42 protein-coding genes are annotated in these 49,802 nt (G+C 71.5%); 30 read left to right on the top strand and 12 right to left on the bottom strand.

The features are described 5' to 3' along the window. Nucleotides 1-155: 155 nt before the first annotated feature. The 3 genes from ACFWPS_RS42555 to ACFWPS_RS42565 all read right to left on the bottom strand — a co-directional run bounded on the left by ACFWPS_RS42555 (nt 156) and on the right by ACFWPS_RS42565 (nt 4,602). On the bottom strand, nt 156-1,343 hold the full coding sequence (locus ACFWPS_RS42555; RefSeq protein WP_383716329.1) for a sulfotransferase family protein: 1,188 nt from the start codon (nt 1,341-1,343) through the stop codon (nt 156-158). 125 nt (nt 1,344-1,468) lie between these two features. Beyond that, nucleotides 1,469-3,523 carry a TIM-barrel domain-containing protein gene (locus ACFWPS_RS42560; RefSeq protein WP_383716332.1) on the bottom strand — a complete coding sequence of 685 codons (2,055 nt, stop codon included), beginning with the start codon at nt 3,521-3,523 and terminating at the stop codon, nt 1,469-1,471. 65 nt (nt 3,524-3,588) lie between these two features. Continuing rightward, entirely contained in the window at nt 3,589-4,602 is a 1,014-nt protein-coding gene (locus tag ACFWPS_RS42565; protein ID WP_383716334.1) for a LacI family DNA-binding transcriptional regulator, read from the bottom strand. A 233-nt stretch (nt 4,603-4,835) separates the two neighbouring features. Here ACFWPS_RS42565 and ACFWPS_RS42570 point away from each other — a divergent pair, with 233 nt between their 5' ends. Next, nucleotides 4,836-5,645, top strand: a complete 810-nt coding sequence (locus tag ACFWPS_RS42570; protein WP_383716337.1) for an endo-1,4-beta-glucanase — start codon at nt 4,836-4,838, stop codon at nt 5,643-5,645. 144 nt (nt 5,646-5,789) lie between these two features. After that, nucleotides 5,790-7,724 carry an acyl-CoA dehydrogenase family protein gene (locus ACFWPS_RS42575; RefSeq protein ID WP_383716340.1) on the top strand — a complete coding sequence of 645 codons (1,935 nt, stop codon included), beginning with the start codon at nt 5,790-5,792 and terminating at the stop codon, nt 7,722-7,724. Nucleotides 7,725-7,730: 6 nt separating this feature from the next. Here the strand turns inward: ACFWPS_RS42575 and ACFWPS_RS42580 are convergent, their stop codons facing one another. Then, the gene (locus tag ACFWPS_RS42580) at nt 7,731-8,162 is read right to left on the bottom strand and encodes a PIN domain nuclease (RefSeq protein ID WP_383716343.1); all 432 of its coding nucleotides are present in this window, start codon (nt 8,160-8,162) and stop codon (nt 7,731-7,733) included. After that, nucleotides 8,159-8,368: a type II toxin-antitoxin system VapB family antitoxin gene (locus ACFWPS_RS42585; protein ID WP_133027381.1), complete on the bottom strand. Its 210-nt coding sequence runs from the start codon at nt 8,366-8,368 to the stop codon at nt 8,159-8,161. Before ACFWPS_RS42585 ends, ACFWPS_RS42580 begins: the two co-directional genes overlap by 4 nt. 109 nt (nt 8,369-8,477) lie before the next feature. Between ACFWPS_RS42585 and dxr the strand changes: the two genes are divergently transcribed. The 11 genes from dxr (at nt 8,478) to ACFWPS_RS42640 (ending at nt 19,626) form a co-directional block, all read left to right on the top strand. Further along, complete coding sequence (dxr, locus tag ACFWPS_RS42590; protein ID WP_383716346.1) at nt 8,478-9,749, top strand: 1-deoxy-D-xylulose-5-phosphate reductoisomerase; 1,272 nt, start codon at nt 8,478-8,480, stop codon at nt 9,747-9,749. Nucleotides 9,750-9,757: 8 nt separating this feature from the next. Continuing rightward, nucleotides 9,758-11,050 carry a M50 family metallopeptidase gene (locus ACFWPS_RS42595; protein ID WP_383716423.1) on the top strand — a complete coding sequence of 431 codons (1,293 nt, stop codon included), beginning with the start codon at nt 9,758-9,760 and terminating at the stop codon, nt 11,048-11,050. Between the two features lie 274 nt (nt 11,051-11,324). Next, nucleotides 11,325-12,482, top strand: coding sequence for a flavodoxin-dependent (E)-4-hydroxy-3-methylbut-2-enyl-diphosphate synthase (gene ispG / locus ACFWPS_RS42600; protein WP_383716348.1), 1,158 nt, complete (start codon nt 11,325-11,327; stop codon nt 12,480-12,482). Between the two features lie 317 nt (nt 12,483-12,799). Continuing rightward, complete coding sequence (locus ACFWPS_RS42605; protein WP_383716350.1) at nt 12,800-13,648, top strand: GNAT family N-acetyltransferase; 849 nt, start codon at nt 12,800-12,802, stop codon at nt 13,646-13,648. Nucleotides 13,649-13,769: 121 nt separating this feature from the next. Beyond that, the gene (locus ACFWPS_RS42610) at nt 13,770-14,300 is read left to right on the top strand and encodes a GNAT family N-acetyltransferase (RefSeq protein ID WP_383716353.1); all 531 of its coding nucleotides are present in this window, start codon (nt 13,770-13,772) and stop codon (nt 14,298-14,300) included. Nucleotides 14,301-14,387: 87 nt separating this feature from the next. Next, nucleotides 14,388-16,094 (top strand): proline--tRNA ligase, encoded by a 1,707-nt coding sequence (locus tag ACFWPS_RS42615; RefSeq protein WP_383716355.1) that lies wholly within the window; start codon nt 14,388-14,390, stop codon nt 16,092-16,094. A 168-nt stretch (nt 16,095-16,262) separates the two neighbouring features. Beyond that, entirely contained in the window at nt 16,263-16,667 is a 405-nt protein-coding gene (locus ACFWPS_RS42620; RefSeq protein ID WP_383716358.1) for a hypothetical protein, read from the top strand. Beyond that, nucleotides 16,664-17,635, top strand: coding sequence for an FAD:protein FMN transferase (locus ACFWPS_RS42625; RefSeq protein WP_383716360.1), 972 nt, complete (start codon nt 16,664-16,666; stop codon nt 17,633-17,635). Before ACFWPS_RS42620 ends, ACFWPS_RS42625 begins: the two co-directional genes overlap by 4 nt. Further along, entirely contained in the window at nt 17,632-18,207 is a 576-nt protein-coding gene (locus ACFWPS_RS42630) for a ferric reductase-like transmembrane domain-containing protein (RefSeq protein WP_383716362.1), read from the top strand. Before ACFWPS_RS42625 ends, ACFWPS_RS42630 begins: the two co-directional genes overlap by 4 nt. Beyond that, complete coding sequence (locus tag ACFWPS_RS42635; RefSeq protein WP_383716365.1) at nt 18,207-19,424, top strand: NADH-ubiquinone oxidoreductase-F iron-sulfur binding region domain-containing protein; 1,218 nt, start codon at nt 18,207-18,209, stop codon at nt 19,422-19,424. Before ACFWPS_RS42630 ends, ACFWPS_RS42635 begins: the two co-directional genes overlap by 1 nt. Before the next feature lies 1 nt (nt 19,425). After that, nucleotides 19,426-19,626, top strand: coding sequence for a ferredoxin (locus tag ACFWPS_RS42640; protein WP_383716367.1), 201 nt, complete (start codon nt 19,426-19,428; stop codon nt 19,624-19,626). An 89-nt stretch (nt 19,627-19,715) separates the two neighbouring features. Here ACFWPS_RS42640 and ACFWPS_RS42645 read toward each other — a convergent pair whose 3' ends face one another. Genes ACFWPS_RS42645 through ACFWPS_RS42655 form a run of 3 tightly spaced genes read right to left on the bottom strand, consistent with a single transcriptional unit; the run spans nt 19,716 to nt 21,678 of the window. Beyond that, the gene (locus ACFWPS_RS42645; RefSeq protein ID WP_383716370.1) at nt 19,716-20,612 is read right to left on the bottom strand and encodes an aminoglycoside phosphotransferase family protein; all 897 of its coding nucleotides are present in this window, start codon (nt 20,610-20,612) and stop codon (nt 19,716-19,718) included. 23 nt (nt 20,613-20,635) lie between these two features. Beyond that, nucleotides 20,636-21,154: a ferritin-like domain-containing protein gene (locus ACFWPS_RS42650; protein ID WP_383716373.1), complete on the bottom strand. Its 519-nt coding sequence runs from the start codon at nt 21,152-21,154 to the stop codon at nt 20,636-20,638. After that, nucleotides 21,151-21,678, bottom strand: a complete 528-nt coding sequence (locus tag ACFWPS_RS42655) for a hypothetical protein (RefSeq protein ID WP_383716375.1) — start codon at nt 21,676-21,678, stop codon at nt 21,151-21,153. The genes ACFWPS_RS42650 and ACFWPS_RS42655 overlap by 4 nt, the downstream gene beginning before the upstream one ends. Nucleotides 21,679-22,001: 323 nt before the next feature. Here ACFWPS_RS42655 and rimP point away from each other — a divergent pair, with 323 nt between their 5' ends. From rimP to ACFWPS_RS42700, 9 genes are all read left to right on the top strand, one after another. Further along, nucleotides 22,002-22,511, top strand: coding sequence for a ribosome maturation factor RimP (rimP, locus tag ACFWPS_RS42660; protein WP_383716378.1), 510 nt, complete (start codon nt 22,002-22,004; stop codon nt 22,509-22,511). Nucleotides 22,512-22,513: 2 nt separating this feature from the next. Continuing rightward, entirely contained in the window at nt 22,514-23,500 is a 987-nt protein-coding gene (nusA, locus tag ACFWPS_RS42665; protein ID WP_383716380.1) for a transcription termination factor NusA, read from the top strand. Between the two features lie 146 nt (nt 23,501-23,646). Next, nucleotides 23,647-23,916: a YlxR family protein gene (locus ACFWPS_RS42670; RefSeq protein ID WP_350792162.1), complete on the top strand. Its 270-nt coding sequence runs from the start codon at nt 23,647-23,649 to the stop codon at nt 23,914-23,916. Between the two features lie 154 nt (nt 23,917-24,070). After that, nucleotides 24,071-27,190, top strand: a complete 3,120-nt coding sequence (infB, locus tag ACFWPS_RS42675; RefSeq protein WP_383716383.1) for a translation initiation factor IF-2 — start codon at nt 24,071-24,073, stop codon at nt 27,188-27,190. Between the two features lie 350 nt (nt 27,191-27,540). Then, nucleotides 27,541-27,834 carry a DUF503 domain-containing protein gene (locus tag ACFWPS_RS42680; RefSeq protein ID WP_046732584.1) on the top strand — a complete coding sequence of 98 codons (294 nt, stop codon included), beginning with the start codon at nt 27,541-27,543 and terminating at the stop codon, nt 27,832-27,834. A gap of 66 nt (nt 27,835-27,900) precedes the next feature. Further along, the gene (gene rbfA / locus ACFWPS_RS42685; protein WP_383716386.1) at nt 27,901-28,362 is read left to right on the top strand and encodes a 30S ribosome-binding factor RbfA; all 462 of its coding nucleotides are present in this window, start codon (nt 27,901-27,903) and stop codon (nt 28,360-28,362) included. After that, nucleotides 28,359-29,264, top strand: coding sequence for a tRNA pseudouridine(55) synthase TruB (gene truB, locus ACFWPS_RS42690; protein WP_383716389.1), 906 nt, complete (start codon nt 28,359-28,361; stop codon nt 29,262-29,264). Before rbfA ends, truB begins: the two co-directional genes overlap by 4 nt. A 350-nt stretch (nt 29,265-29,614) precedes the next feature. Beyond that, complete coding sequence (locus tag ACFWPS_RS42695) at nt 29,615-33,322, top strand: trypsin-like peptidase domain-containing protein (protein WP_383716392.1); 3,708 nt, start codon at nt 29,615-29,617, stop codon at nt 33,320-33,322. 118 nt (nt 33,323-33,440) lie between these two features. Further along, nucleotides 33,441-34,391, top strand: a complete 951-nt coding sequence (locus ACFWPS_RS42700) for a bifunctional riboflavin kinase/FAD synthetase (RefSeq protein WP_383716395.1) — start codon at nt 33,441-33,443, stop codon at nt 34,389-34,391. A 74-nt stretch (nt 34,392-34,465) separates the two neighbouring features. On the opposite strand, the gene ACFWPS_RS42705 is transcribed toward ACFWPS_RS42700, so the two are convergent. Further along, on the bottom strand, nt 34,466-37,975 hold the full coding sequence (locus tag ACFWPS_RS42705; protein ID WP_383716398.1) for an SCO5717 family growth-regulating ATPase: 3,510 nt from the start codon (nt 37,973-37,975) through the stop codon (nt 34,466-34,468). Between the two features lie 620 nt (nt 37,976-38,595). Beyond that, on the bottom strand, nt 38,596-38,889 hold the full coding sequence (locus tag ACFWPS_RS42710; protein WP_181804473.1) for a DUF397 domain-containing protein: 294 nt from the start codon (nt 38,887-38,889) through the stop codon (nt 38,596-38,598). Between the two features lie 271 nt (nt 38,890-39,160). On the opposite strand from ACFWPS_RS42710, the gene rpsO reads away from it, so the two are divergent. From rpsO to ACFWPS_RS42735, 5 genes are all read left to right on the top strand, one after another. Continuing rightward, nucleotides 39,161-39,448 (top strand): 30S ribosomal protein S15, encoded by a 288-nt coding sequence (gene rpsO, locus ACFWPS_RS42715; protein ID WP_089098391.1) that lies wholly within the window; start codon nt 39,161-39,163, stop codon nt 39,446-39,448. A 326-nt stretch (nt 39,449-39,774) separates the two neighbouring features. After that, on the top strand, nt 39,775-42,000 hold the full coding sequence (locus ACFWPS_RS42720) for a polyribonucleotide nucleotidyltransferase (RefSeq protein WP_383716400.1): 2,226 nt from the start codon (nt 39,775-39,777) through the stop codon (nt 41,998-42,000). Then, nucleotides 41,997-43,376, top strand: coding sequence for a M16 family metallopeptidase (locus ACFWPS_RS42725; protein WP_383716402.1), 1,380 nt, complete (start codon nt 41,997-41,999; stop codon nt 43,374-43,376). The genes ACFWPS_RS42720 and ACFWPS_RS42725 overlap by 4 nt, the downstream gene beginning before the upstream one ends. A gap of 29 nt (nt 43,377-43,405) precedes the next feature. Beyond that, complete coding sequence (gene dapB / locus ACFWPS_RS42730; protein WP_383716404.1) at nt 43,406-44,158, top strand: 4-hydroxy-tetrahydrodipicolinate reductase; 753 nt, start codon at nt 43,406-43,408, stop codon at nt 44,156-44,158. Between the two features lie 20 nt (nt 44,159-44,178). Further along, the gene (locus ACFWPS_RS42735; protein WP_383716407.1) at nt 44,179-44,631 is read left to right on the top strand and encodes a hypothetical protein; all 453 of its coding nucleotides are present in this window, start codon (nt 44,179-44,181) and stop codon (nt 44,629-44,631) included. An 89-nt stretch (nt 44,632-44,720) separates the two neighbouring features. On the opposite strand, the gene ACFWPS_RS42740 is transcribed toward ACFWPS_RS42735, so the two are convergent. Further along, a complete protein-coding gene (locus tag ACFWPS_RS42740; RefSeq protein ID WP_383716409.1) occupies nt 44,721-45,275 on the bottom strand; it encodes a hypothetical protein in 555 nt (184 codons plus the stop codon). Between the two features lie 91 nt (nt 45,276-45,366). Then, nucleotides 45,367-45,603 carry a hypothetical protein gene (locus ACFWPS_RS42745; protein WP_383716411.1) on the bottom strand — a complete coding sequence of 79 codons (237 nt, stop codon included), beginning with the start codon at nt 45,601-45,603 and terminating at the stop codon, nt 45,367-45,369. 201 nt (nt 45,604-45,804) lie between these two features. Here ACFWPS_RS42745 and thyX point away from each other — a divergent pair, with 201 nt between their 5' ends. The 3 genes from thyX to ACFWPS_RS42760 all read left to right on the top strand — a co-directional run bounded on the left by thyX (nt 45,805) and on the right by ACFWPS_RS42760 (nt 49,524). Continuing rightward, nucleotides 45,805-46,545, top strand: coding sequence for an FAD-dependent thymidylate synthase (thyX, locus tag ACFWPS_RS42750; protein WP_383716414.1), 741 nt, complete (start codon nt 45,805-45,807; stop codon nt 46,543-46,545). Between the two features lie 229 nt (nt 46,546-46,774). After that, nucleotides 46,775-47,674: a 4-hydroxy-tetrahydrodipicolinate synthase gene (gene dapA, locus ACFWPS_RS42755; RefSeq protein ID WP_383716417.1), complete on the top strand. Its 900-nt coding sequence runs from the start codon at nt 46,775-46,777 to the stop codon at nt 47,672-47,674. A gap of 164 nt (nt 47,675-47,838) precedes the next feature. Further along, the gene (locus ACFWPS_RS42760) at nt 47,839-49,524 is read left to right on the top strand and encodes a ribonuclease J (RefSeq protein ID WP_383716420.1); all 1,686 of its coding nucleotides are present in this window, start codon (nt 47,839-47,841) and stop codon (nt 49,522-49,524) included. Nucleotides 49,525-49,802 lie beyond the last annotated feature (278 nt).

The raw sequence follows: 49,802 nt of genomic DNA on the forward strand, positions 1-49,802 counted from the left end.
ACAGCTGCTTCAGCTTCTGCTCGATGAACGGCCGGTCGAACTGCCCGAACCGCGAGGCCCCGCCACCCGGCAGCAGCACGCCGACACTGAGCCCCCGCCCCCGCCCCCCCCCCCCGGCGGCCCCCCCCCCCCGGGGGGGGCCGCCCCCTGCGCCGTCACGCCCGGTCGACCTCGGCGCGCAGCGCGTTGTAGTCCGCGAAGGCCGTGTCGACGTCCGCGCGGGTCAGGCCGTAGCGGGCCAGGTCGTAGCTGTGCACGCGGGTCCCCCTGGGGCGGGCGGCGACGGCCGGGAGACGGGCCGCGTCAGCCTCGGTCCAGCGGGCGCCGACGGCCGCGTAGAGCTTCGGGGCGCCCGCGGCCGGGTCGGCGCCCAGCCAGGAGTACGGCACGTCGACTAGGGACTCGCGGGGGATGCGGGTGCGGGACGCGAGGCCGCGGGTGGCCGAGCGGGCGAGCAGCTCCAGCCAGGTGGTGCCGATCCGGTGCAGGTCGAGGGGGCGGGTGTTCACCGCCATGCCGTGCTCGACCAGGCTGCAGAACGAGGCCACGGCGGTGGCCGGATCGCGGTGCGTCCACACGATCGTGGCATCCGGGAAGACCGCGCGCAGTGCGTCCAGGTTCTCCAGGTGCAGCGGCGACTTCAGCACCCAGCGGCGGCGCGGGCGGCCGTACTGGAGCACCTGGTAGATCTGCCTGAGGTAGCGGTAGTCGGCGCCGAAGTCGTGCGTCTCGTGCCAGGGCAGGTACTCGGGGATCACCGCCTGGGACAGCGGCATCACCGTGTGCGGCAGCGCGAAGGTGCACTCCTCGGGGCCCTCGGGCCGCAGGTTGTGGATGTGCCGGAAGCGCGGGGAGAAGAGGTTGATGCCGCCGACCAGGCGACGGGCGGTAGTGATCGCCTTCTCCCGCTCCTCCGGCGGGAGTTCCAGGCCGGGGGTGAGCAACTCCCAGAGCAGCGGGCAGCGGTGGTCCGCGGAGAGGGAGAGGATGCCGTGGGTGAGCGTGGTGGCGGTGCGCGGCAGGCCCACCACGAACACCGGTCGCTCGACGGGCTCCCGCTCGATCTCGGGGTGTTCGGCGAGCAGCCGGCGGATCCGGGCCCGGTTGGCGAGATGCCGGCCGACGTGTCCGCGCGCGGACAGCCAGCCGACCGGGGTGAGATGCTCGGCTCCCGCCCAACATCGCAGCAGGTGACGGAAGTCGTCGGTGAACCGCTCGTCGTCCTCCGCGGTCCCGGCCGCATCGAGCAGCCGGTCGAAGGCCCGGTCCGGCGTGCGGCGGGCGCGGAAGTCGGGTCTGAGGAGCAGGTTGGCGAGCGTGAGGGGGAACGGACCTGAGGGCACGGCAGCGGAACCCTTCGTGGGGGGACAGGGGAGGGGATACTGACTACCCCCTCCAACTGCCCGACCACACCGCCGAGTTGAGACATTTACCAGCCGGTAACGGGAGGCGTCGCAATCCGGCCGGACTACTCCGTGACCGGTAGTTCCGCCCCGTCCCGCAGGAACAGCGGGATGCGGTCCAGCGGCGCGTCCACCGTCACCGCCGTACCGCCCTCGTACGACTCACCCGTCCACGCGTCCGTCCACCGCGCGCCCGCCGGCAGATACGCCGTCCGGGCCGTGGCGCCCGCCGTCAGCACCGGCGCCACCAGGAGGTCACGGCCGAAGAGGTAGGCGTCGTCGACCGCCCAGGCCGCCTGGTCCTCGGGGAACTCCAGGAACAGCGGCCGCAGCACCGGCAGGCCCTGCTCGTGGGCCTGCCGCATCACCTGGAGGACGTACGGCTTCAGGCGCTCGCGCAGCCGCAGGTACTTCTCCAGGATCGCGCCGGCCTCCTCGCCGTACGACCACACCTCGTTCGGGCCGCCGGTCATGTCCGGGCCCAGCGGCATGCCCGGGTCGCGGAAGCCGTGCAGGCGCATCAGCGGGGAGAGCGCGCCGAACTGGAACCAGCGGACCATCACCTCGCGGTAGGCCGGGTCGTCCGGGTCGCCGCCGTGGAAGCCGCCGATGTCGGTGTTCCACCAGGGGATGCCGGACAGGGCCGTGTTGAGGCCGGCCGCTATCTGCTGGCGCAGGGCCGTGAAGTCGGTGCCGATGTCGCCGGACCAGAGGGCGGCGCCGTACCGCTGACTGCCCGCCCACGCCGAACGGTTGAGGGTGACGACCTCCTCGCCCCGGTCCCGCAGGCCCTCGTGGAAGGTCCGGGCGTTCTCGGCGGGATAGCTGTTGCCGACCTCCAGGCCGGGGCCCGTCCAGTAGCGCAGGTTCTCCTGGAAACCCGGCTTCAGCTCGGGCTCGCAGGCGTCCAGCCAGAAGGCCGTGATGCCGTACGGGTCCAGGTAGTTCTCCTTGACCTTCGACCACACGAACTCCCGGGCGTCCGGGTTGGTGGCGTCGTAGAACGCCACCTGGACGGTCGACGCCACCCCCTTGTCCGGCCAGTCGGCGTGCGCCGTCGGACCGTACTGGGTGCCGATGAAGTAGCCGCGCTGCTCCATCACCGGGTGGTTCTCGCTCAGCGGGGACACCGACGGCCAGACGCTCACCACCAGCTTGATGCCGAGCTCGTCGAGTTCGCGGACCATCGCGGCCGGGTCCGGCCACTCCTTCGGGTCGAACTTCCAGTCGCCCAGGTGGGTCCAGTGGAAGAAGTCGCAGACGATCGCCGAGATGGGCAGGCCTCGCCGCTTGTACTCCCGGGCCACGGCCAGGAGTTCGTCCTGGGTGCGGTAGCGCAGCTTGCACTGCCAGAAGCCCGCCGCCCACTCCGGCAGCATCGGCGAACGGCCGCTCACCGCACTGTAGTTGCGCTGTCCGTCGGCCGGGGTGCCGACGGTGATCCAGTAGTCGAGCTGGCGGGCCGAGTCGGCCACCCAGCGGGTGCCGTTGCCGGCCAGCTCGACGCGGCCGATCGCCGGGTTGTTCCAGAGCAGGGTGTAACCGCGGCTGGAGACCAGGACCGGGACCGAGACCTCGGCGTTGCGCTGGACCAGGTCCAGGACCAGGCCCTTCTGGTCCAGCCGCCCGTGCTGGTGCTGGCCCAGGCCGAACAGCTTCTCACCCTCGTAGGCGGCGAACCGCTGCTCCAGGCGGTGGTGGCCGTTGCCGACCGCGGTGTAGAGGCGCGAGCCGGGCCACCAGAAGTGGGCGCGCTCCTCGGCCAGCACCTCCGAGCGGTCGTCGGTGCGCAGGAACCGGACCAGGCCCTCGGCGGACACCTCGACGGTCAGGTCCCCCACCGTCAACTGCCCTTCGCCGTCACCGGTCTTGACGGTCGACTCGGTGGCGGGAGGCACGTCGAGCAGAGCCCCCGGCAGGCCTTCGAGGATCGGCCCGCCGAGCCGGGCACGGACCCGGACCGCGTCCGGCCCCCACGGTTCGATCCGCAGCGTCTCCTGACGGCCGCTCCACTCCAGGGCTCCGTCCCGCTCACGGAAGGTGCCGACGGTGGGGGAGGACTGCGCGAGGCTGACCTTGGGCTGGTTGTCCGCGGGCTGGATTTCGGCAGACTGGTTCATGTCACGTGCTCCTGAAGGAGTGCAGACAGGGGGGTGCCCCGGAAGGGCGGGGCACTGCGAAGGGGTCAGGCTCCGGCCGGCGCCGGTCCCGTGCTCGCCCGTACCGTCAACTCGGGTGCGATCAGCACGACTTCGTCACTGCCCCGGCCGTCCAGCTTGGCGACCAGGTGTTCCACGGCGTACCGGCCCATCTCCTGTGCGGGGATGGCGACCGAGGTCAGCCGCACCGAGGCCTGGACGGCGACCTGGTCCGGGCAGATCGCGACCACGGACACGTCCTCCGGCACGGCCCGGCCCTGCTGGCGCAGCAGCGCGAGCAGCGGCTCCACCGCGGACTCGTTCTGGACGACGAAGCCCGTGGTGCCCGGGCGCTCGTCGAAGATCCGGGCCAGCGTGACGGCCATCGCGTCGTACCCGCCCTCGCACGGCCGGTGCAGCACCCGAAGGCCCAACTCCCGGGCCCGGGACCGGAGTCCGTCCAGGGTGCGCTCGGCGAAGCCGGTGTGCCGCTCGTAGACGGCCGGGGCCTCGCCGACGACGGCGATGTCACGGTGACCGAGCTTCGCGAGGTGCTCCACACACAGTGCTCCGGTCGCCCCGAAGTCGAGATCGACGCAGGTGAGGCCGGAGGTGGAGGCGGGCAGGCCGATGAGTACGGAGGGCTGGTCGGTCCCCCGGAGCAGCGGCAGCCGCTCGTCCTCCAGTTCCACGTCCATCAGGATCATGGCGTCGGCGAGACCGCTGCCGGTGACCCGGCGCACCGCGTCCGGGCCCTCCTCGCCGGTGAGCAGGAGGACGTCGTAGCCGTGCAGGCGGGCCGTGGTGGCCACCGCGATCGCGATCTCCATCATCACCGGCACGTACATGTCCGTACGCAGCGGGATCATCAGCGCGATGATGTTCGACCGGCTGCTGGCCAGGGCGCGGGCGCCTGCGTTCGGGTGGTATCCCAGCTCCCGGATGCTCTGCTCGACCCGCTGCCGGGTGGTGGTGGAGATGGACCGCTTGCCGCTGAGGACATAGCTCACCGTGCTCGCCGAGACTCCGGCGTGCTGGGCGACCTCGGCGAGGGTGACCATCCAGCTCTCCAAGCTTTGTGAAGCGCTTCGACAGTGCGCATTGCTGACAGGGGCGAGTGAGGGTGGTTCGACAGTAGCTTCAGTGCGGGTGGGTGTCCATAGTCTGTCGAAGCGCTTCGACAGCGAATTGCCGAGACGTCCTCGGCAACCTTTCCAGGGGGCGGCGGCCACAAGGAGGTCGTACGGCCGTCCGACGGGTCGTACCACGAACCGTCCCCCGGAAGGACCCCTCGATGCAACACCGCAGACCGCGCCTGTCCAAGACGGCGAGGACGCTGCTGGCCGCCTCGGTCGCGCTCGCCGCCGCCGCGGGTGTCACCGTGGCGCAGGCCGGCGAGTCGAGCAAGAAGTGCACCGCCTTCGACACCGTCACGCTCGGCAAGTACTACGTGAACAACAACCTCTGGGGTCAGGACAAGGGCACCGGCACCCAGTGCGTCTGGGACAACTCCCGGTCGGGCTCGACGATCTCCTGGGGGACGTCGTACACCTGGGCGAACAACAGCAAGGGCACCGACTCGGACGTGAAGTCGTACGCCAGTACGGTCCTCGGCTGGCACTGGGGCTGGAAGGTCGACAAGGCGTCCACCGGACTGCCGATCCGGGTCGGCGACCGCAAGAAGGTCACCACCAAGTGGAACTTCGCCCTCAGCTCCAGCCCCGGGACCCTGGACGTGGCCTACGACCTGTGGCTGCACGCCAAGAACACCGCGGACTGGCAGGACCAGCCCACCGACGAGATCATGATCTGGCTCGACCGCCAGGGCGGCGCCGGCCCGCTGGGCACCAAGTACGGCAGCGTCAGCCTCGGCGGCGCGATGTGGGACATCTACCAGGGCGACATCGGCTGGAACGTCTACTCGTTCGTCCGCCGCGCCAACACGACCAGTGCCACGCTGAACATCGACGACTTCACCCAGGCCCTGGTCCGCCGCAAACTGCTCGGCAACGACAAGTACCTCTCCGGCATCGAGTCCGGCACCGAGGTCTTCAAGGGCTCGGGGCGGCTGGACACCAAGTCGTACTCCGTCGACATCGGCTGAGAAGCGCGTCGCGCCGGCCGGCCCGTCAGCCGATCGGACCGCGAGGACTGGTGGGGGCGGCCCGTTTCGGGTACCAACGATCCAGTAGCACTGGTCGGTAACGAACGGTCCTCAATAACCCCTTTTGTGGCGAGGTGAGCCTCAATGTCCGCCCCCACCGCCAAGAAACCCACCGTCACTGAGCGGGAGGCCCGCCAGGTGGCGGAGGCCGCCCGGGAACAGGACTGGCGCAAGCCCAGCTTCGCCAAGGAACTGTTCCTCGGGCGCCTCCGGCTCGACCTCATCCACCCGCATCCGCTCCCGGCGGACGAGGACGTGCAGCGCGGCGAGGAGTTCCTGGCCCGGCTGCACGAGTTCTGCGAGACGAAGATCGACTCGGCGCTCATCGAACGCGAGGCGCGCATCCCGGACGAGGTGATCTCCGGCCTCAAGGAGATCGGCGCCCTCGGCATGAAGATCGACACCAAGTACGGCGGCCTCGGCCTCACCCAGGTCTACTACAACCGGGCCCTGTCCCTGGTCGGCTCCGCGAACCCGGCGGTCGGCGCGCTGCTCTCCGCCCACCAGTCGATCGGTGTGCCGCAGCCGCTGAAGATCTTCGGCACCCAGGAGCAGAAGGACGCCTTCCTGCCGCGCTGCGCCCGCACCGACATCTCCGCGTTCCTGCTCACCGAGCCGGACGTCGGCTCGGACCCGGCGCGCCTCGCCACCACCGCCGTACCGGACGGGGACGACTACGTCCTCGACGGGGTGAAGCTCTGGACCACCAACGGCGTGGTCGCCGACCTCCTCGTGGTCATGGCCCGCGTGCCGAAGACCGAGGACAGCAAGGGCGGCATCACGGCCTTCGTCGTCGAGGCGGACTCACCGGGCGTCACCGTCGAGAACCGCAACGCCTTCATGGGCCTGCGCGGCCTCGAGAACGGCGTCACCCGCTTCCACCAGGTCCGGGTCCCGGCCGCCAACCGCATCGGAGCCGAGGGCGCGGGCCTCAAGATCGCACTCACCACGCTCAACACCGGGCGGCTCTCGCTCCCCGCGATGTGCGTGGGCGCCGGCAAGTGGTGCCTGAAGATCGCCCGCGAGTGGTCGGCGGTCCGCGAGCAGTGGGGCAAGCCGGTCGCGCTGCACGAGGCGGTCGGCTCCAAGATCAGCTTCATCGCGGCGACCACCTTCGCCCTGGAGGCGGTCGTCGACCTGTCCTCCCAGATGGCCGACGAGAACCGCAACGACATCCGCATCGAGGCCGCCCTCGCCAAGCTCTACGGCTCCGAGATGGCCTGCCTGATGGCGGACGAACTGGTCCAGATCCGCGGCGGCCGCGGCTTCGAGACGGCCGAGTCGCTGGCGGCCCGCGGCGAACGCGCCGTCCCCGCCGAACAGCTCCTGCGCGACCTGCGCATCAACCGCATCTTCGAGGGCTCCACGGAGATCATGCACCTGCTGATCGCCCGCGAGGCCGTCGACGCCCACCTCTCGGTCGCCGGTGACCTCATCGACCCCGACAAGTCCCTCCAGGACAAGGCGCGGGCGGGCGCGAACGCGGGCGTCTTCTATGCCAAGTGGCTGCCGAAGCTGGTCGCGGGACCGGGCCAGCTCCCGACGTCGTACGGCGACTTCAGGCACGGCGTGGACCTCGCCCCGCACCTGCGCTACGTGGAACGCCACGCCCGCAAACTGGCCCGGTCCACCTTCTACGCCATGTCCCGCTGGCAGGGCCGGATGGAGACCAAGCAGGGCTTCCTGGGCCGCGTCGTGGACATCGGCGCCGAGCTGTTCGCGATGAGCGCTGCCTGCGTGCGCGCCGAGCTGCTGCGCCGCCAGGGCGACCACGGCCGCGAGGCCTACCTGCTCGCCGACGCGTTCTGCCGGCAGGCCCGCATCCGCGTCGACGAGCTGTTCACCCGCCTCTGGTCGAACACCGACGACCTGGACCGCAAGGTCGTCAAGGGCGTGCTCGGCGGCTCCTTCGAATGGCTGGAGCGGGGGATCGTCGACCCGTCGGGCGAGGGCCCGTGGATCGCCGACGCGACCCCCGGGCCGTCCCAGCGGGACAACGTCCGCCGCCCGTTCGGGTGAGGACTGCTACGGCTTCGACTCCAGGCTGCCCGGTGGCATGAGCCACTGGGTGGGCTGGCCGGTGACCGACGCGATGGTCTCGAAGTCGTTGTCGTAGTGCAGCACGGTGAGGCCCTGTATCTCGGCGGTGGCGGCTACGAGGAGGTCTACCGTCCCCGCCGAGCGGTGCCGGCCCTTGGCGGTCAGCTCCTCCTGGACGCGCCATGCCCGCGTCAGCGCGCGGTCGTCCAGGGGTGTCCAGCAGAACAGGGCGTCCAGGTCCTCGACCATCTGCACGCGGTTCTCGGCGTTCCTGGCGCTGTAGAGGAACTCGATCTCGGTCACCGGGCACCGGGCGACGAGTCCCTCCGCGAGGGGGCTCTCCCAGTGGGCGAGCGTCGGCTGCCTGAGGACCCGGACGAGGGCGCTGGTGTCGATGAGGTATTTGGCCGTGGTCATCGTCGATAGTTCGCCTTGTCCAGGAGGATGTCGAAGTCGCCCGCGTCGGCCTGCGCGGCCAGCCGGGCCAGCGCGAGGGCACGCTTCTTACGCTCGACGCCCTCTTTCAGGGCGGCGGTCACGGTGTCCTTCTTCGTCTTGGTCCCGAACGCTATGGCCGCCTGCGCCAGCAGTTCCTCGTCGATGTCGATCAAAGTCTTGGCCATGGCGACACTCCTCGTATATCAAGTCGAGTCCTGCGTATATAGAGTACCGCGCCGCACATGAAGGGGACGCCCTGTCCTCCCGGCCGTCCATTGCCGCCACAATGGGGGGATGACCGACAGTCCCGCCAGTCCGGCACCCCTCGCCGACCCGCACCTCGTGTACGACCCGCTCGCGGGCGACGGCCCCAAGGACGTGGTGATCCTCGGCTCCACCGGATCGATCGGCACCCAGGCCATCGACCTCGTCCTGCGCAACCCCGACCGCTTCCGGGTCACCGCACTGTCCGCCCACGGCGGCCGGGTCGCCCTCCTCGCCGAGCAGGCACACCGGCTGCGGGTGCGCACCGTCGCGGTCGCCCGCGAGGACGTCGTACCGGCGCTGCGCGAGGCGCTCACGGCGCTCCACGGCCCCGGTGAGCCGCTCCCCGAGATCCTCGCCGGACCCGACGCGGCCACCCAGGTCGCCGCGTCCGACTGCCACACCGTCCTCAACGGCATCACCGGCTCCATCGGCCTGGCGCCCACCCTCGCCGCCCTGGAGGCGGGCCGCACCCTCGCGCTCGCCAACAAGGAGTCGCTGATCGTCGGCGGCCCGCTGGTGAAGGCGCTGGCCAAGCCCGGCCAGATCATCCCGGTCGACTCCGAGCACGCGGCGCTCTTCCAGTCGCTGGCGGCGGGGACCCGGGCCGACGTCCGCAAGCTGGTCGTCACCGCGTCCGGCGGGCCCTTCCGCGGTCGTACCAAGGCCGACCTGGCGCACGTCACCGTCGAGGACGCCCTCGCCCACCCCACCTGGGCGATGGGACCGGTCATCACGATCAACTCCGCGACCCTGGTCAACAAGGGGCTGGAAGTCATCGAGGCGCACCTCCTCTACGACATTCCCTTCGACCGCATTGAGGTGGTCGTGCACCCGCAGTCGTATGTCCACTCGATGGTCGAGTTCACGGATGGATCCACGATCGCGCAGGCGACGCCCCCCGACATGCGGGGGCCGATCGCCATCGGTCTCGGCTGGCCCGAACGGGTCCCGGACGCGGCGCCCGCTTTCGACTGGAGCAAGGCGTCCACCTGGGAGTTCTTCCCGCTGGACAACGAGGCCTTCCCGTCCGTGAACCTGGCCCGGCACGTCGGTGAGCTCGCGGGCACGGCGCCGGCGGTGTTCAATGCGGCCAACGAGGAGTGCGTCGAAGCCTTCCGCGGTGGTCTGCTGCCCTTCAACGGCATCATGGAGACCGTGACGCGGGTGGTCGAGGAACACGGCACCCCTCGTACGGGAACTTCACTGACCGTGCCGGACGTACTCGAAGCGGAGACCTGGGCACGGGTCCGGGCCCGGGAACTGACAGCGCAGAAGGCGACCGCGGAGGCGCGTGCATGACAGCCCTGATGATGATCCTCGGCATAGTCGTCTTCGTGATCGGCCTGCTGATCTCGATCGCCTGGCACGAACTGGGGCATCTCTCCACCGCCAAGCTCTTCGGCATCCGCGTCCCCCAGTACATGGTCGGCTTCGGCCCGACCATCTGGTCGCGGCACAAGGGCGACACGGAGTACGGCATCAAGGCCGTCCCGCTGGGCGGCTACATCCGCATGATCGGCATGTTCCCGCCGGGCGCCGACGGCCGGGTCACCGCCCGCTCCACCTCGCCCTGGCGCAGCATGATCGAGGACGCCCGCTCGGCCGCCTTCGAGGAGCTCCAGCCCGGCGACGAGACCCGCCTCTTCTACACGCGCGCCCCCTGGAAGCGCGTGATCGTGATGTTCGCGGGCCCGTTCATGAACCTGATCCTGGCGGTGGCGCTGTTCCTCACCGTCCTGATGGGCTTCGGCATCAGCCAGCAGACCACCACGGTCAGCTCGGTCTCCCAGTGCGTGATCGCGCAGAGCGAGAACCGCGACACCTGCAAGAAGACCGACGCGGCCGCGCCGGCCGCCGCGGCGGGCCTCAAGGCGGGCGACAAGATCCTCTCCTTCAACGGGGTGCAGACGTCGAGCTGGAACCAGCTCTCCGACCTGATCCGGTCCGCCCCCGGCAAGGACGTCGCGATCGTCGTCGACCGCAAGGGCCAGGACGTCACCCTGCACGCGAAGATCGCCACCAACCAGGTCGCCAAGAAGGACTCCAGCGGCCAGATCGTCCAGGGCCAGTACGTCACCGCCGGCTTCCTCGGCTTCAGCGCCGCCACCGGCATCGTCCGCCAGGACTTCGGCGACTCGGTGACCTGGATGGGCGACCGCCTCGGCGAGGCCGTCGACTCCATCGCGAGCCTGCCCGGCAAGATCCCGGCCCTGTGGGACGCGGCCTTCGACGGCGCCCCCCGCCAGCCGGACTCCCCGATGGGCGTAGTCGGCGCGGCCCGGGTCGGCGGTGAGATCTTCACCCTGGACATCCCGCCCACGGAGCAGCTGGCCATGGCGCTGATGCTCGTGGCCGGCTTCAACCTCTCCCTGTTCCTCTTCAACATGCTCCCGCTGCTGCCCCTGGACGGCGGACACATCGCGGGCGCCCTGTGGGAGTCGCTGCGCCGGAGCCTGGCGAAGGTACTGCGCCGCCCGGACCCGGGCCCGTTCGACGTGGCGAAGCTGATGCCGGTGGCTTATGTGGTGGCCGGGATCTTCGTCTGCTTCACCTTGCTGGTCTTGGTGGCAGATGTAGTCAATCCCGTGCGAATCAGTTAGCTAATCGGTCGTTTTCTGTCACGCTGGTCGTGGCGCCCGACCCTTCAGCTGTCCTGGGCGTTCATGACGGGCACGAGGTGGTTAACCTCGTGAAAATCTCCTAGCCACACGACGTTCGAAGCGGCCCGGAACACTGTGTTCCGGGCCGCTTCCATCGAGTGGGTTTACGGATGGGGGATGTGCTCACTCCTGTGCCGGTGCCGTAATCTCGAAGCCTGGAACCCGCTTACGACGGGACCTGGACCTAGATCCACGACTTGGGGTTGCACAGCAGATGACTGCGATTTCTCTCGGCATGCCGTCCGTTCCGACCAAGCTCGCCGAGCGCCGGAAGAGCCGGCAGATCCAGGTCGGCTCCGTGGCGGTCGGCGGAGACGCTCCGGTCTCGGTCCAGTCGATGACCACGACCCGTACGTCCGACATCGGCGCGACGCTCCAGCAGATCGCCGAGCTGACCGCGTCCGGCTGCCAGATCGTGCGCGTGGCCTGTCCCACCCAGGACGACGCCGACGCGCTCGCCATCATCGCGAAGAAGTCCCAGATCCCCGTCATCGCGGACATCCACTTCCAGCCGAAGTACGTCTTCGCCGCGATCGAGGCCGGTTGCGCCGCCGTCCGTGTCAACCCCGGCAACATCAAGCAGTTCGACGACAAGGTCAAGGAGATCGCGGCGGCCGCCAAGGACCACGGCACCCCGATCCGTATCGGCGTCAACGCCGGCTCCCTGGACCGCCGGCTGCTCCAGAAGTACGGCAAGGCGACCCCGGAGGCCCTGGTCGAGTCGGCCCTGTGGGAGGCGTCCCTCTTCGAGGAGCACGACTTCCGGGAGATCAAGATCTCGGTCAAGCACAACGACCCGGTCGTGATGATCGAGGCGTACCGGCAGCTGGCCGCCCAGTGCGACTATCCGCTCCACCTCGGCGTCACCGAGGCCGGCCCGGCCTTCCAGGGCACCATCAAGTCGGCGGTGGCCTTCGGCGCTCTCCTGTCCCAGGGCATCGGCGACACGATCCGTGTCTCGCTCTCCGCGCCTCCGGTGGAGGAGGTCAAGGTCGGCAACCAGATCCTGGAGTCCCTGAACCTCAAGCAGCGTGGCCTGGAGATCGTCTCCTGCCCGTCCTGCGGTCGCGCCCAGGTCGACGTCTACAAGCTCGCCGAAGAGGTCACCGCCGGCCTCACCGGCATGGAGGTCCCGCTCCGCGTCGCCGTCATGGGCTGCGTCGTCAACGGCCCCGGCGAGGCCCGCGAGGCCGACCTCGGCGTCGCCTCCGGCAACGGCAAGGGCCAGATCTTCGTCAAGGGCGAGGTCATCAAGACGGTCCCCGAGTCCAAGATCGTGGAGACCCTCATCGAGGAGGCCATGAAGCTGGCCGAGCAGATGGAGGCGGAGGGCACGGAGTCGGGGGAGCCGTCGGTGTCGGTGGCGGGCTGAGGCCGCCTTCGGGCGACGGGGGGTTTCCTCACCCCCGCCGCCCCTACCCGTCCCGTCCTGAAGAGGCTCCGCCCCTTCAACCCCGCCAGGGGTTCCGCCCCTGGACCCCGCTCCTCAAACGCCGGAGGGGCTGGATTACTTGGCCCGTCCGGCGTTTGAGGCCGAGGCCGGAGGCCGACGCGGGGGGCTGGGGGCGGCAGCCCCCAGGGACGGAACGCCTGCCGGCGGCCACTTCACAGCGCACGGGGCGGCGCGGCCAAGCTTCCGCAGGTACAGTGCGGAGATCAAGCAGAACCCCTCAGTGTGAGGCCCCGCACGTGTTGACGCAGACCACCTCACGGGTGCTCGAACCGAGTGACCTGGACGCCGCGCTCGCCGTACTCGACCGCGAGCCGGTCACGAACGCCTTCGTGACCTCGCGCGTCCAGGTGGCCGGCCTCGACCCCTGGCGCCTCGGCGGCGAGATGTGGGGCTGGTACGAGGACGGCATGCTCACGTCCCTCTGCTACGCCGGCGCCAACCTGGTCCCGATCTGCGCCACCCCGCGCGCCATCCGCGCCTTCGCCGACCGCGCCCGCCGGGCCGGCCGCCGCTGCTCCTCGATCGTCGGCCCCGCCGAGGCCACCGCCCAGCTGTGGCGCCTCCTGGAACCGCACTGGGGCCCGGCCCGCGAGGTCCGCGGCCACCAGCCCCTGATGGTCACCGACCGGATGCCCGCCGACATCGCCCCCGATCCGTACGTCCGCCGCATCCGCAAGGACGAGATGGGGACGATCATGCCGGCGTGCGTGGCGATGTTCACCGAGGAGGTGGGCGTCTCCCCGATGGCCGGCGACGGCGGCCTCCTCTACCAGGCGAGGGTCGCCGAACTCGTCGGCTCCGGACGCTCGTTCGCCCGGCTCGACGACACTGGCAAGGTCGTCTTCAAGGCGGAGATCGGCGCGGCGACGGCCGCGGCCTGCCAGATCCAGGGTGTGTGGGTCGCCCCCGAGTACCGGGGCATGGGCATGGCGGCCCCCGGAATGGCAGCGGTGCTGCGGTATGCCCTGGCCGACGTGGCCCCGGTGGTCAGCCTGTACGTCAACGACTTCAACACCGCGGCCAGACGGACGTATCTGAGGGTGGGCTTCCAGGAGGTCGGCGCCTTCATGAGTGTGCTGTTCTGACGGTTCTTCTCTGACAGGCACCAAGGGAATCGCGCCCCGAAGGGGCGTGGAGAACTGCGCGACCAGCCACAACCCGGCCGCACCCGGACGACGGCGCTCCGCCCCCTGTACCCTCCCCCCCATGGACCTCGTGATCGGCCCCCTGGACCTCCCCTCCCACGTGGACGAGGCCCTGGCAGTCCAAGCGATCGCCTTCGGCCTGGGCCCCGACGAGGTAGCGGTCCGCCGCCAGATCGTCCTCCGCCACATGCAGTACCCCGGCGCCAGGGCCCTCGGCGCCACGGCCGAAGGCCTGCTCGTCGGATTCGTCTACGGTATGCCGAACTCCCGCACGCACTGGTGGTCCACCGTCGTGGAGCCCTACCTCCGCGCCCAGGGCAACGCCGACTGGCTCGACGACTCCTTCGTCATCACCGAGTTGCACGTGCACCCCCACCACCAGAACCGGGGCATCGGCCGCCGTCTGATCACGCTCATCACCGACGGCGCCGCCGAGCCCCGCTCGATCCTCTCCGCGATCGACACCGACAGCCCGGCCCGTGGCCTCTACCACTCCCTCGGCTACACCGACCTGGCCCGCCGGGTGAACTTCCCCAGCGCTCCGAAGCCGTACGCCGTGATGGGCGCGCCGCTGCCGCTCCGCCGTAAGTGACCCGTCGTCGCTAACCGATTTCCACCGGCACAGCAAGCCCGGCTAACCTCCTAGCCATCAACGTTTCCCGGCAGGAGTACGAGAACCATGGCGAACGCACCGGTCCAACGCATGTCCCAGTTGATGGCGAAGACGCTGCGTGACGACCCGGCGGACGCCGAGGTCCTCAGCCACAAGCTCCTCGTCCGCGCCGGTTACGTCCGCCGTACGGCGGCCGGTATCTGGTCCTGGCTGCCGCTCGGCCTGAAGGTGCTGTCCAACATCGAGCGGGTCGTCCGCGAGGAGATGGACGCGATCGGCGCCCAGGAGGTGCTCCTGCCGGCCCTCCTGCCCCGGGAGCCGTACGAGGCGACCGGCCGCTGGGACGAGTACGGCCAGGAGCTGTTCCGCCTCCAGGACCGCAAGGGCGGCGACTACCTGCTCGGCCCGACCCACGAGGAGATCTTCACCCTGCTGGTGAAGGACCAGGCGTCCTCCTACAAGGACCTGCCGGTCATCCTCTACCAGATCCAGAACAAGTACCGGGACGAGGCGCGCCCGCGGGCCGGCATCCTGCGCGGCCGTGAGTTCCTGATGAAGGACTCCTACTCCTTCGACCTGGACGACGACGGCCTCGCCAAGTCGTACGCCCTGCACCGCGCGGCATACCAGCGGATCTTCGAGCGCCTCGGCCTCGACTACCGCATCGTCGCCGCCACCGCCGGCGCCATGGGCGGTTCGAAGTCGGAGGAGTTCCTGGCCCCGGCCGAGGCCGGCGAGGACACCTTCGCCGACTGCCCGAACTGCGACTTCGCGGCCAACACCGAGGCGATCTCGTACACGCTGAAGCCGGTCGACGCCTCCGGCGTGCCCGCTCTCGAGGAGATCCCGACCCCGGACACGCCGACCATCGAGACCCTCGCCGCCCACCTCGGCGTCCAGGCCTCCGACACCCTGAAGAACCTCCTGGTGAAGGTCGACGGCGAGATCGTGGCCGTGGGCGTACCGGGCGACCGCGAGGTCGACATGGGCAAGGTCGAGGAGCACTTCGCCCCGGCCGCCGTCGAGCTGGTCAACGAGTCCGACTTCGCCGGCCGCCCCGACCTGGTCCGCGGCTATGTCGGCCCGCAGGGCCTCGGCGAGAAGGTCAAGTACATCGCCGACCCGCGCATCGCCCCCGGAACGGCCTGGATCACCGGCGCCAACAAGGAGGGCACGCACGCCAGGAACGTCGTGGCGGACCGTGACTTCACCGTCGACGAGTACGTCGATGTCGTCGTCGTACTGGAGGGCGACCCCTGCCCGAAGTGCGGCACCGGCCTCAGGCTGGACCGCGCCATCGAGATCGGCCACATCTTCCAGCTGGGCCAGAAGTACACCAACGCCCTCAAGCTCGACGTCCTCGGCCAGAACGGCAAGCCGGTCCGCGTGACCATGGGTTCCTACGGCATCGGCGTCTCCCGCGCCGTCGCCGCCCTCGCCGAGCAGACCGCAGACGAGCACGGCCTGGTCTGGTCGCGCGAGGTGGCCCCGGCCGACGTGCACGTCGTCGCGGCCGGCAAGGCCCTGCAGACCGAACTCGCCCTGGACGTCTCGGAGAAGCTGCGGGCGGCCGGGCTGCGCGTCCTGGTCGACGACCGGGCCGGGGTCTCCCCGGGCGTGAAGTTCACCGACGCCGAACTCATCGGCGTACCGCAGATCCTGGTCGCGGGCCGCCGCTCCGGCGAGGGCGTCCTGGAGCTCAAGGACCGCAAGACCGGCGAGCGCGAGGAGCTGACGGTGGACGAGGCGATCGCCCGCCTCACCGCCAGCTGAGCCTCAACTCCCGCCGCGGCGGCCCCAGGTGACACACCGGGGGCCGCCGCGGCTTTTCAGGAACGTCTCAGACAGTTCTTCCGCTCCGTATGGGAGCCTCACAGACTTCTCTCAGGCCGATACCCGAACGTAATGCGTGACAGAGAGTCACGCAGGAGGGGATCGGTCATGACCGAGAGAGTGCAAGGCAGGGAGCCGGGGGACCGGCGGGAGAGGGGCGCGGCCGCGGCGGTCCGCCGGGGGACCCGGCGCACGGCGGCCCTGGCGGCGGCGGTCACGCTCGCCGCGGCGGCCGGGGTGTTCGCCCTGGTCGGCACGATGCAGTCGGACGCCGAGACGACGGCGAGCAGCGGCAGCGGTACGACGTCGAGCTCCAGCAGCTCCGGAAGCAGCTCCAACTCGACTTCGGACACGGACAGTTCGTCGTCCTCCAAGTCGACCGGCTCGTCCGGCTCCGCCGGTTCTTCCAGCTCCTCCAGCTCCTCCAGCTCGTCCTCCTCGGACCTCCAGTCCTCCTCCGACGGCCTCACCTCCGGCAGCGGCTCCACCGACTCCACGTCGGGGGCGTCATGACCGCCGCCCTCGCCCCGCGGCCGACGGCCGCCGCCGAGTGGCGGGCCCTCGGCACCACCGTCCGCCTGGTCGTCACCGACCCGGCCCTGCTGGACTCCTGCAACCTGCTGCTCGCCCGGCAGCTCGCCGAGGTCGACGCGGCCTGCAGCAGGTTCCGCACCGACTCCGAACTGGCCGCCCTCGACACCACCCACGGCCGCCCGGTCCGGGTCAGCCCGCTGCTCGCCGAGGCCCTCGCCGTCGCCCTGCGCGCGGCCGGGGCGACGGACGGCGCGGTGGACCCGACCGTCGGCTCGGCGATGGACGCGATCGGCTACGACCGCGACTTCACCCTCGTCCGCGAGGACGACCGCCCGGTCTCCCTGCGGGTGCGCCGAGCCCCGGGCTGGCGCAAGGTCACCCTGGACCCGGCGACCGGCACGGTCACCGTCCCCGAGGGTGTCCGCCTCGACCTGGGCGCGACGGCCAAGGCCTGGGCCGCCGACCGGGCCGCGCGGATGCTGGCCGACACGGCCGGCTGCGGAGTGCTGGTGAGCCTCGGCGGCGACACCGCCGTCGCCGGCGAGCCCCCGGCGGGCGGCTGGCAGATCCGCGTCCAGGACATCACCGGACCGGTGGACGAGACACCCGCGCAGGGGTCGTACGACACCGTCGGCCTGCGCTCCGGCGGCCTCGCCACCTCCGGCACCGGCGCCCGCCGCTGGCGGCGGGGCGGCTACGACCTCCACCACATCGTCGACCCGCGCACCGGACTGCCGGTCCGCTCCCCGTGGCGCACGGTCTCGGTGGCCGCGGCCACCTGCGCGGACGCCAACGCGGCCAGCACGGCGGCCCTGGTCAGGGGCACGGGCGCGGAACGCTGGCTGACCCGCCTGGGCCTGCCGGCCCGCCTGGTGGCGCACAACGGCACCGTCGTCACCACGCCCGGCTGGCCCGCCCCCCGCACGGCGCTGGAGGCGGCGGCGTGACCTCCGAGACCCTCTGGTACGCCAACCGGGCCACCGGCGCCGTCTGCCTGGCCCTGTTCACCGTGGTCGTCCTCCTCGGCATCGCCGTCCGCCTCCGCACCCGCCTCCCCGGCCTGCCGCGGTTCGGCACCGTGAGCCTGCACCGCACGCTCTCCCTCTCCGCCACCGCGTTCCTGGCCCTGCACATCACCACCGCGGTCGTCGACGGCTACGTCGGCATCAGCCCCCTCGACGCGCTCGTCCCCTTCGTCTCCGACTACCAGCCGCTCTGGCTCGGCCTGGGCACGGTCGCCTTCGACCTGCTGCTCGCGGTCCTGGTCACCAGCCTCCTCCGGGACCGCCTCGGCCACCGCACCTGGCGGGCCGTGCACTGGCTGGCGTACGCCTCCTGGCCCGTCGCCCTGGTCCACGGCATCGGCATCGGCACGGACGCCGGCACCGACTGGATGACCTGGCTGACCGTGGCCTGCGTGGCGACGGTGATCACCGCCTTCGCCCTGCGCGCCGCGCACGCCGTCCGAGCCTCCCGCCAGACCCCCGCCGCACTGCTGCACACCGAAGGGGCCCACTGATGACCACGCTCTTCACCGACGTCTACATGTCCCCGCGCCTGCTGGCCCCCGGCGGCACCCCGGCCGACCTCACCACGCACGAACAGCGCTACGGCCCGCTCGCGTACGGCGATCCGGCGGCCCTTCTGCGCACCCTGGCCGAATCCGGGCTCACCGGACGCGGCGGGGCGGGCTTCCCGGCGTACCGGAAGTTCGTCGCGGTCGCCGACGCGGCCCGCCGCACCGAGCGCGCACCGGTCGTCGTCGCGAACGGCGCGGAGAGCGAACCGGCCAGCCGCAAGGACCGGACCCTGCTCCGGCTGTCGCCCCATCTGGTCCTGGACGGGCTGCAGTTGGCGGCCGAGGCGATCGGCGCGGCGGAGGCGTACCTCGCCGTCGAGGACGGCGCCTCCTACCTGGAGTCGGCCCTCGCCCAGCGCCACGACCCGGTGCGCGTGCAGGTGGTACGCCTGCCCGCCCGCTTCCTCTCCGGCCAGGCCTCGGCCCTCGTCCAGTACCTCTCGGGCGGCCCCGCCCGCCCCACCCACCCGGTCCCGCCGGTCCGCGAACGCGGGGTGCGTCGCGCCCCCACCCTGGTCCAGAACGTCGAGACCCTGGCCCACCTGGCGCTGATCGCCCGGTACGGCGCCGCCTGGTTCCGCTCGGCAGGCACCCCCGCCGAACCGGGCAGCACCCTCTGCACCCTGCACGTGCCGGGCCGCGAAGTCCGGGTCGTGGAAGCCCCGTTCGGCATGCCCGTCGGCCGGCTCCTGCCCCTGGAGGGTGCGTCCGCGGCCCTGATCGGCGGCTACCACGGCACCTGGATCCCGGCCGCCGAGGCCGCCCAGGTCCCGCTCTCCGCCGCCTACTTGGGCGCAGGCGTGCTGGCCGCCCTGCCCGCCGACCGCTGCGGCCCGGCCGAAACCGCCCGGGTCCTCCGCTACTTGGCGCTGCAGTCGGCGGGCCAGTGCGGCCCCTGTCTCAACGGCCTCCCGCGCATGGCCGCGGCCTTCCAGACCCTGGCCACCCCCGGCCCCCAGGGCACCACCCGCACGGACATCTCCCGCTGGGCGGGCCTGGTGGAGGGCAGAGGCGCCTGCCACCACCCCGACGGCACGATCCGCCTGGTCCGCAGCGCGCTCACCACCTTCGCCACCGAACTCGACGCCCACGCCCACGGCCACTGCACCGCGACCGACCACACCCCGCTGCTCCCCGTACCGGCGGAAAGGATCTGACATGGACCAGCACATCACCATCGACTGGACGTCCTGCCAGGGCCACGGCCTGTGCGCGGAGCTGCTTCCCGAGCACATCACCCTCGACGAATGGGGCTACCCACTGGTCGACGGCCGCCCCATACCCCCACGCACGAGGAGACGAGCCCGCCGAGCAGCGGCTGACTGTCCCGTCCTGGCCTTGAAACTGAGGGAAGGCTGAGCGCCCCGTCAGGGGCGCGGGGCTGTATCAAATGTGCGGCTCCGCCGCGTGGGCGCGACCAGCCCCCACCGAACGCGCACCCGAACCCGTCAAACCCACCCGGCGAATTCAAGCAACAGCTCCGCATCCCTCGGCCGCCCCACGCGAAGCGCCCGCACACCCGACTCCACCGCCCGGAACAGGGTCCACCCCCGCAGCCGCTCCTGGTCGACCTCCAAGGACTCCGCAAGCCGTTTGATCCGCCGCCGTGTGATGGACGCCCCGGAGGGGGACGCGATCAGATCCTCCACCCGGTCCCGCACCAGCCGCGCCAGATCGAACGCACACTCCCCGACCACCGGATCCGGGCCCACCGCCAGCCACGGCATCCGCTCCCCGGCCAGCACCTTGCTCTGCCGGAACGTGCCGTGCAGCAGCCGCCGCTCGGGCGGCGCGGCCAGCAACTCCTCCCGGGCCGCGACCGCCGCCGCCACCAACGGCGCCAACTCGGCGTCGCCGGCCGCCCAGGCCATCGCCGCGGCCTGCCGCCCCGTCCGCTCGGCCACGGTCTCGAAGACGTGCTCCTCCGGCGGCCGCACCCAGAGCCGCCGAAGCGTCCCCGCCGCCTCCAGCAGCGCCTTCGCCTCGGGCAGCGACCGCACCGACACCTCCGGATGCAGCCGCTCAAGGAGCAGCACCCCCGCGGCCCCGTCGGCCTCCAGCACCTGCACCGCACCGAGCCCGCCCCAGTGCGCCAGCGCCGCCGCCTCGCTCTCCGGCCGGGCCCGCCGTGGCGCCAGCTTCAGCACGGCAGGCGTGTCGTCCGCCCGCCGCACCAGCAGCACCACACTGCTGCGCCCGCCCGGAACCTGCACCCGCTCGACGGTCAACTCGCGTAGCGCGACGGCCTGTTCCACCGCCGCTGGCAGCTTCTCCAGCCACTCGTCACCGTCCGGCGCCGTCTCACCGAGCGCCCTCACCAGGCGCCGCGGCGGTTCGAAAGCCATACGCGAGTCGTTCCTTTCCAGCTCTAGGGAGTCGCCGAAGCCAAAGCCGAGGTCGAAGCCGAGGTCGAAGCCGAGGGCGAGGCCGACCCACCGGCCGTCGCCCCGGAACCCGCCCGCTCGGCGAGCCCAGGGAAGGCTACGCTCTCCCCGCTCCAGCGCACCGCCCGCACCGCGGCCTCCCGCAGCGCCCCGGCCGCAGAGCCGCGCCGCTCGCCGGAGGACGCCCGGACCAGGTCGGAGTACACGTCGGCCACCCGCCCCTCCAGCTCGGCGGCAAGCCGTGCGGCCGTCGCCGGGTCCGTGACGGCGAACGGCAGCGCGTACGCCGCGCTCGCGGCGACGGGCGCTCCGCCCAGGTCCCGCACCTCGCGGACCAGCGCGTCCCGGCGGGCCCGGTGCGCGTCGTAGGCCGAGCGTGCCTCGGCCACCCGCTGTCCGCCGATCCGGCCGCCGACGACGCCGTAGCCGTACACCGCCGCGTGTTCGGCCGCCAGCGCCGCCTGGAGCGCCTTGAGCAGGCCCGCCTTCGCCTCGTCGCTCACTGGTCACCCTTCGTCAGCAGGTACGCGTGCCCGGCGCCCGCCGCCGACACCCCGGCCAGCAGCCGCGCCAGCTCGCCCGGCACGTCGAGCAGCGCCTTGGCCCGCAGGTCGGCGAGGCTCCGCTCGGCGGCGGCCAGCGCGGCGAGCGCTGACTTCTCGTCGGCGGGCACGGTCGGCGAGGCCGACGGGGACGCCGTGGCCGACGGCGAGCCGGTCGCCGTGGGCGAGGCCGTGCCCTCCTCGAACGCCGCCGCATGTGCCGCCACCTCCGCGCGCAGCGGCCGCAACCGCGCCGCGAGCCCTGGATGGGCGGCGAGGACGGCGTCGTACTGCCGCAGCAGCCCCCGACTGTCCCGTGCCGCACGTGCGCGTACCCGCTCGGACACCGACGTACTCCCACCCCCATCACTCCCGGCGGAGTCCGGATCAGCGGAGCAGCCCACCAGCACGGCAGCCGAGGCCACCGAAACGATCAGGCTCCTTCTTCGCAACAGCGAGGGGAACGACACGGCAGACGTCCTCAAGGGGCTCGTACGAACACACGGGCGGACATGCACTCCGCCGTGATCACGTTACCCGCGCATACCCACGACTGACGTCACCGCCTCGACGCCCTCGGCGACAACCCCGAAGGGGCGCGGGGCTGTATCAGTCTGCGGCTCCGCCGCGTGGGCGCGACCAGCCACAACCAACCCGCACCCGCCCGCACACCACCGGCCCCCACCCCCGTAGGCGAACGGCCCTCCCACCGCAGGCACCCGGACGCAACACCCCCCGCGACCCGATACCCTTTGACCAGACGCGCGATCCATCCCACAACAGCACACGCGGCCGAGGAGTCACCCGGATGAGCACCACCCAGAGCGAGAGGCTGCGAGAGCTCCTGGAACCGCTCGTCACCTCCCAGGGACTGGATCTCGAAGAGATCGCCGTGGACTCCGTCGGACGAAAGCGCGTGCTGCGTGTCGTCGTCGATTCCGACGCCGGGGCGGACCTCGACCAGATCGCCGATGTGAGCCGTGAGCTCTCGGCCAGGCTGGACGAGACGGACGCGATGGGCGAGGGGGAGTACACCCTGGAGGTCGGCACCCCCGGTGCGGAGCGCCAGCTCACGGAGCACCGGCACTACCTGCGTGCCGTGGACCGCCTGGTGAGGTTCCAGCTGGCCGAGGGCGGGGAACTGGTCGCCAGGATCCTGGACGTCGACGACGAGGGCCTGGACCTCGAGGTGCCCGGCGTCAAGGGCCGCAAGGCCACCGGCCGCAGAATCGGGTTCGCCGAGATCGGCACGGCGCGTGTGCAGGTCGAGTTCAACCGCAAGGACAAGAAGGACATGACGGAAGAGGAGGAGGCGTAGCCGTGGACATCGACATGAGCGCCCTGCGGGGCTTGGTTCGGGAGAAGGAGATCTCCTTCGACCTGCTGGTCGGGGCGATCGAGTCGGCCCTCCTCATCGCCTACCACCGCACCGAGGGAAGCCGCCGCCACGCGCGCGTGGTGCTCGACCGGGGCACCGGACACGTGACCGTGTGGGCGAAGGAGGACCCCGAGGACCTGGAGGAGGGGCAGGAGGCGCGCGAGTTCGACGACACCCCGTCGGACTTCGGGCGGATCGCCGCCACCACCGCCAAGCAGGTGATCCTGCAGCGGCTGCGCGACGCCGAGGACGACGCCACGCTCGGCGAGTACGCCGGCCGCGAGGGCGACATCGTCACCGGCGTGGTCCAGCAGGGCCGCGACCCGAAGAACGTGCTCGTCGACATCGGCAAGCTGGAGGCCATCCTGCCGGTGCAGGAGCAGGTGCCCGGCGAGACCTACGCGCACGGGCTGCGGCTGCGGTCGTACGTCGTACGGGTGGCGAAGGGTGTCCGCGGTCCGTCCGTGACCCTGTCCCGTACGCACCCGAACCTCGTGAAGAAGCTCTTCGCCCTGGAGGTGCCGGAGATCGCCGACGGGTCGGTCGAGATCGCCGCCATCGCCCGCGAGGCCGGTCACCGTACGAAGATCGCGGTCCGCTCCACCCGTTCGGGTCTGAACGCCAAGGGCGCCTGTATCGGCCCCATGGGCGGCCGGGTCCGCAACGTCATGGGCGAGCTGAACGGCGAGAAGATCGACATCGTCGACTGGTCGGACGACCCGGCCGAGATGGTGGCGAACGCGCTGTCCCCGGCCCGCGTCTCCAAGGTCGAGGTCGTGGACCTGGCGTCCCGGTCCGCCCGGGTCACCGTGCCGGACTACCAGCTGTCGCTGGCGATCGGCAAAGAGGGACAGAACGCCCGGCTCGCCGCCCGGCTCACCGGCTGGCGGATCGACATCCGCCCGGACACCGAACAGGTGCCCGAGTAGATCACCCGGCGGATGATGCCGCCCTCGGTCGGGGTTCACCCGGACGAGGGGAATAGTTCCAAGCCGCAGGTCGCTTGGATTACGACAACAGCCGTTCGATCTTTGCCCCGAAGGGGTGAGGTCGGTGCGGGGAGGTAGACTTAGCAGTGTCTGGCCGGACGCGTGCCCGCGCATGCCCTGAGCGCACCTGTGTGGGGTGCAGGCAGCGAGCGGCCAAGACCGAACTGCTGCGGATCGTGGCGGTCGAGGACGAATGCGTCCCCGATCCTCGCGGTACGCTGCCCGGCCGGGGTGCATATGTACACCCCGCCCAGGTCTGTCTGGACCAGGCGGTACGCCGCCGGGCACTTCCGAGGGCGCTCCGCGTCCCGGGTCCGCTCGACGTAAAGGCGTTGCGCCGGTACGTCGAGCAGTAACACCGTAAGAAGCGTCGTACGGAACGTCCGTGCGGCTCTGGTACCCCGCGAGTTGGAAGTAGGTCGAGATTGCGATGAGCACTCGATGAGCACGCGATGAGTACGCCCATGAAGTAGCAACGGTCCGGACGCACCCGGACCTAAAAGGAGCGAAGTGGCTAAGGTCCGGGTATACGAACTCGCCAAGGAGTTCGGGGTTGAGAGCAAGGTCGTCATGGCCAAGCTCCAGGAACTCGGTGAATTCGTCCGTTCGGCGTCCTCGACGATCGAGGCGCCCGTTGTACGCAAGCTGACCGACGCCTTCCAGGGCGGCGGTAAGCCCTCCCCCCGCAAGGCGGCGCCCAGGCCCGCCGCGCCCTCTCCGGCGCAGGCGGCTCGTCCGGCTGCCCCGAAGCCGGCCCCGCGCCCGGCTGCCCCGCAGCCCGCGGCCCCGGTCGCGCCCGCCGCCTCGGCGGCGCCCGCGGCTCCGGCTCCGGCTCCGGTCACCCCCGCGCCGGCCGCCTCCGGCCCGCGTCCGGGTCCCAAGCCCGCCCCGCGTCCGGCTCCGGCCGCGCCCGAGTTCACGGCCCCGCCGGCGCCTCCGGCCGCCGCGGCGCCCAGCCCGGCCGCCGCGCCGCAGGGCCAGCGTCCGCAGGGCGGCGGTGCCCGTCCGGGTCAGGGCGCTCCGCGTCCCGGCGGTCGTCCCGCCCCCGGTCAGGGCCAGGCCCGTCCGGGCCAGGGCGGTGGCCAGCGTCCCGGTGAGCGCGCCCCCCGTCCGGGCGGTGCCCGTCCGGCCGGTCCGCGTCCGGGCAACAACCCCTTCACGTCCGGTGGCTCCACCGGCATGGCCCGCCCGCAGGCCCCGCGCCCGCAGGGCGGTCCGCGCCCGGGTGGCCCCGGTGCCCCCGGCGCCGGTCCCCGTCCGCAGGCGCCCGGCGCCCAGGGCGGCGGTCCGCGTCCGCAGGCTCCCGGCGGTTCCCGTCCGAGCCCGTCCGGCATGCCCCGCCCGCAGGGCGGTCCGCGTCCCGGCGGCGGCTCCGCGGGTCCGCGTCCGAACCCCGGCATGATGCCGCAGCGTCCCGCTGCCGGCCCGCGTCCCGGCCCCGGCGGCGGCGGTCGCGGTCCCGGCGCCGGTGCGGGTCGTCCCGGCGGCGGCGCCGGTCGTCCCGGTGGCGGCGGCGGCTTCGCCGGTCGTCCCGGTGGCGGCGGCGGTGGCGCCCGTCCGGGCGGTGGCGGCGGCTTCGCCGGTCGTCCCGGCGGTGCCCCCGGCGGCGGTGGCGGCGGCTTCGGCGGCGGTCCCGGTGGCGGTGGCGGCGGCGGTCGTCCCGGTTTCGGCGGTCGTCCCGGCGGTCCCGGCGGCCGTGGTGGCACGCAGGGCGCCTTCGGCCGTCCCGGCGGTCCGGCGCGTCGCGGTCGCAAGTCGAAGCGGCAGAGGCGCCAGGAGTACGAGGCCATGCAGGCCCCGAGCGTCGGCGGCGTGATGCTGCCGCGCGGCAACGGCGAGACCATCCGTCTCTCCCGCGGCGCGTCGCTCACCGACTTCGCGGAGAAGATCAACGCCAACCCGGCGTCCCTCGTCGCGGTCATGATGAACCTCGGCGAGATGGTCACGGCCACGCAGTCCGTCTCCGACGCGACCCTTGAGGTCCTCGCCGGCGAGATGAACTACACGGTCCAGATCGTCAGCCCCGAGGAGGAGGACCGCGAGCTGCTCGAGTCCTTCGACATCGAGTTCGGCGAGGACGAGGGCGACGAGGAGGACCTGGTGGTCCGCCCGCCGGTCGTCACCGTCATGGGTCACGTCGACCACGGCAAGACCCGACTGCTCGACGCCATCCGCAAGACGAACGTCATCGCGGGCGAGGCCGGCGGCATCACCCAGCACATCGGTGCCTACCAGGTCTCGACCGAGGTCAACGACGAAGAGCGCAGGATCACCTTCATCGACACCCCGGGTCACGAGGCGTTCACCGCCATGCGTGCCCGTGGTGCGAAGTCGACCGACATCGCGATCCTGGTCGTCGCGGCCAACGACGGCGTCATGCCGCAGACGGTCGAGGCGCTCAACCACGCCAAGGCGGCCGACGTCCCGATCGTCGTCGCGGTCAACAAGATCGACGTCGAGGGCGCCGACCCGACCAAGGTGCGCGGTCAGCTGACCGAGTACGGCCTGGTGGCCGAGGAGTACGGCGGCGACACCATGTTCGTCGACATCTCCGCCAAGCAGGGTCTGTACATCGACGAGCTGCTCGAAGCGGTCGTCCTGACCGCGGACGCCTCGCTCGACCTGCGGGCCAACCCGGCCCAGGACGCGCAGGGCATCTCGATCGAGTCCCGCCTCGACCGCGGCCGCGGTGCCGTGGCGACGGTCCTCGTCCAGCGAGGCACGCTGCGGGTCGGCGACACGATGGTGGTCGGCGACGCGTACGGCCGTGTCCGGGCGATGCTCGACGACAACGGCAACAACGTGGCCGAGGCCGGCCCGTCGACGCCGGTCCAGGTCCTGGGCCTGACCAACGTCCCGGGTGCGGGCGACAACTTCCTGGTGGTCGAAGAGGACCGTACGGCCCGACAGATCGCCGAGAAGCGCGCCGCCCGTGAGCGCAACGCCGCGTTCGCCAAGCGCACGCGCCGCGTCTCCCTCGAGGACCTGGACAAGGTCCTCAAGGCCGGCGAGGTCCAGCAGCTCAACCTCATCATCAAGGGTGACGCTTCTGGTTCCGTCGAGGCCCTGGAGTCCTCCCTGCTCCAGCTGGACGTCGGCGAAGAGGTCGACATCCGCGTCCTGCACCGCGGCGTCGGTGCGGTCACGGAGTCCGACATCGACCTGGCGATGGGCTCCGACGCCATCGTGATCGGCTTCAACGTCCGCGCGGCCGGCCGCGCGGCGCAGATGGCCGAGCGCGAGGGCGTGGACGTCCGGTACTACTCGGTCATCTACCAGGCGATCGAGGAGATCGAGGCGGCCCTGAAGGGCATGCTGAAGCCGGAGTTCGAGGAGGTCGAGCTCGGTACGGCGGAGATCCGCGAGGTCTTCAAGTCGTCCAAGCTGGGCAACATCGCCGGTGTCCTCATCCGCTCGGGCGAGGTCAAGCGCAACACCAAGGCGCGCCTCATCCGCGACGGCAAGGTCATCGCGGAGAGCCTCAACATCGAGGGCCTGCGCCGCTTCAAGGACGACGTCACCGAGATCCGCGAAGGCTTCGAGGGCGGTATCAACCTCGGAAACTTCAACGACATCAAGATCGACGACGTCATCGCGACGTACGAGATGCGCGAGAAGCCGCGGGTGTAAGGCCTACGGTTGGTAGCTGGCCGACGGGACTTCGGTACCGTCGGCCGGCACTTTTCCCGCCCGCCCACCTGACTCGGTGGGCCGGGACGTGACCGCCACGGGGCTCCGTGACGGACCCCGACCTCGCCCACCCACCACCCGACTCGGTCGACCGAGAAGGCACCGCCTGAAGGGGCGCCTTTTCAGCTCACCGAATCGGGTGGTGGGTGGGCGAAGGCCGGGGTCCGGGGCCGAGCCCCTGGCGGAGCCCCGTGACGGCTGGGGAAAGTCGGTCGAGCCCCCGGCAGGGACGGGGTACCGTTCCTGACAGGGCCATCGATCCCGTACCGGCGGGTTAACCGGATACATACATGTACGTGGGGACCCTGTCCTTCGACCTCCTCCTCGGCGACATCCACTCGCTCAAGGAGAAGCGCTCCGTCGTCCGCCCGATCGTCGCCGAACTCCAGCGGAAGTACGCCGTGAGCGCGGCCGAGGTGGACCACCTGGACCTTCATCGCAGGGCCGGCATCGGCCTTGCCATGGTCTCCGGCGACGCCGCGCACCTGACCGACGTCCTCGACCGGTGCGAACGGCTGGTCGCCGGCCGCCCCGAGGTGGAGCTGCTGTCCGTGCGACGGCGCTTCCACGGCGACGACGACTAGAACGCTTCCACGGCGACGACGACCAGACCTTGAGAACGACAAGAAGAAAGAACGGGAGACGGACCAGTGGCCGACAACGCGCGGGCTAAGAGGCTGGCGGACCTCATCCGAGAGGTGGTGGCCCAGAAGCTGCAGCGCGGGATCAAGGACCCGCGGCTCGGCACCCACGTCACCATCACGGACACCCGGGTCACGGGTGACCTCAGGGAGGCGACCGTCTTCTACACGGTCTACGGCGACGAGGAGGAGCGGAAGGCCGCCGCCGCCGGTCTGGAGAGCGCCAAGGGCATTCTCCGGTCGGAGGTCGGCCGGGCCGCCGGCGTGAAGTTCACGCCGACCCTCGCCTTCGTCGCGGACGCCCTGCCGGACACCGCCCGGAACATCGAGGACCTCCTCGACCGGGCGCGCCAGTCCGACCAGAAGGTCCGCGATTCCTCCGCGGGCGCCGCCTACGCCGGTGAGGCCGACCCGTACAAGAAGCCGGGTGCGGAAGACGAGGCCGACGAGACGGACGACGCCACCGAATGACCAGCAAGCCCACCCCGCCCGACGGCCTTGTCATCGTCGACAAGCCGTCGGGCTTCACCTCGCACGACGTCGTCGCCAAGATGCGGGGCATCGCCCGCACCCGGCGCGTCGGGCATGCCGGCACTCTCGACCCCATGGCGACCGGCGTCCTCGTTCTCGGCATCGAGCGGGCGACGAAGCTCCTCGGGCACCTCGCCCTCACCGAGAAGGAGTACCTGGGGACGATCCGCCTCGGCCAGAACACGATCACGGACGACGCCGAGGGCGAGCTCACCTCGTCCACCGACGCCTCCAAGGTCACCCGCGAGGCCGTCGACGCCGGCATCGCCAAGCTGACCGGCGCCATCATGCAGGTGCCGTCCAAGGTCAGCGCCATCAAGATCGACGGTGTCCGGTCGTACAAGCGCGCCCGGGACGGCGAGGACTTCGACATCCCGGCCCGCCCGGTGACCGTCTCGTCGTTCGCCGTGTACGACGTCCGGGACGCCGTCGCCGAGGACGGCACTCCCGTCCTTGACCTGGTCGTCTCCGTCGTCTGCTCCTCCGGCACCTACATCCGGGCCCTCGCCCGCGACCTCGGCGCCGACCTGGGCGTCGGCGGCCACCTCACCGCGCTGCGCCGCACCCGCGTCGGGCCGTACAGGCTGGACTCCGCGCGCACCCTCGACCAGCTCCAGCAGGAGCTGACCGTGATGCCGATCGCGGAGGCGGCCGGGGCCGCGTTCCGTCGCTGGGACGTCGATGCCAGGCGGGCCCGCCTGCTCACCAACGGCGTGCGCCTGGAGATGCCCGAGGAGTACACGGGCACCGGCCCCGTCGCCGTGTTCGACCCCGAGGGCCGCTTCCTGGCGCTGGTCGAGGAGCAGAAGGGCAAGGCGAAGAGCCTCGCCGTCTTCTCCTGAGCCCTGCCCGTGGAGCGGCGACCACGGGGTCTGGCGCCGCCGCCGCTCCACGGTCCCCCCTCGGTTCCCCCACCCCTAGGGTGTATCCACCCGCCCCGGGCTATTCACCCGACCGAGCAGGCGCTCGGAGTGAACCGGGGGAGCAGAGGGGGGCGCGTTCACCGCCCGCTCTGTCCCGCTGATCATTTCGCCCCTACGGTCGAAGACAAGGGCCTGTCCGGCGGATCCAGTCGCAGGAAATCGGCGGTGACTGCAACGCGGCAGATGCGCGTGCCACAGCCCGCGTCTGCGGCTGGGTCCGCCGGACAGGCCGCCCTTGGGCACGGATGTACGGGCGGGGAGGTTCGATCATGGCGGTACGCGGCCCGCGGACCGGGGGCGGTCGCCGGACGGCGGACGGTACGCGGGAGGCGGAGCAGGAGACGGGACCGGGGCCCGACGAGCGGCTGGTCCGGGTCCGCGACCTCGCCGGGCGCCCGCGCGGCACCGGCTTCCTGGCCGATCATCACGGGACGCTCATCACCAGTCACGAGGCCGTCGACGGCCTCGCCCGGATCGTGCTGCACGCGGCCGGGGACCGTACCTGCGTGGTCGGCTCGGACGCGGTCGTCCCGCTGCCCGCCTTCGACCTGGCCCTGGTCCGCACCGAGGGCCTGGCCGTGGACCCGCTCCCGATCACCGTACGGGAACGCATCCCGGCGGGCACCTACGTGCGCATCGCCGCCGACCGCTGGCGCGAGGCCCGGGTACTGGCCGCGACTCAGGTGACGTACACCGCCACCGACCGCTTCCATCTCCTCGAAGACGCCCTGGAGCTGGCGATCGGCACGGCGGGCCGGGACGCGCTGCGACTGGGCGGCGGGGCGGCCGGCGGCCCGGTCCTCGACGCGGAGACCGGCGCGGTCCTGGCGGTCCTCGGCACCGCCCTCCAGTCCGGCCAGCGAGACGTGGGCTTCGCGGTCCCCCTCCACCACCCCGACAGCGGCCCCCTGGCCGACCTGCTGGCCACCAACGCGGCCACGGTCCCGGCGTACGGCATCGACCTCAACCTGGCCGGAGTCCTGGAACTGACCGCGACCTCGGTAGGCCAGGACGGCCCCCCCGGAGCCCTGGCCGGCTACGTCGGCCGCCCGGCCCCCCGCATGTCAGCCCCCCGCACCGGAGTGCCCCAAAGGGGCGCGGGGAACTGCGCGACCAGCCACGACGCACCCGCAGCCGCCCCACCACCTTTCACGGCACTCGCAGGCGAATACACCGACCCCGTACAACCCGTAGAACGATCGGCCATCTCAAAGGACCTGTCGGCCTTCGCCGAAGCCACCGGCACCAAAACCGTCACCGGGACCGTCCTGGCCCTCGTCGGCGCCCCCGGAACGGGCCGCACCACAGAACTCGCCGCCCTCGCCGCCCGCCGCAACCGCGAAGCGCACCCCGCCCCCACCCTCTGGCTCCGCGGCGCCGACCTCAAGGACGCCGACGACTCCGTCGCCTCCGCAGCCCGCCGCTCCCTGGAACGCGCGGTCCGGATCGTCGCCGCCTCCCGCTCCCAACTCCCCGGCGACCTGGGTGAGTTGACCGTGGAGCGGCTGGCCCGCCTCGCCGCCCGCGCCGGCCGCCCGCTCCTCCTCCTGCTGGACGGTCCCGAGGAGATGCCCCCGGTCCTCGCCCACCGGCTCCCCGCCTGGACCGAGGGCACCGCGGACTGGCTGCGCGACACCGGCGCCCGCCTGCTCGTGGCCTGCAGGGAGGAGTACTGGGAGCGCGCCGGCGCCGAATTCCCCCCCGACCTCCTGCGCGGACACGGAAGCGGCAACGGCCATGACCATGGCCCTGGCGCCGACCCCCCGTGCATCCGGCTGACCGACCTCACCCCCGACGAGGCCCGCCGCGCCCGCTCCCGCTACGGCATCCCCGACGGCGCCCTCATCGACCGCGACGCCCGCCACCCCCTCGCCCTGCGCCTGCTCTCCGAGGTCCGCGCCGCCCTCCCGGACGGACCGGTCGACAGCCCCATCGACCGGCACGACGTCTTCGCCGCCTACCTCGACCTGATGTGCCTGCGCATCGCGGTCCGCCTGGCCGCCGAGAACGGCCTGCGCGGTACGGCCGTACGACGCCTCGCCGCCCGGGTCTCCGGGCAGGTGCACGAGGCCGCCCGGCGCAGCCTGGGCCCCGGGCAGGGCGAGCTGGACCGGGAGTCGTTCGAAGCGGTGTTCCCCTGGGGCCCCGTCCCCGCCCACCTCGGCGGCGGCTCCGGCTGGGCCTCCGCCGTGCTCACCGAGGGCCTTCTGGTGCCCGCCGGCGGCGGCTACCGCTTCGCCCACGAGGAACTCGCCGACTGGATCCAGGGCATGCACCTCGACCTGGACGAGGCCCTGCACGCCCTGGTCCACCGCCCCCGCACCCCCCTGGGCGCCCACCCCCTGCCCGTCCCGCACCACCGGGTCGGCCCGGTCGTACAGGCCCTGCTGCTGCTCGACCGCGACTACGGGCCGATCCAACTCGCGCCCCGGCTGGATGAGTTGGTGCACGCACTCGACCTGGACCCCGGCTCCTGGTGGGCCGCGCGCCTGCTCACCCAGACCCTGCTGCGGCTGCCCGACGCGACCCCCTACACCGGGGTGCTGCGGCTGCTCGCCGACCGCGTGGTGGGCCAACAGCACACCGCGCCGCCCGAGTTCGGGCCGGACTTCTGGACCGGGCTCGCCCTTCCGGCCGCCGACCGCTTCGATCTGCTGCGCAGGCTGGTGCTCGCCGACGAGCCGCTGCCGGAGACCGCGGGCATCGGCCGCTTCGGAGCCCGGCCGACCTGCCCGCCGCCCCGGCCGGCGGTGGAGGAGCCCGAGGGCGCGGCCCCGCGCTACCTGGACGCGGTGGCCCGGCTGCTGGTCGCCGACCCCACTGCCGTACAGCCGTATCTCACCCGGTGGTTCGACGACGAGCGGCCGTTGCCCGCGATGCCGCACGCCACCGTGGCGACGGCGGCCCAGGCGTTGCTGCACACCCATCGGCACCGGGCCCTGGACGACCTGACCGAGGTCCTGGTGGACGCGGCGCACCGGCGCGGCGACGAACTGCTCGCCGTACTCGCCGAGGACGAGCCGTCGGCGGTGTGCCGGGCAGTGGACCGCTGGGCGCACGACGAGCGGCCGGCCCGCCGGGTGGCCGCCATGGCCCACGGGCTGCGCACCGCCCCGCACGTCCGCAGCGACCCCGACCGCGAACTGCTGCGCTACACCGCGCTCGCCCTGCTGGCCCGCCCCGCCGACTGCACCCTGCACGGCGGCGCCCTCGCCCTGCTGGTCCGCGACCCGGTGACCCGCGCCCGCCATCTCCCGCAGGCGCTACGGCACTTCGCCACCGGCGACCATCAGCTCACGCCCGCCGCCCTGGTCCCCGCCCTGGTCACCCACCCCGACGAGGTCCTTGAGGCCTTCCGTGCCCGGCTGCGCGGACCGGACGCCGCACAGGTGCTGCGCACTCTCACCCACGTCACCACACCCGCGCTCGCCCAGCGGGTCACCGAGCTGGTCCTGGAGGCCGCCGAGCTGCGGCCGGAGCTCGCCGGGCAGGTGGCCGGGTTCGTCGAGCGCCGCCTCGACCAGGGCGCCGAGGCCCGTACCGTCCTCCTGCCGCTGGTCACCGAGCTGCTCGACGACGGCCCCGAGCCGGTCCGGGCGGCCCTCGCGACCGTACTCGGAGCGGCCGGCACCCCCGCCTCGCGACCGCTGCGCCAGGAGCTCCTGGGGTTCCTGCTCGACCGTGAACGGGACCCCGGCGTCCTCGACGCGCTGCTGCACGCGGCCGCCGCACAGCGCGAGGACGACTGTGACGGGATGCGCGAGCTGGTCAGGCGCACCGGGCTGCTGCTCGTCCGTACCCCGGACGGGGCGACCCTGTTCGACCGCGGACTGGTCGACCTCGGCCGGCACGTGCCCGGATTCGCCGCCCTGATGGCCCGCTGGCTCACCGACACCCCGCAGGAATGGGCCGCGGTGGTCGGCCCGAGCACCCGGCGGATGCTCGGGAACCTGGCGGGCGTACGGGTCCCCGCGTGACCGCGGACACGTGCGCCCGGTCACAGCGACCGTGCCGGTGTCAGACGGGTCCGGCAAACATGGCACCCTTAGACCTGCGTAAGAGGGACAACGGACACAGGTTCGAGGAGCGGTCACAGTGCAGCGCTGGCGTGGCTTGGAGGACATCCCCGAGGACTGGGGGCGCAGCGTCGTCACCATCGGTTCTTATGACGGGGTGCACCGCGGTCACCAGCTGATCATCCGGCATGCCGTGGACCGCGCCCGTGAACTGGGCATCCCGGCGGTCGTCGTCACCTTCGACCCGCACCCCAGCGAGGTCGTCCGACCCGGCAGCCACCCGCCGCTGCTCGCCCCGCACCACACCCGCGCCGAGCTGATGGCGGAGCTGGGCGTGGACGCGGTGCTGATCCTCCCCTTCACCACCGAGTTCTCGAAGCTGTCGGCCGCCGACTTCGTGGTGAAGGTCCTGGTCGACAAGCTGCACGCCAAGGCCGTCGTCGAGGGCCCCAACTTCCGCTTCGGCCACAAGGCCGCGGGCAACGTGGAGTTCCTCATCGAGCAGGGCACGGTGTACGACTTCGAGGTCGAGGTCGTCGACCTGTTCGTGCGCGGGGAGGCGGGCGGCGGCGAGCCGTTCTCCTCGACCCTGACCCGGCGCCTGGTCGCCGAGGGCGACATGGCGGGTGCCCGCGAGATCCTGGGCCGCCCGCACCGGGTGGAGGGCGTGGTCGTGCGCGGCGCCCAGCGCGGCCGCGAGCTGGGTTTCCCCACCGCCAACGTGGAGACGCTCCCGCACACCGCCATCCCCGCCGACGGCGTCTACGCCGGCTATCTGTACGCCCAGGACGAGGTGATGCCGGCCGCGATCTCCGTCGGCACCAACCCGCAGTTCGACGGCACCGAGCGCACGGTGGAGGCGTACGCCATCGACCGGGTGGGACTCGACCTGTACGGCCTGCACGTCGCCGTCGACTTCCTGTCCTATGTCCGCGGCCAGGCCAAGTTCGACTCGCTCGACGCCCTGCTGGAGCAGATGGCCGAGGACGTCAAGCGCTGCCGGGAACTGGTGGCGGCCGAGGACGCCTGATCCGGCAGAGGACTCGGCAGTACGCCGAAGGGCGGCCGGTGCGGTGAGGCATCGGCCGCCCTTCGGCGTTTCGGCTACTGCTGCGGCGGCTGCCCCTGCGGGGGCTCGGGCGGCTGCTGAGGCTGCTGCGGGGCGGCCTGCGGGGGCTGGGGCTGCTGCTGCGGGTAGCCGTAGCCAGGCTGCTGCTGCGGGGGCTGCGGCTGTCCCGGCTGCTGCGGGTAGGGCTGGGGCTGGCCGTACAGCTCCTGCTGCGGCGGTCCCTGCGGAGGCTGCTGTTGCTGCGGCGGGTACGGCTGCTGCTGCGGATACGGCTGTCCGGGCGCGTACGGTTGCGGCTGGCCCGGCGCGTACGGTTGCGGCTGGCCGGGTGCGTAGTACTGCTGGCTCGGCAGGGGCTGGCCGGGCATCGGCGGGGCGGCGACCGGCGGCGGGTTGCCGTCGCTGGTCCACAGGCCGTGCATCTGCTGGTGCCGTACGAAGTCCTCGGCGACCATCGCCGCGAGGTTGAAGTACGCCTCGCGCACCTTCGGCCGCATCATGTCGAGGTCGACCTCGGCACCGGCGGACAGGTGCTCGTCGAAGGGCACGACCACGACACCCCGGCAGCGCGTCTCGAAGTGCTGCACGATGTCCTCGACCTTGATCATCTTGCCGGTCTCGCGGACCCCGGAGATCACGGTGATGGACCGCGACACGAGGTCGGCGTACCCGTGCGCGGACAGCCAGTCGAGCGTCGTACTCGCGCTGCTCGCCCCGTCGACCGACGGCGTCGAGATGATGATCAGCTGGTCGGCGAGGTCGAGCACCCCGCGCATGGCGCTGTACAGCAGGCCGGTGCCGGAGTCGGTGAGGATGACCGGGTACTGCCTGCCCAGCACGTCGATCGCGCGCCGGTAGTCCTCGTCGTTGAACGTGGTGGAGACGGCCGGGTCCACGTCGTTGGCGATGATCTCCAGGCCGGACGGGGCCTGCGAGGTGAACCGCCTGATGTCCATGTAGGAGTTGAGGTACGGGATCGCCTGGACCAGGTCGCGGATGGTGGCCCCGGTCTCGCGGCGCACCCGGCGGCCGAGCGTGCCGGCGTCCGGGTTGGCGTCGATGGCGAGGATCTTGTCCTGGCGCTCGGTGGCGAGCGTGGAGCCGAGCGCGGTGGTCGTGGTGGTCTTGCCGACCCCGCCCTTGAGGCTGATCACCGCTATCCGGTAGCAGGACAGCACCGGAGTGCGGATCAGCTCCAGCTTCCGCTGCCGCTCGGCTTCCTCCTTCTTCCCGCCGATCTTGAACCGGGAGGACGCGACGGTGGGCCGGCCGCTCTTCGCCTTCTGCTTCTTGTTGTTGAGCAGCCGGTCGGAGGACAGCTCCACGGCGGCGGTGTAACCCAGCGGCGCGGCACCGGGGTTGGTCATCTGCCGCTGGTCGTGCTGGATGGGCTGCGGCCAGGCGGCACCGGCACGGGGGTCGACGGGCGGCTGGGGCTGGGCAGCCTGCGGCTCGGGTGCCTGCGGGTTCTGCGGGTTCTGCGGTGCCTGAGGTGCTTGTGCGGCGCGCGGATCCTGGGGGGCGGCCTGCGGCGGCTGGGGCTGCTGCGGGTAGCCGTAAGCGCCGGGTTGGACCGGAGGCGCCGGGGGCTGCGGGAAGCCGTAACCGCCAGGTGCCTGCGGTGCCTGCGGTGCCTGCGATGGCTGCGGTGGCTGGACGGGGGCGCCCGGCTGCGGGAATCCGTAGCCGCCCTGGGCGTCGGGCGCGGCGGGCTGTGGGGCGTACGGCTGGCCGGGCTGCGGGGGCGCGGGCTGGTTCCAGGCGGCGGGCGCGGGCTGCGGCGCCTGCGGCTGGAACGGCTGCGGACCTTGCGCGGCGGCGGGCTGGGGCTGCGGCTGTCCGGGCGCCGGCTCCGGTGCGGCCGACTGGACCGGCCACTGGGCGGCGGGCGCGGGGGTCGCGGGCTGGTACGACGGCGGCAGCGGCGGGACCACCACCGGAGGGGTCGGCGGGGGAGCCCAGGTGGTGGGCACGGCGTCCTCGGGAGCCGGGGGCGGGTCCTGGGGCGGGACCGGAGCCGCGGGTACGGCGGCCTGAGGTGCGGCGGCGGGTGGGTCCTGGGGCGGCTCGACCGGCTCCACGGCGGCTACCGCGTCGTCGGCCTCGGGGCCGGGCTCGTCGTCGTTGTCGTCCTGGGCGTCGACGACGGCCGCGTCCTGGGACTGGGACTCGCCCTCGTCCGAGTCGTCCGCCGGGACGGCTTCCTGTTCCTGGAGGGGCTCGTCGGTCTCGGTCGTACCGTCGGCTTCCGTCTCGGCGTCGCCGTCGGCGGCCTCGAACTCGTCGCGGGGATACCCGTCCTCGTCCTCGGCGGCCACGTCGGCCGACGCGGCCGGTTCAGGCGCCTCGGCGGCCTCCTCGTCGGCGTCCTCGGGCTCCACCCCGGAGCTCACCGGAAGCGCGACGACGTCGGCCTCCCATTCGGCTTCCCCCTCCGCCTCTTCGGCGGCAGCCTGTTCGGCGGCCTCGGCCATATCACGCTTCATCGCGACCGCGGAGAACCGCATCGTCGCGCCGCTCTCCAGGTAGCCGTTGTCCGGCTCGGGCTCGGGCTCCGGCGCCGGCTCCTCGGCGGTGACCGGCTGCGGCTCGAAACCGACCGGCAGCTCAGGTACGGCGGCCGGGCCGCCGGCGGGCGGGGCGGCCGGGGTGAACGGCGCCGTGACCGGGGCGGCCGGGATGAACGGTGCCGTGGGGGAGGCGGCCGGCGCCCCGGCGTCCGCGCTCGGGACCGGCGGCGTGAACGGCGCGCCCGGTGTGGCGGTAGGCGGAGGGGTGAAGGGAGCACCTGGTGTTGACGCGGGCGGCGGGGTGAACGGCGCTCCGGGAGTTGACGCCGGCGGGGGCGTGAAGGGCGCACCGGGCGTCGCAACGGGCGGCGGCGTGGCCGGAGCACCCGGCGTCGGAGCGGTCGGTCCCGAAGCCGTCGGCGGCGTGAACGGCGCGCCCGGTGTGGCGGTAGGCGGAGGGGTGAAGGGAGCCCCCGGTGTTGACGCGGGCGGCGGCGTGAACGGCGCGCCCGGTGTGGCGGTAGGCGGAGGGGTGAAGGGAGCCCCCGGCGTTGACGCGGGCGGCGGGGTGAACGGCGCGCCCGGAGCCGACGTCGGCGGTGGTGTGAAAGGTGCGCCCGGACCGGACGTCGGCGGAGCGGGTGGTGGCGGCGTGAAGGGCAGCCCGGGACCGGGCCTCCCACCCCCCTGCTGGGCGTGCGGAGGAGGGGTCAGCCCGGGAATCGGGGTCCCCGGCGGGAACGGCGAACGGGGCGGCGCGGCAGGACCCGTACCGGCGCCCGTAGCACCGGCACCCGTACCGACGCCCGGCCCGCTCACGGCGCCGGGCGCGCCGGGCGTGCCTGCGGAGTCCGCACCGGCGCCCGGACCGCCGGCCGCCGGACCGGAACCGTCGGCCGCGTTCTGCGTGTACCAGGCGGGCGGCGCGTAGTCGATCGTGAACTCGCCCGTCATCTCGTTGAGGGACTCCGCGTCGGGCTGGTCATCGCCGGGTGTGGCCCAGCCCCCGCGGATCCCGTCCCGATCGCTGCTCACAGTTCCTCCTGGTGTGGTCGAGCACCCTCATGCCGTTCCGGCGCGACGACCATGTCGTGTCGTTCTCAGCATCCGTATTCGTGTGAGGTAGTCCGATCCACCGGCTCTCCCCCTCGGGAAACCGACGTCCTGTTCACAGTCCGGACGTCGCGCCCCCCTCCCAGCCTAATCACCACGAGCCGCACCTCGGCAGGCCCGTCCGCCTCTCGTCCGAGGTCCGCCTGGTCACACCCTGTCCGGAAGTGGTGTGCGGATCCTTCGCATTGCCGAACAACCGATGAACAAAACGGGCAAGAGCCGTGAGTTCGGGTACCAGTTGGCGTCTGCCATCCTGCCCGCCCTGGCCATGACTCCCCTGTGACGCGCGAGGGGGCAGGGTGAGGCCGTGTTTGCGTGAGCAGGGAGGAAACGGGCGAACTCGCCCCGGAAAAAGGGACATTGCGCGCGGATGGAAGCGGCGCAGGAGTCTGTTCGGCGCGGTGGCGGCCGTCGTCCTGGCCGTTGTCCTGGTCGTCGCGGCGGTCGCGGGCGGCGCGCCGGCCCCGCGGCCGGACCGCGATGGGGCGGCACGCGTGCGTGCCGCCCCATCGATGCCGGTCACCGGACGGCCGGGCCGCCGCTCACTGGGCGGCCAGACCGCCGTTGCGCTCGTTCGGCTCCAGGTCGAACTCGCCGTCCCGCGCGCCCAGCACGAACGCCCGCCACTCCGCCTCCGTGTACCGCAGCACGGTGCCGTGGTCGAGCGAGGACCGCATGGCCACCGCACCCTCGGGCAGGTAGGCGATCTCGACCCGCTCCTCGTCCTGCTCGGTACCGGGCGCGCAGTGCCACTCGACGCCCGAGATGTCGAGCGCGTAGAGCTCGTCCCGTTCCCGCTCCTTGCGCGCCTTCATCTCCTCAGCCGTCTCGCTCATCCCGCAGCGACCCCTTCCCCTCGTACATGGGCTGTGACCGTCACACTACTGGCGGTCGTGCCGGGCCCGTACTTTCTTCCACAACCCCAGGACAGAGCCCCCCTCCGGCACTGGTACCCTTGACGACGGCCGTTTGTGTACGCACCCCCGGAGTCCCCCGCGGACCCTGGAGGCCGCGCCCAACGGATACCCGCCTCCCGAGTAACGGAAGCTCCCCCGAGGCAAAGACCGGGGGCACTCGGTGGCCATGCGAAGACTACGAGGAGTACGCGTGTCGCTCGACGCCGCTACGAAGAAGCAGATCATCACCGAGTTCGGTACCAAGGAGGGCGACACCGGCTCCCCCGAGGTCCAGGTCGCCATGCTGTCGCGTCGGATCTCCGACCTGACGGAGCACCTCAAGGTCCACAAGCACGACCACCACTCCCGTCGTGGTCTGCTGATCCTGGTCGGTCAGCGCCGTCGCCTCCTGCAGTACCTGGCGAAGAAGGACATCCAGCGCTTCCGTGCGCTGGTGGACCGCCTGGGCATCCGCCGCGGTGCGGCGGGCGCCAAGTAAGACGCCGTGAAGGGAGCGGTTCCCGGAGAGACACCCGGGGCCGCTCCCTTTGCCGTACGTGCGGAAACGTGCGGAGTGTCACTCACGCTTTGTAGTGTGGTAGCACAACGCAATACGCACGACACAGCACGACAACGAACAAGGAGAAGCGCACCCAAGCCGCCGCCGGTCCTCGGTAGTGGCCCCCGGGGGGAAGCGAGCCCCGGGTGCTTCGATCGAAGACCGGCCCGCACAGCACGGCGCGCTTCTCCGTAACCGTCTCCCCGCCACACGGGCGGACCGGGACAAAAGACGTAACGCAGACGAAAGTAACGGAGAAAACGCTAGTGGAGAACGAGACCCACTACGCCGAGGCCGTCATCGACAACGGCGCCTTCGGCACCCGCACCATCCGCTTCGAGACGGGCCGCCTGGCCAAGCAGGCCGCCGGCTCCGCCGTGGCGTACCTGGACGACGACACCATGGTGCTGTCGGCCACCACCGCCTCCAAGAACCCCAAGGACCAGCTCGACTTCTTCCCCCTCACGGTGGACGTCGAGGAGCGGATGTACGCCGCCGGAAAGATCCCGGGTTCCTTCTTCCGCCGTGAGGGCCGGCCGAGCGAGGACGCGATCCTCACCTGCCGCCTGATCGACCGCCCGCTGCGCCCGTCCTTCAAGAAGGGCCTGCGCAACGAGATCCAGGTCGTCGCCACCATCATGGCGCTCAACCCCGACCACCTGTACGACGTCGTCGCGATCAACGCCGCGTCCGCGTCCACCCAGCTGGCCGGTCTGCCCTTCTCCGGCCCGATCGGCGGCGTCCGCGTCGCACTGATCAACGGCCAGTGGGTGGGCTTCCCGACGCACTCCGAGCTCGAGGACGCCGTCTTCGACATGGTCGTCGCCGGTCGCGCCCTGGAGGACGGCGACGTCGCGATCATGATGGTCGAGGCCGAGGCCACCGACAAGACCATCCAGCTGGTCAAGGGCGGCGCCGAGGCGCCCACCGAGGAGGTCGTCGCCTCCGGTCTGGAAGCCGCGAAGCCCTTCATCAAGGTGCTCTGCAAGGCCCAGGCCGACCTCGCCGCGAAGGCCGCCAAGCCGACCGGCGAGTTCCCGATCTTCCTCGACTACCAGGACGACGTCCTGGAGGCGCTGTCCGCCGCCGTCCGCCCGGAGCTCGCCTCCGCGCTGACCATCGCGGGCAAGCAGGAGCGCGAGGCCGAGCTGGACCGCGTCAAGGGTCTGGCCGCCGAGAAGCTGCTCCCGGAGTTCGAGGGCCGGGAGAAGGAGATCTCCGCCGCGTACCGCTCGCTCACCAAGCAGCTGGTCCGCGAGCGTGTGATCAAGGAGAAGAAGCGCATCGACGGCCGCGGCGTCACGGACATCCGTACGCTCGCCGCCGAGGTCGAGGCCATCCCGCGTGTGCATGGCTCCGCCGTGTTCGAGCGTGGCGAGACCCAGATCCTGGGCGTCACCACCCTCAACATGCTCCGGATGGAGCAGCAGCTGGACACCCTTTCCCCGGTGACCCGCAAGCGCTACATGCACAACTACAACTTCCCGCCGTACTCCACCGGCGAGACCGGCCGCGTCGGCTCCCCGAAGCGCCGCGAGATCGGTCACGGCGCCCTCGCCGAGCGCGCCCTGGTCCCGGTCCTGCCGACCCGCGAGGAGTTCCCCTACGCGATCCGCCAGGTCTCCGAGGCGCTGAGCTCGAACGGCTCGACGTCCATGGGTTCGGTCTGCGCCTCCACCATGTCGCTGCTGAACGCCGGTGTGCCGCTGAAGGCCCCCGTCGCCGGTATCGCCATGGGCCTGATCTCCCAGGACATCGACGGCGAGACGCACTACGTCACCCTCACCGACATCCTCGGTGCGGAGGACGCCTTCGGCGACATGGACTTCAAGGTCGCCGGCACCAAGGAGTTCGTCACCGCCCTCCAGCTCGACACCAAGCTGGACGGCATCCCGGCCTCCGTCCTGGCCGCCGCCCTCAAGCAGGCCAGGGACGCCCGCCTCCACATCCTCGACGTGATGATGGAAGCGATCGACAAGCCGGACGAGATGTCCCCGAACGCCCCGCGGATCATCACCGTCAAGATCCCCGTGGACAAGATCGGTGAGGTCATCGGCCCCAAGGGCAAGATGATCAACCAGATCCAGGAGGACACCGGCGCCGAGATCACCATCGAGGACGACGGCACCATCTACATCGGTGCCTCCGACGGCCCGGCCGCCGAGGCCGCCCGCGCCACGATCAATGGCATCGCCAACCCGACGATGCCCGAGGTCGGCGAGCGCTACCTGGGTACGGTCGTGAAGACGACCACCTTCGGTGCGTTCGTCTCCCTGCTCCCCGGCAAGGACGGTCTGCTGCACATCTCGCAGATCCGCAAGCTGGCCGGCGGCAAGCGCGTGGAGAACGTCGAGGACGTGCTCGGTGTGGGCCAGAAGGTCCAGGTCGAGATCGCCGAGATCGACTCCCGCGGCAAGCTCTCCCTGATCCCCGTGATCGAGGGCGAGGAAGAGGCCTCCTCCGAGGACGCAAAGGACGACACCGACCAGTGACGTCGAGCAGCTCCACGACGACGGCCCGCACCTCTCCGGAGGCGCGGGCCGTCGCCCGTACCCAAACCCTGATCAAGGGCGAGAACGGCATCGGCACGGTCCGCAAGACGACCCTCCCCGGCGGCCTGCGCATCGTCACCGAGACCCTGCCCTCGGTCCGCTCCGCGACCTTCGGCATCTGGGCCCACGTCGGCTCCCGCGACGAGACCCCCGCCCTGAACGGCGCCACCCACTACCTGGAGCACCTGCTCTTCAAGGGCACGACCCGGCGTAGTGCACTGGACATCTCCTCGGCCATCGACGCGGTCGGCGGCGAGATGAACGCGTTCACGGCGAAGGAGTACACGTGCTACTACGCACGCGTGCTCGACACCGACCTGCCGCTCGCCATAGACGTCGTCTGCGACATGCTCACGGGCTCCCTGATCCTCGAGGACGACGTCAACGTCGAGCGCGGCGCGATCCTCGAAGAGATCGCGATGACCGAGGACGACCCGGGCGACTGCGTGCACGACCTGTTCGCGCACACCATGTTCGGCGACAACGCCCTCGGCCGCCCGGTCCTCGGCACCGTCGACACGGTCAACGCCCTCACCGCCGACCGCATCCGCCGCTTCTACAAGAAGCACTACGACCCCACCCACCTCGTGGTCGCGGCCGCCGGCAACATCGACCACAACAAGGTCGTACGACAGGTCCGCGCGGCCTTCGAGAAGTCCGGCGCCTTCAGGAACACCGCGGCCGCCCCCATCGCCCCGCGCGACGGCAGCCGTACGATCCGCACCGCCGGCCGCGTCGAACTCCTGGGCCGCAAGACCGAACAGGCGCACGTCGTCCTCGGCATGCCCGGCCTCGCCCGCACCGACGACCGCCGCTGGGCCCTCGGCGTGCTCAACACCGCCCTCGGCGGCGGCATGTCCTCCCGGCTCTTCCAGGAGGTCCGCGAGAAGCGCGGCCTGGCCTACAGCGTGTACTCCTACACCTCGGGCTTCGCCGACTGCGGCCTGTTCGGCGTCTACGCCGGCTGCCGACCCTCGCAGGTGCACGACGTGCTCAAGATCTGCCGGGACGAGCTCGACCAGGTCGCCGAGTACGGCCTGCCGGACGACGAGATCGGCCGTGCCATCGGCCAGCTCCAGGGCTCCACGGTCCTCGGCCTGGAGGACACCGGCGCGCTGATGAACCGTATCGGCAAGAGCGAACTGTGCTGGGGCGAGCAGATGTCCGTCGACGACATGCTGGCCCGGATAGCGGCGGTGACCCCGGACGAGGTCCGCTCGGTCGCCCGCGACATCCTGGGACAGCGCCCGTCGCTGTCGGTCATCGGCCCGCTCAAGGACAAACAGGCCGCACGCCTGCACGACGCCGTCGCCTGACACACCACCGGTAAGGAACGAAGACGAAGATGAGCAAGCTGCGCGTGGCGGTCCTCGGCGCCAAGGGCCGGATCGGCTCCGAGGCGGTCAGGGCGGTCGAGGCCGCCGAGGACATGGAGCTGGTCGCCGCCCTCGGCCGGGGCGACAAGCTGGAGGCGCTGGAGGCCTCAGGCGCCCAGGTCGCGGTCGAACTCACCACCCCCGCCTCGGTGATGGGCAACCTCGACTTCTGCGTACGCCACGGCATCCACGCCGTCGTCGGTACGACGGGCTGGACCGACGAGCGCCTCGCGCAGCTGACGGGCTGGCTCGCCCAGTCCCCGGAGACCGGCGTGCTCATCGCCCCGAACTTCTCCATCGGCGCCGTGCTGACGATGAAGTTCGCCCAGATCGCCGCGCCCTACTTCGAGTCGGTCGAGGTCGTCGAGCTCCACCACCCGAACAAGGTGGATGCGCCGAGTGGCACGGCCACACGCACGGCCCAGCTCATCGCCGACGCCCGCCGCGCGGCCGGCACGGCCCCGGCCCCGGACGCCACCGTCACGGCGCTGGAGGGCGCGCGGGGCGCCAGCGTCGACGGAATCCCCGTCCACGCCGTCCGCCTCCGCGGCCTCCTCGCCCACCAGGAGGTCCTCCTCGGCGGCGAGGGCGAGACCCTCACCATCCGGCACGACTCCCTCCACCACAGCAGCTTCATGCCGGGCATCCTGCTCGGCGCCCGCCGCGTGGTGACCACTCCGGGCCTGACCTTCGGCCTGGAGAACTTCCTGGACCTGGGCTGAGCCCCGGAAGGCCCCTGCTCATGCGCGCGAAGCTCTCCTACGCCGTCACGGCCGCCGTCCTCCTCTTCTACTTCGTCCTGGTCGGCAGCCGGGGCGTGATGCTCATCCAGACCGGCACGGTCCTCACCGTCACCTTCGGCGTGGCGGTGCTGATCCTGCCGGTGATCGGCCTGTGGTTCCTGTGGAAGAACACCCAGTTCGTCCGCAGGGCCAACGCCCTCGCCACCGAACTCGACGCCGAGGGCGGCCTGCCCGTGGACGAGCTGAGGCGCACGCCCGGCGGCCGGATCGACCGGGACTCGGCCGACGAGGTCTTCGCCAAGCGCAAGGCCGAGACCGAGGCCGCCCCCGACGACTGGCGCAGCTGGTTCCGCCTCGCCGTCGCCTACCACGACGCCCGGGACACCCCGCGCGCCCGCAAGGCGATGCAGCGCGCCATCGCCCTGCACGACGGCAAGCCGGTCGAGGCCTGAACCGTACGGTTCGGTACGGCAGGGGGCCGGCCCGCGGTGTGCGGACCGGCCCCCTGCCGTACATCCCCGCGTCTCTCGCGCGGGCGCGCTCAGTCCCGCCGGTACTCCGCGGCCCACGCCTCCACCGCGTCCGCCGCACGGTCGAAGGCCGACGTCCGGCCCACGAAGTCCATCCCGTGCGTGGTCAGCAGCGGGCCGGCGTCCTCCTGCGACCGGTCCTTGCGCACAAGGGTCAGCGCCTGCCCCTGCACGGTCCGCGGCAGACCCAGCCAGCGCACCGGCTGCTGCGCCGTACGCACCGAGACGATCCGCTTCCAGGGCACCGTCCGCGTGTACAGCAGACCCACCTGGCGCACTCCGTGCGCGCTCACCCACACGCCCATGCGCAGTATCCGCAGCGCGGCGGCGATGATCAGCAGCGCGATGCCGAGGACCGCCCCGGCGGAGGACAGCGAGCCGGTCAGCGCCAGGGCGACCGCGGCGAACAGCACGAACGAGGCGAGCAGCAGCCACAGGGCGGCCCCGCCGACCCGCCACGGCCCGGGCCGGTAGGGGCGGCGCCAGCGGTCCCGGTCGTCGTACGGCAGGGCGTTGTCGAGTGCCGCGTCATAGGTGCGGTCGGCCGTCAGGAAGGGCAGGGGCACGACTGGTCCTCACTCAATCCATGCGTGGGCTGTGCCCGGTGAGGCTATCCGCCCGTGTCCCCGCCCACCACTCATGGGGGTCCGGAAGAGTTCAGTGCCCCTGGGAGGCCTGTGACTGCTGGGTCCCTGCGTCGGACGGCGTGGACAGCGCCGGCATGCCGAGCACCAGCGAGCCCACGAGCCCGGCCACGATGGTGAGCCCGAGCAGCCACCGCCCGGCTATCTGACTCACGGACGACCGCTGAGGGGGCGGGGGAGCGACATTGCTGCGGAACCTGTCGGCTTCGGCGAGGAAGGCGAACGGGACTGGTTCGCGCCGACCGAACATGGGCGGTGCATCCCCTCTCGGGATCGAACGACTGTCTGCCATCTACACAGACGGGCGAGTGACCCGAAAGGTGCCCGGTTTCACCGAATTCACAGAAATCTGCCGGTGTGTGTTGCGCCCCGGTACCGAACGCCCCGATGTCGGTGCCGGGCCGTAGAGTGGGCGCCGCCCGAGAGAAGTGATGGAAGGACCCTCCGAGCCGTGACCGACACCCCCGCCGACGACCTCAAGGCCAGCTTCCGGAGCGACGTCGCCGTCGACCTGGTCAAGCACAGCGCGGCCGACTCCGACGTGCTGTGGGCCGCACGCGTCTCCACCGCCGGCGAGCAGTCCCTGGACGAGCTGAAGAAGGACCCGGAGCGCTCCAAGGGCCTCATCAACTACCTGATGCGGGACCGGCACGGCAGCCCCTTCGAGCACAACTCGATGACCTTCTTCATCAGCGCCCCGATCTTCGTCTTCCGCGAGTTCATGCGCCACCGGGTGGGATGGTCTTACAACGAGGAGTCGGGCCGGTATCGCGAGCTGGACCCGGTCTTCTACGTCCCCGGCGAGTCCCGCAAGCTCGTCCAGGAGGGCCGTCCCGGCAAGTACGTCTTCGTCGAGGGCACCCAGGGCCAGCAGGAGCTCGTCGGCCGCGTGATGGAGGACTCCTACCGACATGCGTACGAGGCCTACCAGGAAATGCTCGCCGCCGGCGTCGCCCGGGAGGTCGCTCGCGCGGTGCTCCCCGTCGGCCTCTTCTCCTCGATGTACGCCACCTGCAACGCCCGCTCGCTGATGCACTTCCTCGGGCTGCGCACCCAGCACGAGCTGGCCAAGGTGCCGTCCTTCCCGCAGCGGGAGATCGAGATGGTCGGCGAGAAGATGGAGGCGGAGTGGGCCAAGCTCATGCCGCTCACCCATGCGGCCTTCAACGCCAACGGCCGGGTCGCGCCGTAGCGCGGACGCGGCCCGCTGAGCGCGCTTCTTGTCGTGCTCGGTACAGATGTACGGATCAGCCTCGAGAAGTGTCCGTATTGCGGCATTTAGCGAAGTTCATCTAGCCTGATCAAACGGACCCGGCACTGCTTGAACCCCCGAGCAGGCAGTGCCGGGCTCCGCATTTGTCCGGACTTTCCCCGCACCCCAAGGGCAGACCGCGCCGTGAGCACCGAGTAGCGTGTAACCCATGGCTCCGACCTCCACTCCGCAGACCCCCTTCGGGCGGGTCCTCACCGCCATGGTCACGCCCTTCACGGCGGACGGCGCGCTCGACCTCGACGGCGCACAGCGGCTCGCCACCCACCTGGTGGACGCAGGCAACGACGGCCTGATCATCAACGGGACCACCGGCGAGTCCCCGACCACCAGCGACGCGGAGAAATCGGACCTGGTACGAGCCGTACTGGAGGCGGTCGGCGACCGCGCCCACGTCGTGGCCGGGGTCGGCACCAACGACACCCACCACAGCACCGAGCTGGCCCGCCAGGCCGAGCGCGACGGCGCACACGGCCTGCTGGTCGTCACGCCGTACTACAACAAGCCCCCGCAGGAGGGCCTGTACCGGCACTTCACGGCCGTCGCCGACGCCACCGGGCTGCCCGTCATGCTCTACGACATCCCCGGCCGCAGCGGCGTCCCGATCAGCACCGAGACGTTCGTCCGCCTCGCCGAGCACCCGAGGATCGTCGCCAACAAGGACGCCAAGGGCGACCTCGGCCGCGCGAGCTGGGCCATCGCACAGTCCGGCCTCGCCTGGTACTCCGGCGACGACATGCTGAACCTGCCGCTGCTCTCCGTGGGCGCGGTCGGCTTCGTCTCGGTCGTCGGTCACCTGGTCACCCCCGACCTGCGGGCCCTCGTCGACGCCTACACCTCCGGTGACGTCGTGAAGGCCGCCGAGATCCACCAGAAGCTGCTCCCGGTCTACACCGGCGTCTTCCGCACCCAGGGAGTCATGACCACCAAGGCCGCGCTCGCCCTCCAGGGGCTGCCCGCGGGACCCCTGCGCGCACCCATGGTCGAGTGTTCGGCCGAGGAGATTGCCCAGCTCAAGATCGATCTTGCCGCCGGCGGGGTACAACTCTGACAACAGACTTCTGCGCGGCCGTCCGCGCAGCGACGCTTCACAACTGAAGAAAGCGGGACCACCGGTGCCCGCACCCTGCAAGGACAACGACAACTGCTTATGCACGAACGTCACGCACGCCACGTGCCCGACCGGTACGTGGCGTGCGTGGTGAGGAGAGTCTTTTGAGTCATCCGCATCCTGAACTCGCCCCGCCGCCGAAGCTCCCCGAAGGCGCCCTGCGCGTCACCCCGCTCGGCGGGCTCGGCGAGATCGGCCGAAACATGACCGTCTTCGAGTACGGCGGCCGTCTGCTGATCGTCGACTGCGGAGTGCTCTTCCCCGAGGAGGAGCAGCCCGGAATCGACCTGATCCTGCCGGACTTCTCGTCCATCCGGGACCGCCTCGACGACGTCGAGGGCATCGTCCTCACCCATGGCCACGAAGACCACATCGGCGGTGTCCCCTTCCTCCTCCGCGAGAAGCCGGACATCCCGCTCATCGGCTCCAAGCTGACCCTCGCTCTCATCGAGGCCAAGCTCCAGGAGCACCGCATCCGCCCCTACACCCTGGAAGTGGCGGAGGGGCGGCGCGAGCGCGTCGGCCCCTTCGACTGCGAGTTCGTCGCCGTCAACCACTCCATCCCGGACGCCCTGGCCGTGGCCATCCGCACCCCGGCCGGCATGGTGGTCCACACCGGCGACTTCAAGATGGACCAGCTTCCGCTGGACGGTCGTCTCACGGATCTACACGCGTTCGCACGGCTGAGCGAGGAAGGCATCGACCTGCTCCTCGCCGATTCGACGAACGCCGAGGTCCCGGGATTCGTCCCGCCCGAGCGGGACATCTCCAACGTCCTGCGCCAGGTCTTCGCCAGTGCGCGCAAGCGGATCATCGTGGCGAGCTTCGCCAGCCACGTCCACCGCATCCAGCAGATTCTGGACACGGCCCACGAGTACGGCCGCAGGGTCGCCTTCGTCGGCCGCTCCATGGTCCGCAACATGGGCATCGCGAGGGACCTCGGCTACCTGAAGGTCCCCCCGGGCCTGGTGGTCGACGTCAAGACGCTCGACGACCTCCCCGACCACGAGGTGGTCCTGGTCTGCACGGGCTCCCAGGGCGAACCGATGGCCGCCCTGTCCCGGATGGCCAACCGCGACCACCAGATCCGCATCGTCGACGGCGACACGGTGATCCTGGCCTCGTCGCTCATCCCCGGAAACGAGAACGCGGTCTACCGCGTCATCAACGGCCTGACCCGCTGGGGCGCCAACGTCGTCCACAAGGGCAACGCCAAGGTGCACGTCTCCGGCCACGCCTCCGCCGGTGAGCTGCTGTACTTCTACAACATCTGCCGGCCGAAGAACCTGATGCCGGTCCACGGTGAATGGCGCCACCTGCGCGCCAACGCCGAGCTCGGCGCGCTCACCGGTGTCCCGCACGACCGCATCGTCATTGCCGAGGACGGCGTCGTCGTCGACCTCGTCGGGGGCAAGGCCAGGATCTCCGGCAAGGTCCAGGCCGGTTACGTGTACGTCGACGGTCTTTCCGTCGGTGACGTCGGCGAGCCGGCCCTCAAGGACCGCAAGATCCTTGGCGACGAGGGCATCATCTCGGTCTTCGTCGTCGTGGATTCGTCCACCGGCAAGATCACGGGCGGTCCCCATGTCCATGCCCGTGGTTCCGGCATCGACGACTCCGCGTTCTCGGCCGTCATCCCGAAGATCTCCGAGGTCCTGGAACGCTCGGCTCAGGACGGCGTCGTCGAACCGCACCAGCTGCAGCAACTCATCCGCCGGACCCTCGGCAAGTGGGTCTCGGACACGTACCGGCGCCGGCCGATGATCCTCCCGGTCGTCGTGGAGGTCTGACGCGCGTACAGCGTTCGTACGACCCCTCGTACGCGTGAACCAGGAGCGGGGCGCCTCGATTTGCATCGGGGCGCCCCGCTCCAGTACGTTTACGGCTCCGCCCAGCAGGGAACCCCAGTGCTTCACGCGCTGGATCCAGGTGCCCCGGACCGGGTGGAAATTCCGACTCAGAACTTCTGATAAAGTCGGAACCGCCGGAAAGGGAAACGCGAGAGCGAGAACCTGGAAAGCACCGAGGAAATCGGATCGAGAAAAGATCTGATAGAGTCGGAAACGCA

This window comes from Streptomyces sp. NPDC058457, from assembly GCF_042720695.1.
In the GTDB taxonomy this organism is placed as follows: domain Bacteria; phylum Actinomycetota; class Actinomycetes; order Streptomycetales; family Streptomycetaceae; genus Streptomyces.

Excerpts from the sequence above, each read along its gene's own strand:
- ACFWPS_RS42560 (WP_383716332.1), bottom strand. The coding sequence starts at position 3,523 with ATGAACCAGTCTGCCGAAATCCAGCCCGCGGACAACCAGCCCAAGGTC.
- ACFWPS_RS42565 (WP_383716334.1), bottom strand. The coding sequence starts at position 4,602 with ATGGTCACCCTCGCCGAGGTCGCCCAGCACGCCGGAGTCTCGGCGAGC.
- ACFWPS_RS42570 (WP_383716337.1), top strand. The coding sequence starts at position 4,836 with ATGCAACACCGCAGACCGCGCCTGTCCAAGACGGCGAGGACGCTGCTG.
- ACFWPS_RS42575 (WP_383716340.1), top strand. The coding sequence starts at position 5,790 with ATGTCCGCCCCCACCGCCAAGAAACCCACCGTCACTGAGCGGGAGGCC.
- ACFWPS_RS42580 (WP_383716343.1), bottom strand. The coding sequence starts at position 8,162 with ATGACCACGGCCAAATACCTCATCGACACCAGCGCCCTCGTCCGGGTC.
- ACFWPS_RS42585 (WP_133027381.1), bottom strand. The coding sequence starts at position 8,368 with ATGGCCAAGACTTTGATCGACATCGACGAGGAACTGCTGGCGCAGGCG.
- dxr (WP_383716346.1), top strand. The coding sequence starts at position 8,478 with ATGACCGACAGTCCCGCCAGTCCGGCACCCCTCGCCGACCCGCACCTC.
- ACFWPS_RS42595 (WP_383716423.1), top strand. The coding sequence starts at position 9,758 with ATGATGATCCTCGGCATAGTCGTCTTCGTGATCGGCCTGCTGATCTCG.
- ispG (WP_383716348.1), top strand. The coding sequence starts at position 11,325 with ATGACTGCGATTTCTCTCGGCATGCCGTCCGTTCCGACCAAGCTCGCC.
- ACFWPS_RS42610 (WP_383716353.1), top strand. The coding sequence starts at position 13,770 with ATGGACCTCGTGATCGGCCCCCTGGACCTCCCCTCCCACGTGGACGAG.
- ACFWPS_RS42615 (WP_383716355.1), top strand. The coding sequence starts at position 14,388 with ATGGCGAACGCACCGGTCCAACGCATGTCCCAGTTGATGGCGAAGACG.
- ACFWPS_RS42620 (WP_383716358.1), top strand. The coding sequence starts at position 16,263 with ATGACCGAGAGAGTGCAAGGCAGGGAGCCGGGGGACCGGCGGGAGAGG.
- ACFWPS_RS42625 (WP_383716360.1), top strand. The coding sequence starts at position 16,664 with ATGACCGCCGCCCTCGCCCCGCGGCCGACGGCCGCCGCCGAGTGGCGG.
- ACFWPS_RS42635 (WP_383716365.1), top strand. The coding sequence starts at position 18,207 with ATGACCACGCTCTTCACCGACGTCTACATGTCCCCGCGCCTGCTGGCC.
- ACFWPS_RS42640 (WP_383716367.1), top strand. The coding sequence starts at position 19,426 with ATGGACCAGCACATCACCATCGACTGGACGTCCTGCCAGGGCCACGGC.
- ACFWPS_RS42645 (WP_383716370.1), bottom strand. The coding sequence starts at position 20,612 with ATGGCTTTCGAACCGCCGCGGCGCCTGGTGAGGGCGCTCGGTGAGACG.
- rimP (WP_383716378.1), top strand. The coding sequence starts at position 22,002 with ATGAGCACCACCCAGAGCGAGAGGCTGCGAGAGCTCCTGGAACCGCTC.
- ACFWPS_RS42680 (WP_046732584.1), top strand. The coding sequence starts at position 27,541 with ATGTACGTGGGGACCCTGTCCTTCGACCTCCTCCTCGGCGACATCCAC.
- truB (WP_383716389.1), top strand. The coding sequence starts at position 28,359 with ATGACCAGCAAGCCCACCCCGCCCGACGGCCTTGTCATCGTCGACAAG.
- ACFWPS_RS42695 (WP_383716392.1), top strand. The coding sequence starts at position 29,615 with ATGGCGGTACGCGGCCCGCGGACCGGGGGCGGTCGCCGGACGGCGGAC.
- ACFWPS_RS42710 (WP_181804473.1), bottom strand. The coding sequence starts at position 38,889 with ATGAGCGAGACGGCTGAGGAGATGAAGGCGCGCAAGGAGCGGGAACGG.
- dapB (WP_383716404.1), top strand. The coding sequence starts at position 43,406 with ATGAGCAAGCTGCGCGTGGCGGTCCTCGGCGCCAAGGGCCGGATCGGC.
- ACFWPS_RS42735 (WP_383716407.1), top strand. The coding sequence starts at position 44,179 with ATGCGCGCGAAGCTCTCCTACGCCGTCACGGCCGCCGTCCTCCTCTTC.
- ACFWPS_RS42745 (WP_383716411.1), bottom strand. The coding sequence starts at position 45,603 with ATGTTCGGTCGGCGCGAACCAGTCCCGTTCGCCTTCCTCGCCGAAGCC.
- dapA (WP_383716417.1), top strand. The coding sequence starts at position 46,775 with ATGGCTCCGACCTCCACTCCGCAGACCCCCTTCGGGCGGGTCCTCACC.